General features: G+C 65.4%; 49 protein-coding genes and 5 tRNA genes (1 of these 54 running past the window's edge). 44 read left to right on the top strand and 10 right to left on the bottom strand.

Annotated elements, in window-relative coordinates:
• Positions 1 to 526 precede the first annotated feature (526 nt).
• The 4 genes from ppk2 to hemA are packed head-to-tail and all read right to left on the bottom strand — an operon-like array spanning position 527 to position 5,411.
• Positions 527 to 1,309: a polyphosphate kinase 2 gene (gene ppk2, locus D7T59_RS03145; protein WP_180850943.1), complete on the bottom strand. Its 783-nt coding sequence runs from the start codon at positions 1,307 to 1,309 to the stop codon at positions 527 to 529.
• Between the two features lie 46 nt (positions 1,310 to 1,355).
• Positions 1,356 to 3,062, bottom strand: coding sequence for an O-linked N-acetylglucosamine transferase, SPINDLY family protein (locus D7T59_RS03150; protein WP_180850942.1), 1,707 nt, complete (start codon positions 3,060 to 3,062; stop codon positions 1,356 to 1,358).
• A gap of 5 nt (positions 3,063 to 3,067) precedes the next feature.
• Positions 3,068 to 4,150: a peptide chain release factor 1 gene (gene prfA, locus D7T59_RS03155; protein WP_180850941.1), complete on the bottom strand. Its 1,083-nt coding sequence runs from the start codon at positions 4,148 to 4,150 to the stop codon at positions 3,068 to 3,070.
• On the bottom strand, positions 4,128 to 5,411 hold the full coding sequence (gene hemA / locus D7T59_RS03160) for a glutamyl-tRNA reductase (protein ID WP_180863250.1): 1,284 nt from the start codon (positions 5,409 to 5,411) through the stop codon (positions 4,128 to 4,130). Before hemA ends, prfA begins: the two co-directional genes overlap by 23 nt.
• A 63-nt stretch (positions 5,412 to 5,474) precedes the next feature.
• On the opposite strand from hemA, the gene D7T59_RS03165 reads away from it, so the two are divergent.
• From D7T59_RS03165 to ychF, 8 genes are all read left to right on the top strand, one after another.
• Positions 5,475 to 7,160 (top strand): tetratricopeptide repeat protein, encoded by a 1,686-nt coding sequence (locus D7T59_RS03165; RefSeq protein ID WP_180850939.1) that lies wholly within the window; start codon positions 5,475 to 5,477, stop codon positions 7,158 to 7,160.
• Positions 7,157 to 7,816, top strand: a complete 660-nt coding sequence (lolB, locus tag D7T59_RS03170; RefSeq protein WP_180850938.1) for a lipoprotein insertase outer membrane protein LolB — start codon at positions 7,157 to 7,159, stop codon at positions 7,814 to 7,816. The genes D7T59_RS03165 and lolB overlap by 4 nt, the downstream gene beginning before the upstream one ends.
• Entirely contained in the window at positions 7,813 to 8,682 is an 870-nt protein-coding gene (ispE, locus tag D7T59_RS03175; protein WP_180850937.1) for a 4-(cytidine 5'-diphospho)-2-C-methyl-D-erythritol kinase, read from the top strand. Before lolB ends, ispE begins: the two co-directional genes overlap by 4 nt.
• Before the next feature lie 11 nt (positions 8,683 to 8,693).
• Positions 8,694 to 8,770, top strand: a tRNA-Gln gene (locus D7T59_RS03180).
• 139 nt (positions 8,771 to 8,909) lie between these two features.
• Complete coding sequence (locus tag D7T59_RS03185; RefSeq protein WP_005415400.1) at positions 8,910 to 9,869, top strand: ribose-phosphate diphosphokinase; 960 nt, start codon at positions 8,910 to 8,912, stop codon at positions 9,867 to 9,869.
• A 110-nt stretch (positions 9,870 to 9,979) separates the two neighbouring features.
• The gene (locus tag D7T59_RS03190) at positions 9,980 to 10,597 is read left to right on the top strand and encodes a 50S ribosomal protein L25/general stress protein Ctc (protein WP_014036085.1); all 618 of its coding nucleotides are present in this window, start codon (positions 9,980 to 9,982) and stop codon (positions 10,595 to 10,597) included.
• A gap of 48 nt (positions 10,598 to 10,645) precedes the next feature.
• On the top strand, positions 10,646 to 11,224 hold the full coding sequence (gene pth / locus D7T59_RS03195; RefSeq protein WP_004144977.1) for an aminoacyl-tRNA hydrolase: 579 nt from the start codon (positions 10,646 to 10,648) through the stop codon (positions 11,222 to 11,224).
• Between the two features lie 105 nt (positions 11,225 to 11,329).
• A complete protein-coding gene (gene ychF, locus D7T59_RS03200) occupies positions 11,330 to 12,421 on the top strand; it encodes a redox-regulated ATPase YchF (RefSeq protein WP_014036087.1) in 1,092 nt (363 codons plus the stop codon).
• 519 nt (positions 12,422 to 12,940) lie between these two features.
• Here the strand turns inward: ychF and D7T59_RS03205 are convergent.
• From D7T59_RS03205 to D7T59_RS03230, 6 genes are all read right to left on the bottom strand, one after another.
• A complete protein-coding gene (locus tag D7T59_RS03205; protein ID WP_180850936.1) occupies positions 12,941 to 16,192 on the bottom strand; it encodes an autotransporter outer membrane beta-barrel domain-containing protein in 3,252 nt (1,083 codons plus the stop codon).
• 263 nt (positions 16,193 to 16,455) lie between these two features.
• On the bottom strand, positions 16,456 to 17,097 hold the full coding sequence (locus D7T59_RS03210) for a response regulator (RefSeq protein ID WP_180850935.1): 642 nt from the start codon (positions 17,095 to 17,097) through the stop codon (positions 16,456 to 16,458).
• Positions 17,094 to 20,321: a hybrid sensor histidine kinase/response regulator gene (locus D7T59_RS03215; RefSeq protein ID WP_180850934.1), complete on the bottom strand. Its 3,228-nt coding sequence runs from the start codon at positions 20,319 to 20,321 to the stop codon at positions 17,094 to 17,096. Before D7T59_RS03215 ends, D7T59_RS03210 begins: the two co-directional genes overlap by 4 nt.
• A gap of 127 nt (positions 20,322 to 20,448) precedes the next feature.
• On the bottom strand, positions 20,449 to 21,669 hold the full coding sequence (locus D7T59_RS03220) for an EAL domain-containing response regulator (protein WP_180850933.1): 1,221 nt from the start codon (positions 21,667 to 21,669) through the stop codon (positions 20,449 to 20,451).
• On the bottom strand, positions 21,666 to 24,437 hold the full coding sequence (locus D7T59_RS03225; protein ID WP_180850932.1) for a response regulator: 2,772 nt from the start codon (positions 24,435 to 24,437) through the stop codon (positions 21,666 to 21,668). Before D7T59_RS03225 ends, D7T59_RS03220 begins: the two co-directional genes overlap by 4 nt.
• Positions 24,438 to 24,600: 163 nt before the next feature.
• Positions 24,601 to 27,339, bottom strand: coding sequence for a TonB-dependent receptor plug domain-containing protein (locus D7T59_RS03230; protein ID WP_180850931.1), 2,739 nt, complete (start codon positions 27,337 to 27,339; stop codon positions 24,601 to 24,603).
• A gap of 170 nt (positions 27,340 to 27,509) precedes the next feature.
• On the opposite strand from D7T59_RS03230, the gene D7T59_RS03235 reads away from it, so the two are divergent.
• The 36 genes from D7T59_RS03235 to rplF form a co-directional block, all read left to right on the top strand.
• Positions 27,510 to 28,529 carry a cyanophycinase gene (locus tag D7T59_RS03235; protein ID WP_180850930.1) on the top strand — a complete coding sequence of 340 codons (1,020 nt, stop codon included), beginning with the start codon at positions 27,510 to 27,512 and terminating at the stop codon, positions 28,527 to 28,529.
• A 122-nt stretch (positions 28,530 to 28,651) separates the two neighbouring features.
• Positions 28,652 to 29,668 (top strand): isoaspartyl peptidase/L-asparaginase family protein, encoded by a 1,017-nt coding sequence (locus tag D7T59_RS03240; RefSeq protein ID WP_180850929.1) that lies wholly within the window; start codon positions 28,652 to 28,654, stop codon positions 29,666 to 29,668.
• 137 nt (positions 29,669 to 29,805) lie between these two features.
• A tRNA-Tyr gene (locus D7T59_RS03245) sits at positions 29,806 to 29,891 on the top strand.
• A 24-nt stretch (positions 29,892 to 29,915) separates the two neighbouring features.
• Positions 29,916 to 29,989 (top strand) — tRNA-Gly (locus D7T59_RS03250).
• Positions 29,990 to 30,038: 49 nt separating this feature from the next.
• Positions 30,039 to 30,114: transfer RNA gene (locus D7T59_RS03255), tRNA-Thr, on the top strand.
• A gap of 41 nt (positions 30,115 to 30,155) precedes the next feature.
• Entirely contained in the window at positions 30,156 to 31,346 is a 1,191-nt protein-coding gene (gene tuf, locus D7T59_RS03260) for an elongation factor Tu (RefSeq protein WP_004154360.1), read from the top strand.
• Positions 31,347 to 31,449: 103 nt separating this feature from the next.
• Positions 31,450 to 31,525: transfer RNA gene (locus tag D7T59_RS03265), tRNA-Trp, on the top strand.
• Between the two features lie 49 nt (positions 31,526 to 31,574).
• Complete coding sequence (gene secE, locus D7T59_RS03270) at positions 31,575 to 31,988, top strand: preprotein translocase subunit SecE (RefSeq protein ID WP_005408202.1); 414 nt, start codon at positions 31,575 to 31,577, stop codon at positions 31,986 to 31,988.
• Between the two features lie 10 nt (positions 31,989 to 31,998).
• Complete coding sequence (gene nusG, locus D7T59_RS03275; protein WP_004154362.1) at positions 31,999 to 32,559, top strand: transcription termination/antitermination protein NusG; 561 nt, start codon at positions 31,999 to 32,001, stop codon at positions 32,557 to 32,559.
• Positions 32,560 to 32,818: 259 nt separating this feature from the next.
• Positions 32,819 to 33,247, top strand: a complete 429-nt coding sequence (gene rplK / locus D7T59_RS03280) for a 50S ribosomal protein L11 (protein WP_004145248.1) — start codon at positions 32,819 to 32,821, stop codon at positions 33,245 to 33,247.
• A gap of 4 nt (positions 33,248 to 33,251) precedes the next feature.
• Positions 33,252 to 33,950 (top strand): 50S ribosomal protein L1, encoded by a 699-nt coding sequence (gene rplA, locus D7T59_RS03285; RefSeq protein ID WP_004154350.1) that lies wholly within the window; start codon positions 33,252 to 33,254, stop codon positions 33,948 to 33,950.
• Positions 33,951 to 34,334: 384 nt separating this feature from the next.
• A complete protein-coding gene (rplJ, locus tag D7T59_RS03290; protein ID WP_010480377.1) occupies positions 34,335 to 34,871 on the top strand; it encodes a 50S ribosomal protein L10 in 537 nt (178 codons plus the stop codon).
• 63 nt (positions 34,872 to 34,934) lie between these two features.
• Positions 34,935 to 35,303 (top strand): 50S ribosomal protein L7/L12, encoded by a 369-nt coding sequence (gene rplL / locus D7T59_RS03295; RefSeq protein WP_005408204.1) that lies wholly within the window; start codon positions 34,935 to 34,937, stop codon positions 35,301 to 35,303.
• A 357-nt stretch (positions 35,304 to 35,660) separates the two neighbouring features.
• Complete coding sequence (gene rpoB / locus D7T59_RS03300; protein WP_054171082.1) at positions 35,661 to 39,815, top strand: DNA-directed RNA polymerase subunit beta; 4,155 nt, start codon at positions 35,661 to 35,663, stop codon at positions 39,813 to 39,815.
• Positions 39,816 to 39,902: 87 nt separating this feature from the next.
• Positions 39,903 to 44,123 (top strand): DNA-directed RNA polymerase subunit beta', encoded by a 4,221-nt coding sequence (rpoC, locus tag D7T59_RS03305; RefSeq protein ID WP_164139117.1) that lies wholly within the window; start codon positions 39,903 to 39,905, stop codon positions 44,121 to 44,123.
• Positions 44,124 to 44,406: 283 nt separating this feature from the next.
• Complete coding sequence (rpsL, locus tag D7T59_RS03310; RefSeq protein WP_004145320.1) at positions 44,407 to 44,781, top strand: 30S ribosomal protein S12; 375 nt, start codon at positions 44,407 to 44,409, stop codon at positions 44,779 to 44,781.
• A 12-nt stretch (positions 44,782 to 44,793) separates the two neighbouring features.
• On the top strand, positions 44,794 to 45,267 hold the full coding sequence (gene rpsG / locus D7T59_RS03315) for a 30S ribosomal protein S7 (RefSeq protein WP_004145321.1): 474 nt from the start codon (positions 44,794 to 44,796) through the stop codon (positions 45,265 to 45,267).
• 141 nt (positions 45,268 to 45,408) lie between these two features.
• Positions 45,409 to 47,550: an elongation factor G gene (fusA, locus tag D7T59_RS03320; RefSeq protein ID WP_005408207.1), complete on the top strand. Its 2,142-nt coding sequence runs from the start codon at positions 45,409 to 45,411 to the stop codon at positions 47,548 to 47,550.
• A gap of 52 nt (positions 47,551 to 47,602) precedes the next feature.
• A complete protein-coding gene (gene tuf / locus D7T59_RS03325) occupies positions 47,603 to 48,793 on the top strand; it encodes an elongation factor Tu (protein WP_004154360.1) in 1,191 nt (396 codons plus the stop codon).
• A gap of 332 nt (positions 48,794 to 49,125) precedes the next feature.
• Entirely contained in the window at positions 49,126 to 49,437 is a 312-nt protein-coding gene (gene rpsJ, locus D7T59_RS03330) for a 30S ribosomal protein S10 (RefSeq protein WP_005408208.1), read from the top strand.
• Between the two features lie 11 nt (positions 49,438 to 49,448).
• Complete coding sequence (gene rplC, locus D7T59_RS03335; RefSeq protein WP_004145336.1) at positions 49,449 to 50,099, top strand: 50S ribosomal protein L3; 651 nt, start codon at positions 49,449 to 49,451, stop codon at positions 50,097 to 50,099.
• 12 nt (positions 50,100 to 50,111) lie between these two features.
• The gene (rplD, locus tag D7T59_RS03340) at positions 50,112 to 50,717 is read left to right on the top strand and encodes a 50S ribosomal protein L4 (RefSeq protein ID WP_004145337.1); all 606 of its coding nucleotides are present in this window, start codon (positions 50,112 to 50,114) and stop codon (positions 50,715 to 50,717) included.
• Entirely contained in the window at positions 50,714 to 51,013 is a 300-nt protein-coding gene (gene rplW, locus D7T59_RS03345) for a 50S ribosomal protein L23 (protein WP_004145338.1), read from the top strand. Before rplD ends, rplW begins: the two co-directional genes overlap by 4 nt.
• 10 nt (positions 51,014 to 51,023) lie before the next feature.
• The gene (gene rplB / locus D7T59_RS03350; RefSeq protein ID WP_004145339.1) at positions 51,024 to 51,851 is read left to right on the top strand and encodes a 50S ribosomal protein L2; all 828 of its coding nucleotides are present in this window, start codon (positions 51,024 to 51,026) and stop codon (positions 51,849 to 51,851) included.
• 6 nt (positions 51,852 to 51,857) lie between these two features.
• Positions 51,858 to 52,127: a 30S ribosomal protein S19 gene (gene rpsS / locus D7T59_RS03355; protein WP_004154485.1), complete on the top strand. Its 270-nt coding sequence runs from the start codon at positions 51,858 to 51,860 to the stop codon at positions 52,125 to 52,127.
• Positions 52,128 to 52,139: 12 nt separating this feature from the next.
• On the top strand, positions 52,140 to 52,475 hold the full coding sequence (rplV, locus tag D7T59_RS03360) for a 50S ribosomal protein L22 (protein ID WP_004145348.1): 336 nt from the start codon (positions 52,140 to 52,142) through the stop codon (positions 52,473 to 52,475).
• An 18-nt stretch (positions 52,476 to 52,493) separates the two neighbouring features.
• Entirely contained in the window at positions 52,494 to 53,228 is a 735-nt protein-coding gene (gene rpsC, locus D7T59_RS03365) for a 30S ribosomal protein S3 (RefSeq protein WP_004145350.1), read from the top strand.
• 5 nt (positions 53,229 to 53,233) lie between these two features.
• The gene (rplP, locus tag D7T59_RS03370) at positions 53,234 to 53,647 is read left to right on the top strand and encodes a 50S ribosomal protein L16 (protein ID WP_004154486.1); all 414 of its coding nucleotides are present in this window, start codon (positions 53,234 to 53,236) and stop codon (positions 53,645 to 53,647) included.
• Positions 53,647 to 53,832 carry a 50S ribosomal protein L29 gene (rpmC, locus tag D7T59_RS03375; protein ID WP_004154487.1) on the top strand — a complete coding sequence of 62 codons (186 nt, stop codon included), beginning with the start codon at positions 53,647 to 53,649 and terminating at the stop codon, positions 53,830 to 53,832. The genes rplP and rpmC overlap by 1 nt, the downstream gene beginning before the upstream one ends.
• A gap of 11 nt (positions 53,833 to 53,843) precedes the next feature.
• Positions 53,844 to 54,113: a 30S ribosomal protein S17 gene (gene rpsQ, locus D7T59_RS03380; RefSeq protein ID WP_004154489.1), complete on the top strand. Its 270-nt coding sequence runs from the start codon at positions 53,844 to 53,846 to the stop codon at positions 54,111 to 54,113.
• A 12-nt stretch (positions 54,114 to 54,125) separates the two neighbouring features.
• Entirely contained in the window at positions 54,126 to 54,494 is a 369-nt protein-coding gene (gene rplN / locus D7T59_RS03385) for a 50S ribosomal protein L14 (protein ID WP_004145357.1), read from the top strand.
• A gap of 16 nt (positions 54,495 to 54,510) precedes the next feature.
• The gene (rplX, locus tag D7T59_RS03390; RefSeq protein ID WP_004154490.1) at positions 54,511 to 54,828 is read left to right on the top strand and encodes a 50S ribosomal protein L24; all 318 of its coding nucleotides are present in this window, start codon (positions 54,511 to 54,513) and stop codon (positions 54,826 to 54,828) included.
• Positions 54,829 to 54,839: 11 nt separating this feature from the next.
• Positions 54,840 to 55,382: a 50S ribosomal protein L5 gene (gene rplE / locus D7T59_RS03395; protein WP_004154491.1), complete on the top strand. Its 543-nt coding sequence runs from the start codon at positions 54,840 to 54,842 to the stop codon at positions 55,380 to 55,382.
• An 18-nt stretch (positions 55,383 to 55,400) separates the two neighbouring features.
• Positions 55,401 to 55,706: a 30S ribosomal protein S14 gene (gene rpsN / locus D7T59_RS03400; protein ID WP_005408209.1), complete on the top strand. Its 306-nt coding sequence runs from the start codon at positions 55,401 to 55,403 to the stop codon at positions 55,704 to 55,706.
• A 258-nt stretch (positions 55,707 to 55,964) separates the two neighbouring features.
• The gene (gene rpsH, locus D7T59_RS03405; protein ID WP_005408210.1) at positions 55,965 to 56,363 is read left to right on the top strand and encodes a 30S ribosomal protein S8; all 399 of its coding nucleotides are present in this window, start codon (positions 55,965 to 55,967) and stop codon (positions 56,361 to 56,363) included.
• A gap of 18 nt (positions 56,364 to 56,381) precedes the next feature.
• A protein-coding gene (gene rplF / locus D7T59_RS03410; protein WP_014646052.1) for a 50S ribosomal protein L6 crosses the window boundary here: on the top strand, positions 56,382 to 56,885 show its 5' portion. It continues 21 nt past the right edge of the window; the window shows 504 of its 525 coding nt (coding positions 1–504); its start codon is at positions 56,382 to 56,384; the stop codon falls past the right edge of the window.

Genomic DNA, 56,885 nt, shown 5'->3' on the forward strand with positions numbered 1-56,885 from the left:
ATCCAGGCTTACACGGCGGCCCACGCCGGCTCTCGGCACCTACGCTGCCAGATTCCGATCAGATAAGGCTTGGCAGCCGCATCCATGCGGCTGACACCCCGCACTCCGACACCGCCCCACCTCTGACAGATTCCCCATGTCTGGTAGATCCACGCCATGCGTGGATGATTCTCCAGACAAATCGAATATTTCGAATTGAATTCGAAGAGCATCCACGCATGGTGTGGATCAACGACAGATCGCGGAAATCTGTCGGAGGCGGGGTGGGTCCGGTTGCGGGGGCGTGAGCCGCATGGATGCGGCGACCGAGCTTACATGGGTGAGGGCGCTTTGCTTGCGAAGCACTGCTTCGCAGGCGCCCGAACGCACAGCCGCCAGCGGCTGGGCCGGGCCCCGGAGGGGGACTTGCAGCGTCCCCCGCAACCGGACCCACCCCGCCTACCCACAGGTAACCCGCTTCTGCTTCAGCTGTTGCTGTTGCCTTGGTTCGTAGCAGGTGCAGGGCCGCAGGCCCTGCCGACCCACCCTAATCCTCGACCGGGAACTCCTCGATCGGCTTCAGCACATCGTAGTGCTCGCGATGCAGCTTGCCCTTCAGCTTCGGCAGCTCCGGCAACGGTGCATCCACCCGGGTATCCGGCAGCCGGTCCAGCAGGTTGCGCACCAGGGTCAGCCGGCCCAGGCGCTGGTCATTGAAATCCACCAGCGTCCACGGTGCCGCCTCGCGATGCGTCGCGCGCAGCATCGCCTCGCGTGCCTCGGTGTACGCGCTGTACTTGCTGCGTGATTTCAGGTCCACCGGGGAGAGCTTCCAGCCCTTCAGCGGATCGATGTGGCGTTCGGCGAAGCGCTTCTCCTGCTGCTCCTGGTCAACGCACAACCAGTACTTGAACAGCAGGATGCCGTCGTCCACCAGCAGCTGCTCGAACACCGGCGCCTGGCGCAGGAACTGCTGGTACTCGGTCTCGCTGCAGTAGCCCATCACCCGCTCTACGCCGGCTCGGTTGTACCAGCTGCGGTCCATCAGCACGATCTCGCCGGCGGCCGGAAGGTGCGAGGCGTAGCGCTGGAAATACCACTGCGTGGCTTCGCGGTCGGTGGGCTTGGGCAATGCCACCACCCGGCACTGGCGAGGGTTGAGGTGCTGGCTGATGGCCTGGATCGCGCCGCCCTTGCCCGCCGTGTCGCGCCCTTCGAACAGCACCAGCAGGCGTTGCCCGCTGTGCTGCACCCAGCGCGCCATCGCGGTCAGTTCCAGCTGCAGTGGCAGCAGCAGTTCGTCGTACTCCTTGCGCTTGAGCTTGGCCATCGTCACACCACGCGGGAAGGAAGGCCAAGCCTAGCGCAGGCGGCGCTCAGGCGATGTCGACGCCTCGCCAACCATGCTCGCGCGCCAACTGCTGCAGCAACGCCGAGAGATCGCGGGCAAATCCGCCCATGTCGAACAGTCCGCTGCGCTCGCGCGCCTGCGCCAGTTCAGCGCGCAACGCTGCCATCGCTGCCGGGTCGTTGCCCAGCGCACTGGCGGTGGCGATGAACGTGGCATCGTCGGCGGCGTTCATCCGCGCCAGGCCGAGGTGATGGTTGAGGCTGCCGGCCACGCGCGCGGCGAAGGTGTCGCCCGGGCAGGTCAGTACCGGGCAGCCGGCCCACAGCGCATCGGAGGCGGTGGTGTGGGCGTTGTACGGATGCGTGTCGAGGAACAGGTCGGCCAGCTGATAGCGGGCCAGGTACTGCGGATGCGGCAGCTTGTCCATGAACACCAGGCGCGCCGGGTCCAGGCCGGCGGCCTGTGCGGCCGCACGCAGGCGCGCGTCGGCCTGGCCGGGGCCGGACAGCAGCCACAGCACGCTGCCGGGCACCGCCTGCAGCACTGCAAAGGCACGGCCCATGCTGCGCGGGTTGAGCTTGTAGCTGTTGTTGAAGCAGCAGAACACCACGCCCTGCGCGGGCAGGCCGCAGTCGGCACGGATCGGTGCAGGTTCCAGCACGCGCGTGTTGTCCGATGGCTGGAAGGCTCGCGGCAGGCGCAGCACGTGTTCGCTGTAGTGCGGCTCCAGTGCGGGCGGCAGGGCGAAGGCATCGCCGATCACCGCATCCATCCACGGCGCCCCCGACGTGCCCGGATAGGCCAGCCAGTTCAGTTGCAGCGGGGCAGGGCGCATCGCCAGCACTTCCGGCGCGCCGCCACCGCCCCAGCCGCGCAGGTCGAACAGCAGGTCGATGCCCTGTGCGCGGATGCGTGCGGCGCTATCGGCATGACGCAGGCCGGCCACATCATGCAGCTGCGCCGCTGCCTGCAGGCGCTGGCGGATTCGGCTGCCGTCGTCGCGGTTCAGTGCGAACAACTGCAGTTGCAGTGCGGGGTCGTGACGCAGCTGCTCGAACAGCGCCACGGTCAGCAATCCGGTCGGATGTGCGCCGAACCCATTGGAGAGGAAACCGACGCGCAGCGGGCCGTGCGGGCGCACCGTTGCCGGCGGCAATGGCCGCACCGAGGCAGCCACGGCCAGCGCACGGGTGCGCGCGCAGGCCAACTGTTCGGCAGCGCTGGCGTCCTCGCTGAGGAAGGCGAACGGTTCGACCACGCCCTGGCCACTGGCCACGGCGGCGCGCACCTGTGCTGCCAGCGGGTCCACGTCCTGCCAATCGCACAGGCGACGCTGCCAGGCCAGGCGCTGGGCGGCGATGTACGGCTCGGCCGGCATCAGCCCGTGCGCGCGTCGATAGGCCGCCGATGCGCCTTCGGCGTCATCGGCATCTTCCAGTGCGTGGCCCAGCCACAGTGCAATGCCGGGATGTTGCGGCGCCAGCGCCGAGGCCTGGCCAAGCAGCTTGGCCGCATCGCCATGTGCACCGGCCATCCATGCCACGCGGCCCAGCCGTGCCAGCGCTTCAGGGTGGTCCGGGCGCAGCTGCAGGGCACGTCGCGCGGCCTGTTCGCCGGCAGCGATGTCGCCGGCCTCCAGTTCCACGTCGGCCAGCATCACCCAGGCGACGAAGTCGTCGGGCTGGCGGGCGATCGCCTGCTGCAGTTGCTGTCGTTGCTGCCAGGCCGACATCGTGCTCAGCCCGCCGCCAGCTGGGCCAGGGCGTCGACCTGGTGTTCGTGGCTGAGCCGCTGCAGCAGCGGGTCGAGGTCGCCGGCCAGGATGTTGGGCAGGTCGTACAGGGTCAGGCCTTCCACACGGTGATCGGTGATGCGCCCTTGTGGGAAGTTGTAGGTGCGGATGCGCTGGCTGCGGTCACCACTGCCTACCTGCAGGCGCCTCGACTCGGCCTGGGCGGCGTCCTGGCGCTGGCGTTCGGCATCGAGCAGCTGTGCTTTCAGGCGCTTCATCGCCTTGTCGCGGTTGGCGTGCTGGCTGCGTTCGGTCTGGCATTCCACCACCACGCCGGTCGGTACGTGGGTGATGCGGATCGCGGACTCGGTCTTGTTGACGTGCTGGCCACCGGCGCCGGAGGAGCGGAAGGTATCCACCTTCAGGTCGGCCGGGTTGATGACGATGTCATCGACTTCGTCGGCTTCCGGGATGATCGCCACGGTGGCCGCCGAGGTGTGGATGCGGCCCTGCGATTCGGTGGCCGGCACGCGCTGCACGCGGTGCGTGCCCGATTCGAACTTCAGGCGCGAGAACGCACCACGGCCGACCACGCGTGCCACCACCTCCTTGTAGCCGCCGTGCTCGCCGGGATTGTCCGATTCGATCTCGACCTTCCAGCCCTGGCGCTCGGCATAGCGGGCGTACATGCGGAACAGGTCGCCGGCGAAGATCGCCGCTTCGTCGCCACCGGTGCCGGCGCGGACTTCCAGGAACAGGTTGCCTTCATCGCGCGGGTCGCGCGGTACCAGCAGCAGCGCCAGTTCCTGCTCCAGTTCCAGCAGGCGCGCCTGTGCGGCGGCGATTTCCTCGTCGGCCAGTTCGCGCAGGTCGGGATCGGCGCGCATGCCTTCGGCGGCGGCCAGGTCGGACTTGGCGCGGGCTTCATCGGCCAGTGCGGTGGCGACCGGTTCAAGTTGGGCGAATTCGCGCGAAAGGTCGCGGAAACGGGTGTTGTCGGCGACCACGTCGGGTTCGGCGAGCAGGCGTTCCAGTTCTTCGCGGCGCTCGGCCAGCGCTTCCAGCTTACGGCGCAGGGTCGGCGTCATCGGGTCTCACGGGTGGGTGGCGGTAACCCGGCGTGGCCGGGAACAGGCGCTCGGCGGCGCGGGTCAGGTCAGCATCGCCACTCAGCGCGGCAGCGCGCAGGGCAGCGGTAGGGGGGTGCAGCAATCGATTGGTCAGGCCGTGCGCCAGCAGTTCCAGCACTTCGTCGGCCGGCTTGCCGTTGGCCAGCTGCTGGCGCGCGCGTTCCAGCAGTTCAGAGCGGGTGGCCTCGCCGAACGCACGCAGCTGTCGCAGCGGTGCCTGGTGGGCGCTGGCCTGCTGGGTCTCGACGAAGCGGGACACCTGCAGGTCGATGATCGCCTCGGCCTCGGCGGCCGCCTCGCGGCGGCCACGGCGATTGTCTTCCACCGCGCGCTCCAGGTCGTCCACGGTGTAGAGGAAGGCGTCGTTGAGCGTGCCGACCTCCGCCTCGATGTCGCGCGGCACGGCCAGGTCGAACAGCAGCATCGGTTTGTGCCGGCGCGCGCGCAGGGCCTTGGCCACCATCTCGCGGTGGATCACCGGTTCGCGTGCGGCGGTGGCCGAGAACACCACGTCGGCCTCGCCGAGGTGGCGGTCCAGTTCGGTCAACGGCAGTGCCACGCCGCCGTGGCGGCTGGCCAGCTCCTGCGCGTGGGCGAGGGTGCGGTTGGCGATCAGCAATCGCCGCACCTTGCCTTCACTCAGGTGGCGTGCGGCCAGCTCGATGGTCTCGCCCGCGCCGACCAGCAGCACGGTGGAATCGTCCAGGCGCGCGAAGGCGTTCTGCGCCAGGCGCACTGCGGCCGAGGCGACCGACACCGGATTGGCGCCGACCTGGGTGTCGGTGCGCGCACGCTTGGCGACCGAGAAGGTCTGCTGGAACAGGCGGTCCAACCGCTGGCCGAGCAGGCCGTGGTCACGCGCGGTCGACCACGCGTCCTTCACCTGGCCGAGGATCTGCGGTTCACCCAGCACCATCGAGTCCAGGCCGGTGGCGACCCGGAACAGGTGGCGCACGGCCTCTGCGTCGGCATGCTGGTACAGGTAGCCCTGCAGGTCGCCGGCCTGGGCATGCAGCCACTGGTCCAGTGCCTGCGCCGAGTCGGCCACGGCGTACAGTTCGGTGCGGTTGCAGGTGGACAGCAGCACCGCCTCGGCGATCTGCGGGGTATCGCGCAGCGAACCCAGCGCGCGCGGCAACGCCTCACCGGCGAAGGCCGCGCGCTCGCGCAGCTCCACCGGTGCGGTCTGGTGATTCAGTCCGAGCATCCACAGGGTCATTGTTCAGTTGCTTGCGATAAGCTGCTGGCCATTGGACGACATTTTAAGGCCCCGATGCCGACGATGCCCGCATTGATTCGCATCCCCAGTGTTCTGCTGCTGTCCCTGGCCTGTGCCCAGGCCCTGGCGGCGGTGCCGGCCAAGGCCCCCGTACGGGCCCCGGCCACGGAGGAACTGGCGCTGGAACCGGTGATGGCCGGTGAATTCGCCCTGCAGGCCGGCAAGCTGGCCGAGGCCGCGCGCTGGTACCTGCAGGCGGCCCAGCAGACCGACGGCGACGCCGGCCTGGCCGAGCGTGCCACCCGCATTTCCATGCTGGCCAACGACGATGCCAGTGCCGCCAAAGGCCTGGCCCTGTGGCAGCAGCGCGCGCCCAGCTCGTTGACGATGCGCAGCGCCGCTGCTGCGCTGGCCATGCGCCAGGGCGATGTGAAGGCAGCGCTCGGCGACCTGCAGGCCTTGCTGGCCGACCCCGACGAGCGCGGCTGGAAGTTCGCCCTGGCCGCCCTCATCGGCGGTGGCCGCGACCCGGCAGTGCCGGCGCAGGTGCTGGGCGAGCTGGTCGACGCCAATGCCATTCCGCCGAAGATCGAAGCCTGGCAGGAGTTTGGCCGCCTGGCCCTGCGCATGGACAAGCCCGAGCTGGCCCGGCGCATGATCGATGAAGTGGTCAAGCGCTTCCCGGAAGAGCCGCGTGTGGCGCTGCTGCGTGCCAGCCAGCTGCAACAGGCGGGCGAAACCGGCAAGGCATTGTCGCTGCTGCACGATGTGGAGCCGAAGACCCGCCAGGACCCCGAGCTGCGCAATGCGGTGGCCATCGCCTACGACAGCCTGGGACAGCCGGCCGCGGCCGAGCGCGTGCTGGCGTTCGGCCCGCAGGACGTGCAGACCTGGGGCATGCGCGCCTCGCTGCTGGCCAAGCAGGGCGACAAGGCGGCGCTGTCCAATCTCTATAACGAACTGTCGCGGCAGGCGGCCAAGCCGGACCCGGCGCAGCGCCTGCTGCTGGGCAAGATCGCCGAGTACCTGAAGCGCTACCCCGAGGCGGTGCAGTGGTACCACAGCGTGCCCGGCGGCGATGAGCTGAGTGAGGCACGCCTGCGCGCGGCCAACGCCCAGGCCCTGGCCGGGCGCCTGCCGCAGGCATTGGATGAAGTGCACGCGATCCAGTCCGATGCGGTGGTCGACGACGACGTGCGCCGCGACGCCTACCTGTTGGAAGCCGAACTGCGCCAGCGGGCCGACGACAGTGCCGGGGAGCTGGATGCGCTGGCCCGCGGCCTGGCCGCCTACCCGGATGACAACGGCCTGCTGTACGCCCGCGCGCTCACCTGGGAGCGCCGTGACGACATCCCGCGCGCCGAGGCCGACCTGCGCAAGATCCTGGTGACCGACCCGGAGAACGTGCCGGCTTTGAACGCGCTGGGTTACACCCTGGCCGATCGCACCGGCCGCCTGCAGGAAGCATTGGAGCTGATCGACCGCGCCCGCGTGGCCGAGCCGGACAACGCCGCCATCGTCGACAGCTATGGCTGGGTGCTGTATCGCCTGGGCCGCAAGGAAGAGGCGTTGGTGCAGCTTCGCCGTGCCTGGACCCTGGCCAAGGACCCGGAGATTGCGTCCCATGTCGGCGAAGTGCTGTGGGTGCTGGGCAAGCACGATGAAGCCCGCCATTTCTTCGAAGAAGCGGCCAAGCTCGATCCTGAAAACCGCGCGCTGCTGCGCGCCCGCGAGAAATTCAATCCATGAGTGTTTCCCTGATCCGGCCGCTGCTGCTGGCGGCCGTGACCCTGGCGGTCAGCGCCTGCACCACCGTGGGCACGCAGAAGACCCCGCCACCGGCGGTGGTCGAGACCGTTTCCGCCGAAGCCGCGCAGGCCGAGGCCGCGCGCGTGGCCGCGCTGCACGCGCAGCCGGACTGGGCGTTCCAGGGCCGGGTCGCGGTCAGCAAGGGCAAGGACGGCGGCAGCGGCCGCATCGACTGGAAGCAGGAAGGCCGGCGCTATGTGGTCGAGCTGAGCGCGCCGGTGACCCGGCAGAGCTGGAAGCTGACCGGCGACACCCATTCCGAAGCCGGTCGCCTGGAAGGACTGGCCGGCGGGCCGCGTGACGGCGAGGACGCCCAGCAGCTGCTGCTGGAGGCGACTGGCTGGGACATTCCGGTCAACCAGCTGCCGGAGTGGATCCGCGGCCTGGTGGCCGGCGATGCTGCCGGTCCGGAGAAGGTCGAGCGTGACAGTGAAGGCCGGCCGCGCCGCATGCAACAGATGGGCTGGCAGGTGCAGTACCTGGACTGGTACCCCGCCGAGGCCGGGCGCCCGGCGCTGCCGCGCCGGATCGAAGCCAGCAATGGCGACGCCAAGGTGCGCCTGCTGGTGGACCAGTGGGGGCAGGGCGCCCCATGAATGGCGCAGGCGACGACGCGGGCTGGTCCTGGTGGCCGGCCCCGGCCAAGCTGAACCTGTTCCTGCACATCACCGGCCGCCGGGCCGATGGCTACCACGAGCTGCAGACCGTGTTCCGCCTGCTGGACTGGGGTGACCGCATCGGCCTGCGCCTGCGTGAAGACGGCCAGGTACGCCGGCAGGGGGACGGCCTGGCGGGCGTGGCCGAGGCCGACGATCTGGCCGTGCGCGCAGCGAGGCTGCTGAAAGATGCGGCAAATATCGCGCAAGGTGTTGACATAATCGTCGAAAAGAACGTTTCTGCGGGCGGTGGCTTCGGCGGCGGTTCGTCCGATGCGGCCACCGTGCTGGTGGTGCTGAACCGGCTCTGGCGGGCAGGTCTGGACGAGGATGCACTAGCCGCGCTGGGCCTGCGCCTGGGCGCGGACGTGCCGGTGTTCGTGCGCGGCCGCAATGCCTGGGCCGAAGGCGTGGGCGAGCGCCTGCAGCCGATCACCCTGGCCCCGGCCTGGTACGTGGTGGTCGAACCGGGCGTTCATGTTCCTACGCCAGCGCTGTTTGCAGACCCGGATTTGACGCGCGACAGCCCAGTGGCGAAAATAGAGGACTTCGCTTCCGGGACCCTGGTCGGGAACGCGTTCGAACCGGTGCTGCGCCGCCGCGAGCCTGCCGTAGAGGCGGCGCTTGTCGCGTTGAGCAACATCGGGTCCGCGCGGCTGACCGGTTCGGGAAGTGGTTGTTTCGTCGAGTTCGCATCGCAGGCTGCTGCAGAGCAGGGACGGTCGAAGTTGCCGAAGGAGTTGCGGGCAAGGGTGGCAGCGGGCGTTGCGCGTTCGCCACTGCTGGATGCACTCGAGCAACACTGATTTATCAATGCAGGGGCGTCGCCAAGAGGCCCAAGGCACCAGGTTTTGATCCTGGCATTCGTAGGTTCGAATCCTACCGCCCCTGCCAATAGCGGCTGTGTCCGCGCCTTCCAGCGCATCACCTGCGCGGGACGTGGAAACAACCGCGGTGTTGTCAGCAGCAAGGGTCCATCGGGTCCTTGCCGACTCCGGATCCCCGCCACTCGTCCCCGCCCGAGACAATCATGATGCAAGAGTCCCCGAACCTGCTGGTCTTTTCCGGCAACGCCAACAAACGTCTGGCGCAGAACATCTGCAAGGAACTGGGGGTTCGCCCGGGCAAGGCGCTGGTTTCGCACTTCTCCGATGGTGAAGTGCAGGTGGAGATCGAAGAGAACGTCCGCAAGCAGGACGTGTTCGTGATCCAGCCGACCTGCGCGCCGAGCGCGGAAAACCTGATGGAACTGCTGGTGCTGATCGACGCGCTCAAGCGCGCATCGGTGGCCAGCGTGACCGCCGTGGTGCCGTACTTCGGCTACTCGCGCCAGGACCGCCGCATGCGTTCCTCGCGCGTGCCGATCACCGCCAAGCTGGCGGCGAAGATGTTCAGCACCGCTGGCGCTGATCGCGTGCTGACCGTCGACCTGCACGCCGACCAGATCCAGGGCTTCTTCGATATTCCGGTGGACAACGTGTACGCGTCCCCGCTGCTGCTGGCCGACATCTGGCGCGCCTACGGCACCGAGAACCTGATCGTCGTCTCGCCGGACGTGGGCGGCGTGGTACGCGCCCGTGCAGTGGCCAAGCGCCTGGATGACGCCGACCTGGCGATCATCGATAAGCGCCGCCCGCGCGCCAACGTCTCCACCGTGATGAACATCATCGGTGACGTCGAAGGCAAGACCTGCGTGATGGTCGATGACATCGTCGATACCGCCGGCACCCTGTGCGCCGCTGCCGCCGCCCTGAAGGCGCGCGGTGCGCTCAAGGTCGCTGCCTACTGCACCCACGCGGTGCTGTCGGGCCCGGCGGTGGACAACATCACCAATTCCCAGCTCGACGAGCTGGTGGTGACCGACACCATCCCGCTGAAGGACGCGGCGCGGGTGTGCAGCAAGATCCGCCAGCTGAGCGTGGCGGAAATGCTGGCCGAAACGATGCGCCGCATCGCCTTCGGCGAGTCGGTCAGCTCGCTGTACGTCGATTGAGTTTTTCGCCCCCGCCGGCAACGGTGTGGGCATACCCCGGGTGCTTCTGGTCGCGGAAGCATCTTCAACCGCCACGCCGCAAGGCGCGGCAACAACCTGAGTAGTCGAAAATGTCGAAGACCCATGAAATCAAGGTCACCAAGCGTGAACTGCAGCGTAAGGGTGCGAGCCGCCGCCTGCGTCACGCTGGTGTGATCCCGGCCATCGTGTACGGCGGCAACGCCGAGCCGGTCGCCATCAGCCTGGACCACAACGAAATCTGGCTGGCCCAGCAGAACGAGTGGTTCTATGCCTCGATCCTGGACCTGAACCTGGACGGCCAGGTGCAGAAGGTCCTGCTGCGTGACATGCAGCGCCACCCGTACAAGCAGCTGATCATGCACCTGGACTTCCAGCGCGTGAACGAGAACGAAGCCCTGACCGCTTCGGTCCCGCTGCACTTCATCAACGAAGACACCTCGCCGGCTGGCAAGGCTGCCGACGTCGTGGTCACCCACGAACTGAAGGAAGTGACCATCACCTGCCTGCCGAAGGACCTGCCGGAGTCGATCGAAGTCGACCTGGGCGAGCTGAAGGCCGGTGACGTGGTGTACCTGTCCAACATCAAGCTGCCGAAGGGCGTGGAAATCCCGGCCCTGGCGCTGGGCAAGGACCACGACGACGCCATCGTCACCGCCAAGGCCGGCAAGGCCGACGCGGCTGACGAAGAAGCGGCTGCCGCTGAGTAATACCGCTACGGTGCCTGCCTCCGGGCAGGCACCGTATTGGAAGGAACCATGGCAGGACTGCGACTGATCGTCGGTCTGGGCAACCCCGGATCGGAACACGCCCGGACCCGGCACAATGCCGGGTTTCATTTCGTTGAGGCCCTGGCGGAAAAAGCCGGTGCGCGATGGAACGTGGACAGCAAGCTGTTCGGTGAGACCGCCAAGGTCGAGATTGCCGGGCAGACGGTGTGGCTGCTCAAGCCCGCCACCTTCATGAACCTCAGCGGCAAGTCGGTCACTGCCGCACAGCGGTTCTGGAAGATCGAGCCGGAAGAAACCCTGCTGGCCCACGACGAACTGGACCTGGCGCCCGGCGTGGCGCGGCTGAAGTTCGACGGCGGCCACGGTGGGCAGAATGGCCTGCGCGACACCATCCGCCTGCTCGGCCACGGCAAGTTCCACCGCCTGCGCGTGGGCATCGGCCATCCCGGCCACAAGGACCGCGTGGTGGGTTGGGTGCTGGGACGCCCCTCCAAGGACGACGAAGTACTGATTTCGCGCGCCATCGACGATGCGATCGACGTGCTGCCGCTGGCGGTGCAGGGCGATTTCAGCGAAGCGATGAAGCGGCTTCATACCCCGAAATAATTGGCCCGGTAGGTACCGACCGTTGGTCGGTACGGAGAATGATTGGAAAAGCAGCGCCCATGTCGCTGTTTCCCCAATCACTTTCACCCCAGAGAGCTGTCACCCATGGGTATCAAATGCGGCATCGTCGGCCTGCCCAACGTCGGCAAGTCGACCCTGTTCAATGCGCTGACCAAGGCGGGTATCGCCGCGGCGAACTTCCCGTTCTGCACCATCGAACCGAACGTCGGTATCGTGCCGGTGCCGGATCCGCGCCTGAACGAGCTGGCAGCGATCATCAACCCGCAGAAGGTCATCCCGACCGCGGTCGAATTCGTCGACATCGCCGGCCTGGTCGCCGGTGCCGCCAGCGGTGAAGGCCTGGGCAACAAGTTCCTCGCACACATCCGCGAAGTCGATGCGATCACCCACGTGGTGCGCTGCTTCGAGAACGCCGACGTCATCCACGTCAACAACAAGGTCGACCCGATCTCGGACATCGAAACCATCGATACCGAACTGGCGCTGGCCGACCTGGACAGCGTCGAGAAGGCACTGAACCGTGCCGAGCGCGCGGCCAAGGGTGGCGACAAGGATGCAGCGGCGCGCAAGCCGGTGCTGGCCAAGCTGCAGGCCGCGCTGTCGGACGGCAAGTCCGGCCGTTCGGTCGGCCTGGACGAGGAAGAGAAGGCGCTGGTCCGTGACCTGTTCCTGCTGACCCTGAAGCCGGTGATGTACATCGCCAACGTGCTGGAAGACGGTTTCGAGAACAACCCGCACCTGGAAGCCGTGCGTGCGCATGCTGCCGCCGAAGGCGCGCAGGTGGTTCCGGTGTCGGCCGCGATCGAAGAAGAGCTGTCCCAGCTCGACGACGAAGACCGCGATACCTTCCTGGCCGACCTCGGCCTGAGCGAGCCGGGCCTGAACCGCGTGATCAACGCGGCCTACAGCCTGCTCGGCCTGCAGACCTACTTCACCGCCGGCGTAAAGGAAGTCCGTGCGTGGACCGTGCGCAAGGGCGCAACCGCCCCGCAGGCCGCGGCGGTCATCCACACCGACTTCGAGAAGGGCTTCATCCGCGCTGAAACCATCGCGTATGACGACTTCATCAAGTACAAGGGCGAAGCCGGCGCCAAGGAAGCTGGTCGCCTGCGCCTGGAAGGCAAGGAATACCGCGTGCAGGAAGGCGACATCCTGCACTTCCGCTTCAACGTCTGATCCAGCGGCAACGGATCGACCCCGGACGCCCCGCCCAGTGCGGGGCGTTCGCGTTTCCGGCATCGGTTGCAAGCGTGGACAAAAATTGATCATCCCCTGAAACGCCTGCGGCACATGGCTCGCAAGTACTTGTCCACACCAAACCCCCACCGCTTTCCACGCGTGGTGTGGAAAACCCCGCGTACCGCTGTAGAGCCGAGCCCATGCTCGGCTGATGCCAGCCGGAGCCGAGCATGGGCTCGGCTCTACAGGGGCTTGCCCGCGCGGCGTGGACAAAATTTCACCACGCATTCGAAATGCCTGCGCGGCAACACTCCCACCTACTTGTCCACACCTAGTTCCCATCGCTTTCCACGGTGCATGTGGAAAACCCGGATTGTGTCTGGACAAAAAACAGCCACCCAACGAAACCATTGCAATGCGTGGCTCGCAGGCACTTGTCCACACCAAACCCCCATCGCTTTCCACGCCGCGTGTGGAAAAAAGAACCTGGCACTCCCTTGCCGGGTTCTTCCCGCATCACCAGTTGTACGACACGCCCAGCTGGGCGCCGACGTCGCGGAAGCCCATGCCGCCGCTCTGCCGGCTCAATTCACCCCAGCCGCGCCAGCCGCCCGACAGATCCACCTGCACGCCGGCCTTGGCTTCATGGATGTCGCGCGGCAGCTGCCGCTGCAGCCGCTCGCCGTCCATTGCCAGGCCCGCGCCATTGCCGCCGGACCACCAGTTCACCGCTACGTACGGGTGCACCTGGCCCTGCGCCGCGCTCAAACCACGGCTGTAAAGGCGCAGGCCGAGGCGGGTACTGGTCTCGCCACCACCACGGTCCTCGACCACCGTGCCGTTGGCCTCGACCACGCGGTCGCTGTCATAGCGGCTGTGCACCACCTGCAGCTGCGGTTCCAGGTAGACGCCACGCTGCGCGGTGCGCCGCAGGGGCAGCACATAGCCGGCCTCGGCCGACGCACTCCAGTTGCGGGCGTCATAGCGCTCCTTCTGCAATCCTTCGCCCTGCACGCTGTTGCGGAAGCGGCCGTACTGCAGCCAACCATCGATGTAGGCACCGCCTTCCATGCGCGCATCCTGCAGCCAGGTGGCATAGGCGCCCACGCTGGTGCCGGTGACCACGCCACGCGCGGTGTAGCCGGTCACCTGCGAGCGGCTGTCATTGCGCGCGCGGCCGTGGCCGAGCATCGCGCCCGCCTGCAGTTCGCCCGTGCCCCCCACCTCGAAGCGGCGTCCGGCGCCGACCAGCACGCTGCTGATCTGGCCATCGACCTGGACCTGGCGGTTGCGGTCGTGGCTGTCGGGCTGCGCACTGCGAAGGTGCATCCAGGCCACGGCGTCACTGCTGCCGCCGGCCTGGGCGGCGGGATCACCGGCGCGGTCATGCAGGCTGTGCCGGAACATGCCCAGCGCGTAACTGCGGTTGGCCAGGTAGACCGCCGGTTCCGGGCGCTCCACCTGCGGGCGCGGCGGATCGATCGGCGGCTCCGGCGGCAACGGTGGATCGATCGGCGGTCCCGGCGGAGCCGGTGGGTCGACCGGAGGCTCTGGCGGCTGCGGCGGATCAACCGGCGGTTCCGGCGGATCGACCGGCGGCACGTATTCCGAGCGCAGGTACCAGTTGCCATCGTCCGGGGTCGACACGCCGCCCTTGAACAGGAAGTAGTCGTAGGCGCCGGCGACCGCGCGGCCCTGCAGGCTGAATTGTGCATCCGACTGGCCAGCCACGGTAATCAGGCGGATGCCCTCCTGGGTCAGCGCACCGGCGCCACCGGCATTGCGCACGCTCACGCTGGCGGTGCCGCTGCTGTTGCCGTTGATCACCAGCTGGTCGCCCGCCGATGTGTCGTCGCCCAACGCGCGGTTGAAGATCCACTGGCCACCGTTGCCCACGTAGTCGCCGCTGACGGTGACGGTCTTGAAATCGCCGGCCACCGGCGCATCGAAAGCGATGGTGCCGGCGTGTTCGAGCGCGCCGACGCTGGAACTGGCGCGTACGTTCCACTGGCTGCTGCCATCCAGCGCCAGCTGTGCGACCTGGTAGCCGGAGTCGTTGCGCAGGGCACCGCTGAACGTGGTGCCGTTGCCCAGCAGCATGTGCACGTCGGCCGTTGCGCTGTCGACCACCACGTCACCGGTCAGGCGGCTGTTGTCCGCGGTGAAACGGATCTCGGACGTTGCCACCGAACTGCCATCTGTGAACACGGTATCGCTGACCCGCAGCAGTCGGCCGCCGTCCAGATCACCTGCGCGGCGGGCAACAACGGACGTGTTGTTGAGTGTCAGCTCGTGATTGCTGCCCTGCAGCCACAACGCAGGACCATCCATGGTCTCGATCTGGCTGTCGTTGAACACCAGCCGGTCCCAGTAGGGACCGAATGCGGTGATGTAGGAACGATAGGCACCCGAGTTCGCTCCCAGCGCCTGGATGTGCAGGCCGTCCGCAGTGAGCTTTGCAGTGTTCATCTGCACGATGCCGAACGAGGAAGCGCCGTGGGTGGTGATCGAGCCGCCATCCAGCTGTATGTCCGCGGTACTGCCGCCCAGGAACACACCACCGGACACTTCACCGTAGGTCGCAATGTCGAGGTTCCTGGCACGGATCCGGGAGTAGGGAGTCGGAGGGTTGCTGCCGGAAGCGCGCAGCCCGTAGACGCCATCGCCATGGGTATCAATACTGCCACCGGTGATCGTCGCGGTGCCCCCCCACACGTCCACACCGTGGCCATACCCAGTGTCACCAAAGGTGCTGATCACGGTGTTGCTCAGGTCAGCCAGCGAATCGGCACCGGACAGCCAGATTCCGGAACTGCCATCGCGGACGGTGAAATGCGCACCATCGGCGGTCAACTTGCCCCAGCTGTTGACGTTGACGCCGTAGCCGCCGATGGTTTCGAAGCGGGCATTGCTGATTTCTGCTGTGGCGAACGTGCGATTCGTCCGGTTTCCCAGCAGTCGGATGCTGCCGCCATTGGCGGTGGCGGTGCCCCCGGTGATGCGGAGGGTTCCTCCGTTGTCAATGTCGAAGTAACCATTGATGACATCCACATCGCGCAGCGACATCACGCTTCCGCTGCCGCTGGCAGACATGCGGCCACTGAAGCCGTTGGTTGCCTGCGCGAACGCTATCGTCAGAGATTCCAACGAAAGCAGTGCGCCGCCCTCGGCATAGGCGGCGCGGCCGGCACCGTTGCTGATCGTGGTGCCCGACACGTGCAGTTCGCTTCCACGTCCACTGGAATACAGGGCATGGCCATCGCTGCTTACCCTGCCGCCATCGAGCCATACCTTGCCGCCGTTGGTGGCGTTGACCGTGCCGTAGCCGGAGCCATTGCGATAGGCATCGATGACCAGGTTGCTGGCGCGGATGACGCTGCCGGCGCCGGTTGCGTTGAGTGCGTAGCCGACGCTGGAGCTTCCATTGCCAAGCTGGATGTGGCCTCCCTGCACAAGGACACTGCCGCCTGCGGAAGCCTGGATTGCGCTGCCGCCGCCGGTGACATCGACACGCGTGCCATCGAGCGTCGCCGTGCTGCCGGCTCCGTTCACATCCAAGGCGAAGCCGCCGACGGAATGCAGCAGGGTATCGTTCGCATCCAGCTGCAGGGTCTCGCCATTGATGACCTTCAGCGGCCCGGTCAGGTCGGCGGCATGCGCCGGCAGGGCTGCCCACAATGCAGTGGCCAGCAGGCTGGGAATGAGGGGCACACGCGTGGCGCGCGCGCGCCCGTACGCACGGCGGTGCCGTGTGGGGGAGGCGTTCATGCTGATGGACTTCCTGTGGCAGGGCGCAGCGAGGCTGCGCGGACTGACGCGGCAGGGCCGCGTCGCTGCGGAAGCCCCACGCGACGGCACCTGCAGGCGCCATCGGACTTCCGTCCACCACGGTGATGCGGCAACAGCCGGCAGGCGCACCTTGGCGGGATGTCTCCAGCCTAGAAATCGGTACTGTCCGATGGAATCAGGCGTTTCCTAAAGCCATTGCAGGCCCCGTTGCGGGGCCGGCAGGGTTCAGCCGGGAGTGGGCCTCAGCCGAACAGCGAGGCCTGCAGGCAGTACTCGATCAGCGACTGGTCGCTGTCCACGCCGAGCTTGCGCATCGCGCTGATCTTCTGCGTGCTGACCGTCTTGGCGCTGCGCTGCAGCTGGCGTGCGATGTCGCCCACGCTCATGCCACTGGTGAACAGACGGATCACCTCCAGCTCGCGCGGCGACAGGCGCGCACGGACTGCATCGGCATCGGCCGGTTCGCTCGCGGCTACCGGCAGCAGTCCCGGGGGGCGGTAGACGCGGTCGGCCAGCACCACGCGCAGGGCCTGTACCAGGCTGCCCAATCCATGGCTCTTGAGCACCACGCCGCCCGCGCCGGCGGCATACATCGCCGCAACCAACGACGGATTGGACACCATCGTCAGCACCAGCAGGCGCGTCTCCGGGAAGCTGCGGCGCAGGAACGAGATCAGCTTGATGCCGTCCCCGAAGCGATCGCCCCCCGGCATGCTGTAGTCGGTGATCACCGCCTGTGGCCGGGTCCGGGTCATCAGCTCGATCAGCGTAGCCGGATCGGCCGCTTCGCCCACGATGTCCAGGTCCAGTTCCCCGGCCAGTACGTCGCGGATGCCGGCAAGCACGATCGGGTGGTCGTCGGCGATGAGGATCCGTGTGGTCATGGCAGGGTCGGGTCGTCAGGAAGGGAAGGAGGTGCAGTGTCGAGCAGCGGATGCAGCAGCTGTTCAAGGCGCCCCTGGAACCCCGCAAGCGCGGCCGCCTGGATGGCCAGGTCATCGCCGTCGGCAAGGCACTGTTCGATCTGCAGGCCGCTGTCTACCAATGCAGGTGCACCGACGATCACCAGCGCGCCGCGGATGCGGTGCAGAACCTGCGCCACGCGGGCGGTATCGGCAGCGGCGATCGCCTGGCGCAGGCTGTCCAGGTCGGCCTGCATGGTCTGTAGGAACAGCGACTGCATCTTCGCCGGAACCTGCAGCGGGGGATCCTTGCCGTGCGACGCGGTCGAGGCAGGGCGCTCCTGCATCACAGGGACCGGCGCATCGCCGTCGGTGATCCGGGTCAGCAGGCGCTGCAGGGCTTCCAGCGTGATCGGCTTGACCAGCACGCCCTGCATGCCGGATTCCTGGCAGCGTTGGCGTTCGGCCGGGTCGGCATTGGCGGTGGCGCCATGGATCGGTACGCTGACACCACGTGCCCGCAAGGCGCGGGCCAGGCCGTAGCCGTCCAGCCCGGGCATGTTCAGGTCGGTCAGCACCAGCGCGAACGCTCCCTGTTGCCAGTAGCCCAGCGCTTCATTGCCATCGCTGGCGACCACGGCGCGGCAGCCGAGCTGTTCCAGCTGGTCGCGCAGGATCGCCTGGTTGATCGGGTTGTCCTCGGCGACCAGCACCTGCAGGCCGAAATGGCGCGTCGCCGGCAGGCGCCCTTCGGCGCTGGCGGCCAACGGCTGGCCGCTGGCAGCGGCCAGGGCGAGCACGATCGCGTCGAACCGATGCAGGCCGACCTGCCAGGCGCCATCGACCTGCCGTGGCCGCACGCCGCCTTCGCGGCAGGCCACCACACGCGGTGCACCGGCCCATGCGGGCAGCGAGTCGTCCAGGACCAGCTCGAGCAGCATGGCGGACGATGGCAGGCCTGCTGCGCCGTCCTCCCGGTACACGCTGGCCTGTGCACCGCGCTGCTGCAGGCGCTCGCACAGCGATTGCACCAGTTCGCGCACGCTGCCCCGCACCTGTACCTGCAGGCCGGCGGGTAGTTGCGGCGGGGGCGACTGCTGTGGATCCGGTGGTGCCGATGGCAGCGGCAGTTCGACACTGAAACTGCTGCCCAGACCGCTCTCGCTGACCACGCGCAGCTGCCCCGCCATCAACGCCACAAGGTGCGCGCAGATGGCCAGGCCCAGGCCGGTGCCACGCATCGCATCGGTGCCCGGGTTGGCCTGGAAGAACGGCTCGAACAGGTGCGCCTGGTGCTCGCTGGCAATGCCGATGCCGGTGTCCGTCACCTGCCACTGGATCCAGCAGGAATCGTCCTGCAAGCGCGTGGATACCCGTACCACTACGCGCCCGCTGTCGGTGAACTTCAGCGCATTGCTGATCAGGTTGTTGAGCACCTGACGGATCCGTGCCGCATCGCCACAGACCGTGTCCGGCACGTCGGCATCGATGCAGGCATAGAACTGGAGGTTCTTGCCGGCCGCCGCAGCGGCATACGAATCCATTGCATCCTCGGTCAGCCGTACCGGATCGAACGGGCTGGGCTCCAGGCTCAACTGCCTGGCCTCGGCCTTGCTGACATCAAGGATGTCGCTGATCAGCTGCATCAAGGTCGACGAGGAGCGCTGTATGGTGGCCAGGTAATCCTGTTGCTTCGCATCCAGCGGCGTCAGTCCCAGCAGTTCAAGCGTGCCGAGCACGCCGTACAGCGGGGTGCGGATCTCATGGCTCATGGTGGCCAGGAACTGGCTCTTGGCGCGGTTGGCCTGGTCGGCGGCGCGGCGCGCCTGCTGCAGGACCTGCTCGGCTTCATGCTGGGTGCTGAGATCGATGAACAGGCACAACACGGCGGGTTCGCCGCGGTAGCGTGCCGGCGTGGCAGTGACCAGCAGATGGCGGTCCTCCGGCGTGGTGTAGGCCAGGCCGTCGCCGAGCGTGGTGCCTCCGGCCGTCAGTACACTGCGCCGCCACGGGCCGTGCCAGCCGCCCGCGTGGTGGTCTTCGCCCAGCCAGCGACGGGCGAGGGCGTTGTCCAGCAGCACCGTGCCGTCACTGCGCCGCAGCAGGCACAGCCCGATCGGTGCGTTGTCCAGGATCGTGCGGCTGAAGGCTTCGCTTTCCAGCAGGCGCGCGTGGTTGCTGCGCAGTGGCTCGATGACCGAACGCCGGTACGCGCGCAGCACCAGCGTGCCACCCAGTGCCAACAGCAGGGCCACTACCGTCGCGCCCAGCAACGGCCCCTGCGGGTGCTGGAACACCTGCCGCCAGCCGACGTGGTAGACCGCCAGCCAGCCGCGCTCGCTGCGCATGCGGAACTGCATGCCATCAAGGCCGGCCTGCCAGGAGGTACCGGCGTCGCTGGCATCGGCCGCATCGCCCAGCAGGCGTTGGCCATTGGCATCGAACAGCGACAACCGCTGGAAAACCGGGACACCCAGCACCTGCCGGTAATCATCAACACGTGCCGGGTCGAGCAGGCACGCCAGGGCGGCCAGCGAGCCATCGCTGGGCTCGCCCCACAGGCGCGCGTCCTGTGGTGCATGTGCAATCGCCAGCAGACGGGTCTGGCCATCGCGCCAGGGCACGTCAACCCAGATGATCCCACCGCGCTGCAGGGCTGGCTGCGTGGCCAGCACCCGGTGGATGTCGCTGATCGCCGGGCGCAGGTGGTGCGGGCTGTTCTGGCTGGCGTCTGCGCCGGTCATCTGCACCGGCGCCAGCAGGCCGCGCGTGCCCTGGCCATCGACCAGCAGGCACTGCGGTGGTGGGAAATGCGAGGCCGACCAGAAGGTGCCGTAGAAGCGCAGGAAACGATCCCCCAGTTCGGTTGGCGGTATCGCTTGGTTGTCGGTGTTCTCCACCAGCGCGAAGTTGGCGAACATCGGGCCACGCTGCAGTTCCACGCTGGCATCCGGAACCGGCTGGCCGCGTGCGCCGACATCATGCAGCCGCCACTGGCGCAGGAAGCGCTCCTGTTCGCGCAGCGTGCCGTCGAGGCGGCGGAAGTGGTACTCGATCTTCCTGCGCTCTTCGTTCAACAGCTGCGTGCCGCTGGACAGCAGCACGCCGGCCTGCAGTGTTGCCAGCACGACCACGCCGATCAGCAGGGCATGGACGCGCAGGGAGCGGCGGGCAAGTCGGCGTACAGGAGCGGCCTCGGCCGGCATGGCGGGTCTCGGAGCAGGGAGCGGTCAGCGGCACCATGGGCAGCAACGGATGGAGGTCCGCCGCCGCTGCACAGACAGGATCGTCAATGCCACTTGATGATTTCGTGAAGTCGCCGTGGAATTCGTGTCAGCGCAGGGCGGCTCGCGGCGACTCGTCCAACTGGGGCGCTTCCTCGTCCAGCAGGCGGGTGAACTCATCCGACGGCAGCGCCTGCGAGATCAGGAAGCCCTGCACCTGGCTGCACCCCAGCTGCCGCAGTGCAGCCAGGTCGGCATCGCTTTCCACGCCTTCTGCCACGATGGTCAGGCCCAGCTGGTTGGCCAGTGCGATCACCGTCGACAGGGTCAGGTGCAGCGCCGGGTCGCGGGCACAGCCGCTGACCAGAGCGCGGTCGATCTTGACCTCGGTGAAGGGGGTATTGACCAGGTTGTGGACCGAACTCAGGCCCTGCCCGAAATCATCCTGGGCCAGGCCGAAGCCCTTCATGCGCAGGCGGCAGGCGCCGGCATAGAAGTCGCTGACGTGCCGCGTGGTGCTGTTTTCCATCAGTTCGAAGCACAATTCGCCGGGCGTACCGCCGTTGGCCAGGGTCAGTGCCAGCAGCTCGTCAGGCAGGTCGGACTGCTCCAGCAGATGCGGCGGCAGATTGATCGATACCGGTACCCGGAAGCCTTGTTTGCGCCAGCGTGCCTGTGCGTTGATGCTGGCCTTGAGCATCATCCGCAGCAGATCGCCCTCCAGCCCGTAGCGGCAGATTGCCGGCAGGAAGCTTCCCGCGGCCAGCGTGCCCAGCTGCGGATGGCGCCAGCGCACCAGTGCCTCGGCTGCCACGATCCGTCCAGACTGCAGTGACTTCTTCGGTTGGAACCAGGCTGTCAGGCTGCCATCGGCCATGGCCTGGCGCAGCTGCGAAGCATCCGGTTCGGGCGCGGCTGCGGCGCGCGCGCGGGCCTCGCCGGCAGCCGGACGCGCCTGCGCCAGGGCCTCGAACAGGGCATCCACATCGGCTGCCGCCACCGGCTTGGGCAGCAGGCCGATCACATCCAGCCCCAGCGATTCGGCCATCAGCCGTGCCGAGGTCATCATCCGGCGCGGCGCGGCGCTGACCACCGCAAGGCGGGGCGGGCGCGGCTGTACCGCCAGCGCCTGGATGAACTGGATGCCGTCCTGCCCAGGCATCAGCAGGTCGCTGACCACCAGGTCGTAGGCCTGGCACGCACATAGCGCGATGGCCGCATCCACGTCCTCGCAGGCATCGACCTGCACGCCGGCGTGGCTGCCGAACAGGTTGGCCAGGAAGCCACGCTGGAAGGGCTGGTCTTCCAGGATCAGGACACGCTGGGTCATGCGGGGTCTCCTTGGCGCAGGGCGTTGAGTGCCTTGCGCAGGCGTGCGATGTCGATGGGTTTGCTCAGGTAGCCCTGCATGCCACTGGCCAGGCAGCGCTCGCGCTCCTCGGCGGTGGCATTGGCGGTGGCGCCGATCACCGGCACCGGGTTGCCGTCATCGCGCAGCTGGCGGGCCAGCGCGTGGCCGTCCATGCGCGGCATGTTGATGTCGGTCACCACCAGGTCGAAAGACTGCTCGCGGCATCGCTGCAGGGCTTCCACGCCGTCCTGTGCCAGCTCCACCTCGCAGCCGAGGGTGCGCAGCTGCTCCGCCAGGATCACCCGGTTGATCGGATTGTCTTCGACGGCCAGCACGTGCAGGCCCAGCGGCATCGGCGTTGCCGCGCGCGATGCCTCCGGCAGCGCCGCACGTTGCTGCTGCAGGTTGGCCAATGCATTGCCGATCGCGGTCATCCCGTGCAGGGTCACCACCAGGCTGCCATCAGCGGCGAGGATGGGCTGGTCACCGCCGTCGATCGATGCCACCACGCGGGGGCCTGCCCAGGCCAACGGCATGCCGGCCTCGCCGTCCATCAGGATCGCGCCGTCATGGTCCAGCAGTGCAGGGTCGCCCTGCAGGGGCTGCGCGTTGGCGCCCCAGCGACGCAGCCAGCCGCAGGCACTGTCGACCAGTTCGCGATCACGGCCACGCACCAGGATCGGTGGCTCCGGCTGCAGGGTCGGGCCATCCTCGGCGGCGGCGAGCACCGGCAAGGGCAGGCGCACGCTGAAGCTGCTGCCCAGGCCGGGCTCGCTCACCACCTGCAGCTCGCCGCTCATCAGGCGCACCAGGCGGTCGCTGATGGAGAGGCCCAGCCCGGTGCCCTGCGCACTGGCCGCGCCACGGACCTGGCGGAACGGTTCGAACAACCGCGCCTGTTCCTCCGCAGCGATGCCCACGCCGGTATCGGTCACCTGCCAGGCCAGCACGCTCGATTCACCTTCGCGCTGCACCTGGCGCACGCGCAGCACCACCCGGCCATGCTCGGTGAACTTGATCGCGTTGCTGAGCAGGTTGCCCAGCACCTGGCGGATGCGGTCGGCATCACCGAGCACCCGCGTTGGCAGGCGTGGGTCGGTACAGACCAGGATCTGCAGGCCCTTGCAGGTGGCCGACGCGGCGAAGCTGCGCAGCACGCTCTCGGTCAGCTCGCGCGGCGAGAACGCCGCCGGCTCCAGGCTGAGCTGCCCGGACTCGATCTTGGAAACATCCAGCACATCGCTGATCAACTGCAGCAGGACCGACGAGGAACTCTCGATGGTGCGCAGGTACTGCGACTGCCGGGCGTCCAGCGAGGTGTGCCCGAGCAGCTCCAGCGTGCCCAGCACGCCGTAGAGCGGAGTACGGATTTCATGGCTCATCGTGGCAAGGAATGCGCTCTTGGCCTGGTTGGCCGCATCGGCGGCCTGGCGTGCCGACGACAGCGCGGCCTGTGCCTGGCGGTGCCGGGAAATGTCATGGAACACGCACAGCAGCACGTCATCGCCCTGGTAGCGGCAGGCCGCGTGCAGCACCTGCAGCTGACGACCATCGCGGGTGGTGAATTCCAGCCCGCGTCCGCGCTCGCCGGCATGTCCGCGCCATGGCGCCTGCCAGTCGCTGTGTTCGCCTTCTTCGCCAAGCCAGTCGCGCAGCAGCTGGTTGGAGAGCAGCAGCGCGCGGTCGCTGCGGCGCAGGACGCAGATGCCGACCGGCGCCATGTCGATCACCGTCGAACTGAAATCCAGGTTCTCCAGCAGCCGACGGTGTTGCTGCAGGGCCGGCTGGATCAGCTGGAGGTCCACGCGATGCCGCAGCAGGCGCAGCGCGAGGCCGGCCAGCAGCAGCAACAGCACGCCGATCAGCAGGGGCACCGCCAGGTCGCCCAGCAGCAGCCGTGGCGGCAGGTGGTAGACCAACCGCCAGCCATCATTGCCAACCCCCTTCACCAGCGCTACGCCGCGCGGAAGCCCGCCGCTCCACAACGTGCCGAAGCTGTCGTCCTGGCGCTCCCGCAGAGTCTTCCAGCCGGCACCATCCAGCCGCGGCGCCTGGCTCGACAATGCCGGCTGCCCCGCACGGTCGAGCAGTGCATAGCCGCCGATGCCCTGGCCGTCGATCATGCTCGCCGCCGCCGCGCCATCGAGCAGCAGCATCAGCCACTGCGTCGGATGGGGGCCTGCCTTTACCGGCTGGGCCAATGCAACGCCACTGTCACCTGGGCGCAGCCAGTACACCGGGTCGGCCCCCTCCACGCCGCCGTTGCGCGCCTGCAGCACGCGCAGCGATGGCAGGCGCGCCAGGTCGACATCGACCTCGCCACCGGCCAGCCAATGCGCGCCCCGCGCATCGACCAGCAGCAGGTGCGTCTGCAGCGCCTGCAGCGTGTGCTCGGCGCGCGCTGACAACAGCAGCCGCTGGCCCGGTTGGCCGCCAGCACCGTCCAGCGGCACCTGCCGCATCCCTTCACTGTCCGCCGCAGGTGCATCCGGGTTGCCCGTCACCACCGAATCGCCCAGGTAGCGCAGCAGGGCTTCGCGCTGGTCGAAATAGATCTGTGCCCTGTAGGCCGCTGCATTCATCTCGCGGCGATGGGTCGAGATGTCTTCGGTGAATGCCGTGAGCAGGTAGAAGCCGGCCGCGGCGGCCAGGCAGATGAAGACGCACACGGTCAGGCAGCGCAGCAGCACCGACGCGGTGGTCGGTGGCACGGCCTGCTGCAGCGAGGGGCGGGGGAAGCGGAACATGCAACATGCTAGGAGGCGGCGCGGATGGCGCGGAATCAGCCGTTTCCTAAAAAGCCGCCGCGGGCCGGGCAGGCCGCAGCCCCTGCCTGGAAACCGTTCAGGCGGCGGAAAAAAGAACCCCCGCCGAAGCGGGGGGGCTCCTGTATCGGCGTTGGCCGGGCGCTTACAGCGCGCTGCCGCCGAACTTGTGGGTGTACTGCAGGTTGATCGTGCGGCCGACGCTGTCGAACCAGGACACGTCGTAGTACGGGTACGCGGTGTAGGTGGCGTCCTTCGGCGGCATCTTGTTGAACACGTTGACCACCGACAGCGACAGGCGCGAATGGTCGTCGAAGCGGTACTGCACCGACGCGTTGTAGCGGTACGTCGCCTTCACGTATGGGCTGTCACCGCTTTCCCAGTCGAACGACTGGTCGTAGTTGTCCGAGGTAGGCAGCTTGCCCAGGCGCGAACCGTAGACCGTGGCCGACCACGAGTCCTTCTCCCAGGTCACGCTCAGGCTGGTCTTGGTGCGCGGGATGTCGAATCCGCTGTTGACCGCGAACTGGTCCAGGGTCGGATCGCCGGGGTAGCGCTGGAAATCGTGCTTCTTCACCCAGGTGTGGGTGCCATTGAGGATGAAGTCGCCGATGACGGTCTGCAGGCGGTAGCGCAGGCCGACGTCGATGCCGGAGGTGGACTCGCGGGCGACGTTGATCGGGGCCACGCGCACGCCATACAGGCGGCCATCGCTGGTGCGGGTGATGCGGTCGAGCGCATCCACGCAGGTCGGCGAGCTGATGTCGGCAGTGCCGAGCCGGCAGTTCGCTTCGTTGGCCAGGATGGTGCGCACGTCCATGTCCTGCACCTGCTTGCGCATGTCGATGTCGAACCAGTCCACCGACAGGTCCAGGCCGATCGCCGGCGACCAGACGAAGCCGGCGCTCCACGAGGTGCTGGTTTCCGGGTCGAGCTGGCGGTTGCCGGTGCGGCTGCGGATCAGGTTGCGTTCGTAGTCGGAGCAGTCGCTGGCGCCGTCGGCACGGCAGCTGTACAGGTCCTCGGCGGTGGTCTCGTCGTTGCCCGGGCCGGCGAACACGTAGTGCAGGTCCGGCGCACGGAACGCGGTGCCATACGAACCACGTACCAGCAGGGTGTCGATCGGGCGCCATTCCAGGCCGCCGCTCCAGGTCGCCTTGCCGATGGTGTGGCCCGAATAGCGATACTGGTCGTAGCGGCCGGCCACGCTCAGGTTGACCGTCTCGTGCAGCGGCATGCGCAGCTCGGCGGCGGTCGCCCAGCGGTTGCGCGAGCCCTGGCCGTCCGAATCCTTCCAGCTGTAGTAGTAGTACTGGGTGGCCAGCGGATCGGGATTCAGCGCGTAGGCCTGCTGGCCCACTTCCACGGTCGCGGCGAAACCGGCATCACCGCCCGGCAGGCCGAACAGCGCCGGGTTGGTCAGGGTGAACGCTGCCGTCTCGGTGCGCGACTTCGGCGAATAGGTGGTGCGTGCGGCAATCGAATCGTACTCGGCGCGGGTCAGCGGCCGGTACAGCCGCGACGGGTCTGCGTTGTAGATCGGGAAGCCATCATCATCCACGCCCAGCTGCGGACCCAGGAACAGGTCATTGGCCTTGGCGGCGATGATCTGCGCCCAGCTGATCCGCGACTGGTACTGCGAGTGGCTCAGCGCCGCTTCGTAGTCCCAGTTGCCAATCAGGTTGCCCTTGAAGCCGGTGGTCACGCTGAAGGTCTTCTGCGTGCTGCGCACCATGGCGTTGCGCAGGCCGCCCATTTCCTCGGGCGAGAACTGGCGCTGCCAGAACTCGATCTCGCCGGTGGCCTGGTTGTTGAAATAGCCCGACTCATCGCCGCTGGCATCCATCCGGCCCCACTTGGTGACATCGCGCATCAGCGACATCGTGTGGTAGCCCAGCTGCACATCGGCAAACCACTGCTGTCCATTGTCGAAGTCGTAGCTCAGCGATGCGTAGCCGTTGGCACCACGGCGCTTGCTGAGGATGGTGCCGTAGCCGATAGAGCTGTCGCTGCCGCAGTAGTAGCCGTACTTCGGGCGGTAGGCGCGGTAGGTGCTGCCCTGGTTCTGCCCGGCCAGCGCTTCGCAGGTGGCGGCACCCGGGTCCAGGTAGTTGTCGTCGTAGTCGGTGCGCAGGTAGGCGCGGCGCGCGATGCGCGAGCCCTCGGTGGGGCCGTCCTGGGTCGAATCCTGGATGTCGCGCTCATAGGCCCACAGCGGGGTCTGCGACTGCAGCTCGACGCTGTACACGGCGTTGAAGTTGCCGCGGCTGAAGCCGCTGGCCAGGCTCATGTCGAACGACTCGCCACCGCCTTCGCTGGTGGTGCCCATGCGCATGTCGATCGTGGTGCCGTCGGCCTTCTTCTTCAGGATGAAGTTGACCACGCCGGCGATCGCGTCCGAGCCGTAGATGGCCGAGGCGCTGCCGGTCAGCACTTCGATGCGCTCGATCATGCCCAGCGGGATGTTGGAGACGTCGGTGAAGTTGCTGCGGCCCTTGAACGGCATCGGGAAGTCGGCGATGCGGCGGCCGTTGACCAGTACCAGTGTGTGGTTCGGGCCCAGGCCGCGCAGGTCCACCTGCTGGGCGCCCGGCGAGAAGTCGGCGCCACTGGAGGACTGCTGGCTCTGCGTCTCACCGCCGTTCTGGGTCATCGCGCGCAGCACGTCCGGCACGGTGGTGAAGCCGCTGGAGCGGATCTGCTCGGCGCTGATCACCGTGATCGGGGCGGGGCCTTCCACCTGGGCGCGCGGAATGCGCGAACCGGTGACCTGCACCGCGTCCAGTTGTTGAACCGAAGAGGAAGCCGGAGCCTGGGCCGCCGCGGAAGCAGCCACGCCCATCAACGCCAGCTGGATCGACCACGCCATCGCCTTTCTACGCATGAGGAATTCTCGGAAGTGAAGCCGGCCCGCGGAGGAGGGGCCATGTCCCCCATTCAGATTTCCGGAATGGGCGCGCGCATTTAACGCCTTTTTTATGTCCTTGACTACTGGGTCTCTATCTGGCAAAGAGTGAAAACGCTTGCAAGTCGATTTTGTTCAGGGAGATCAAGATGCGACGCCCCCATAGCCCCCTGCGCGGACGCTTCCTCTGGCTGGCACTGCTGGTCCTGGCCTGGCCCCTCGCAGCCCTTGCCGAGGATCTGCAGGGGCCTGGATTTGCCTATTACGAAACGGGTGACCTGGAGGCGCCGAGGCCCGGTCCACGCGCACCGGCGATGATGCTGATGGGCGGCGGCGAATGGGTGCCCGAAGCCTTCCAATGGTGGCTCAGGCAGGCCGGCAACGGCCGCGTGCTGATCCTTCGCGCCTCCGGCAGCGATGAGCTGCAGGACCGGCTCTATCGCGAGATCGGTGGGGCCACCGCGGTGCAGACCCTGGTCTTCGACAGCCGCCGCGGCGCGGACGATCCCGCCGTGCTGCGCGTGGTTGCAGCGGCCGATGCCATCTTCATCGCCGGCGGCGACCAGTCGCGCTACATCCGTTTCTGGAAGGGCACCGCGCTCAACCGCGCGCTCAATGCACATGTGCGTGCCGGCAAGCCGATTGCCGGTACCAGCGCCGGACTGGCGATCCTCGGTGGCTATGCCTACGGCGCGATGGATGGTGGCAGCATCACCTCGGCCGGAGCCCTGGCCGACCCGATGGGCAGCGCGGTGACCATGGACAGCGGCTTCCTGCAGATGCCCTACCTGCAGCGCGTCGTCACCGACACCCACTTCGACAAGCGCGACCGGCTCGGTCGCCTGATCGTGTTCGTGGCGCGCGCCGCACAGGACAGTGGCGACCCCGATATCGTCGGCATCGGGGTCGACGAGGACACCGCCCTCTGCGTCGAACCGGATGGCCAGGCCCAGGTCTACAGTGCCGACGGCGAAGGCAAGGTCTGGGTGGTCAGCCCAGGGCGTGATGCGGACCGCCTGGTCGAAGGTGAGCCGTTGCGCTTCCATGCAGTGCCGGTGACGGTGGTCGCCAGTGGCAGCCGCATGCGCCTGGACGATTTCCAGGCCGAGGCCGATTACCAGGCCGTGGCCGACGTCAGCGACGGCGAGATTGAAGTCGTCCGTCAATGATCGTCCTTCCCGGTAGTGCCGGCCGCTGGCCGGCAACTCGCCTTCCCTGATGCGACCGGTGCCGGCCAGCGGCCGGCACTACCCGTGCTAATCCTTCACTACACCTGCTGGAGACGTACCCGATGAAACTGCGCCTGGCGCTGTCCGCGCTGCTGTCCCTGCCGTTGCTCGCCCAGGCCGCACCGGCCGCCTCGCCGCTGCTGGTCATCCACGGCGGCGCCGGCGTCGAGCGCAAGGACCTGTCAGCGGCCGAAGAGAAGGCGGCACGTGACGCGCTGCGGGCGGCACTGCTGAAGGGCCATGCCGAACTGGCCGCGGGTCGCCCGGCGCTGGCGGCGGTCACCGCGGCGATCACCGTGTTGGAGGACGATCCCACCTTCAATGCCGGCAAGGGGGCGGTGTTCACCCACGACGGCCGCAACGAGCTGGATGCGGCGGTGATGGATGGCGCCACCCAGGCTGCGGGCGCGGTGGCCGGCGTGCAGCGGGTGCGCAACCCGATCCTGCTGGCGCAGACCGTGATGCAGAAATCCCGGCACGTGATGATGGTCGGGCAGGGCGCCGAAGCCTTCGCGGTGGAGCAGGGCATCACCCTGGTTGATCCGTCGTACTTCCGCACCGACAAGCGCTGGCAGCAGCTGCAGCGCGCGCTGGAGGAAGAGGCCAGCGGCCAGGCGCATGCCGACCTGGAGACCGCAAAGCACTTCGGTACCGTGGGTGCGGTCGCATTGGACGCGCAGGGGCATCTCGCGGCGGGCACCTCCACCGGTGGCATGACCAACAAGCGCTACGGCCGTGTGGGTGATTCGCCGATCATCGGCGCCGGTACCTGGGCTGACGCGCGCTGCGCGGTGTCCGGCACCGGCTGGGGGGAGTACTACATCCGCAGCGCCGCCGCGCACGAGATCTGCGCGCGCATGCGTTACCAGGGGCAGAGCCCGGAGCAGGCCGGCAAGGGCGTGATCAACGAGACGATTCCGCAGATGGGCGGCGATGGCGGTGCGATCGTGCTCGCCGCAGACGGAAAAATGGCCACGCCGTTCAACACCCAGGGCATGTATCGGGGCTGGATCGGCGCCGACGGTGTCCCTCATGTCGCAATTTTCGCCAGCGAGACCCTGCCGGTCCCCGGGCAATAACCTTGCGTATCAATGGGTTTGCGACAACGTGTGAAAAAGATGGAAAAAAGCGTTGACAGGCCCCCGTCCCATCAGCAGAATAAGCGGCTCACCACCACACACCGCGACGCTTCGGCGGCAACGGGATGGGGTGGTAAGGAGGGATACCCAAGCGGCCAACGGGGGCAGACTGTAAATCTGCTGGCTTACGCCTTCGGTGGTTCGAATCCACCTCCCTCCACCAGTTTCACGTTGTGACATTCCCGGCGCGGGAGTAGTTCAATGGTAGAACCTCAGCCTTCCAAGCTGATGGTGCGGGTTCGATTCCCGTCTCCCGCTCCATTGAATGAACTTTGAATATTATCGAGTTCATGTCATAATGCAAAACTCGGCTCACGTAGCTCAGTCGGTAGAGCACTTCCTTGGTAAGGAAGAGGTCGAAGGTTCGATTCCTTTCGTGAGCACCATCTTAAGCATCACCTCTCAGACGAATTCGAGATAAGCAGCCATGGCCAAGGGTAAGTTCGAGCGCACCAAGCCGCACGTCAACGTCGGCACCATCGGTCACGTCGACCACGGCAAGACCACGCTGACCGCCGCACTGACCAAGATCGGTGCCGAGCGCTTCGGTGGCGAGTTCAAGGAYTACTCCTCGATCGACGCCGCTCCGGAAGAAAAGGCTCGTGGCATCACGATCTCGACCGCGCACGTCGAATACGAATCCCCGGTCCGTCACTACGCCCACGTCGATTGCCCGGGCCATGCTGACTACGTCAAGAACATGATCACCGGTGCCGCCCAGATGGACGGCGCGATCCTGGTGTGCTCGGCCGCTGACGGCCCGATGCCGCAGACCCGCGAGCACATCCTGCTGTCGCGTCAGGTCGGCGTGCCGTACATCGTCGTGTTCCTGAACAAGGCCGACATGGTTGACGACGCCGAGCTGCTCGAGCTGGTCGAGATGGAAGTGCGCGAGCTGCTGAGCAAGTACGACTTCCCGGGCGACGACACCCCGATCATCGCCGGTTCGGCCCGTCTGGCGCTGGAAGGCGACCAGAGCGACATCGGCGTGCCGGCCATCCTGAAGCTGGTCGACGCCCTGGACAGCTGGATCCCGGAGCCGGAGCGTGCGATCGACAAGCCGTTCCTGATGCCGGTGGAAGACGTGTTCTCGATCTCGGGCCGCGGMACCGTGGTGACCGGTCGTATCGAGCGCGGCGTGATCAAGGTTGGCGACGAAATCGAAATCGTCGGCATCCGTCCGGTGCAGAAGACCACCGTGACCGGCGTTGAAATGTTCCGCAAGCTGCTGGACCAGGGTCAGGCAGGCGACAACGCTGGCCTGCTGCTGCGCGGCACCAAGCGTGACGACGTCGAGCGTGGCCAGGTCCTGGCCAAGCCGGGTTCGATCAAGCCGCACACCAAGTTCGAAGGCGAAGTCTACGTCCTGTCGAAGGACGAGGGCGGCCGTCACACCCCGTTCTTCAACGGCTACCGTCCGCAGTTCTACTTCCGCACCACCGACATCACCGGCGCAGCTGCTCTGCCGGAAGGCGTCGAAATGGTGATGCCGGGTGACAACGTCAAGATGGTCGTCACCCTGATCAACCCGGTGGCAATGGACGAAGGCCTGCGCTTCGCCATCCGCGAAGGCGGCCGTACCGTCGGCGCCGGCGTGGTCTCGAAGATCATCGAGTAAGCCTGCAGTACCGGTGGTTGCATAGCGCCGCCGGTTACGCGAATGGCGGGCCGGGAACCTCGGTCCGCCTTCGCCGTCTAAGGGAAGGCAAGTTTCAAAACGTACGCCAGTAGCTCAATTGGCAGAGCAGCGGTCTCCAAAACCGCAGGTTGGGGGTTCGAGTCCCTCCTGGCGTGCCATCTGCCCACCTTATCCAGCGGCCTGGGCCGCTAAAGCAGACACAGCCTGATGAATAGCAAGATCGAACACTCCAAGGACAACTCCGCCAACGGTGGGGATATCGTCAAGTATGTCGCCGCATCGCTGCTGGTGCTGGCCGGTCTGTTCGTCTGGTTCTGGTTCTCCGCCGACTCCGGTCGCGCAACCCAGCTGGGTGCGTGGGCGGGTCAGCTGCGTGCGTTGGCGGTCGTGGTCGGTCTGGTTGGCGGTATCGGCGTGTTCATGCTGACCGGCAAGGGGCGCGACACCCGCGAATTCCTCTCCGAGTCGCGCTTCGAACTGCGCAAGGTGGTCTGGCCGACGCGCCAGGAAGCCATCCGCATGACCTGGGTCGTGATGGTGGTGGTGACCATTCTCAGTCTGTTGCTGGGTGGGTTCGATTACGTCATTCAGTGGCTGGTTCAGTTGTTCCTGAGCCGCTAAGGAGAATTGCATGAAGCGTTGGTACGTCGTTCACGCCTATTCGGGCTTCGAGAAGTCGGTGGCGCAGGCTCTGCGCGATCGCATCGTCCGTGACGGCATGGAAGAGCGCTTCGGCGATGTCCTGGTCCCGACCGAAGAAGTGGTCGAGATGCGCGCTGGCCAGAAGCGCCGTTCCGAGCGCAAGTTCTTCCCGGGTTACGTGCTGGTCCAGATCGAGACCCACGAAGAAGCCGGTATCCCGCGCATCGACAACGAAAGCTGGCACCTGGTCAAGGAAACCCCGCGCGTGATGGGCTTCATCGGCGGCACCGCCGACCGCCCGTTGCCGATCGCCGATTCCGAGGCCGAGGCCATCCTGAACCGCGTTCAGGAAGGTGTCGAGAAGCCGCGCCCGAAGGTGCTGTTCGAGCCGGGCCAGATGGTCCGTGTCACCGATGGCCCGTTCAACGATTTCAATGGCGTCGTCGAAGAAGTCAACTACGAGAAGAGCCGCCTGCGCGTCTCGGTGCTGATCTTCGGTCGTGCCACCCCGGTCGAGCTCGAGTTCGGCCAGGTCGAAAAGGCCGTCTGATCGGCTGCAGGGTCGAGCAGGCTCGACCGCTACAGAACCAGGAACCGGGCGCTGCCCGGTTTCGTTCGTTTATGTGCCGCTTCAGGCATGTGAAGAAAAAACCTGATATAGTGCGCGGCTCCCCGCTGGGAAGCCAGCAGGACGAGGCCGCCGCAAGGTGGCCTTCAGCATGATTTCAAAACGCGATGCCGGGACGCGTGATTCCCGGTCCGATGGGGAGCCTGTTGTCGAAAGGCGCTAGCACCCGGAGAGCATACTCATGGCAAAGAAAGTTGTCGGTTACATCAAGCTGCAGGTGAAGGCCGGTCAGGCCAACCCCTCGCCGCCGGTCGGTCCTGCGCTGGGTCAGCGCGGCCTGAACATCATGGAATTCTGCAAGGCGTTCAACGCTGCCACGCAGAAGCTCGAGCCGGGTCTGCCGGTTCCGGTGATCATCACGGCCTACTCGGACCGTACGTTCACCTTCATCACCAAGAGCACCCCGGCCACCACCCTGCTGAAGAAGGCCGCTGGCATCTCGTCGGGCTCCAAGCGCCCGAACACCGAGAAGGTCGGCAAGGTCACCCGTAAGCAGCTGGAAGAGATCGCCAAGGCGAAGGAACCGGATCTGACTGCCGCCGATCTGGACGCCGCCGTGCGTACCATCGCTGGCTCTGCCCGTTCCATGGGCCTCGTGGTGGAGGGTTAATAAGATGGCACAGACCAAGCGTGAGAAGGCCATCAAGGCCGCCGTCGTTCCGGGCAAGGCATACGCCTTCGAGGACGCGATCAACATCCTGAAGAGCGCCACCAAGGCCAAGTTCGTCGAGTCGATCGACGTCGCTGTGCGCCTGGGCGTCGATGCGAAGAAGTCCGACCAGCAGGTCCGTGGCTCCACCGTGCTGCCGGCCGGTACCGGCAAGTCGGTCCGCGTCGCCGTGTTCGCTCCGGCCGGTGCCAAGGCTGATGAAGCCCTGGCCGCTGGCGCCGAAGCCGTCGGTATGGATGACCTGGCCGAGAAGATGCAGGCCGGCGATCTGAACTACGACGTCGTCATCGCGACCCCGGACGCCATGCGCGTCGTCGGCAAGCTGGGCACCGTGCTGGGCCCGCGCGGCCTGATGCCGAACCCGAAGGTCGGCACCGTTTCCCCGAACCCGGGTGAAGCCGTGAAGAACGCCAAGTCGGGTCAGGTCCGTTACCGCACCGACAAGGCCGGCATCATCCACTGCACCATCGGCAAGGCCGACTTCGCCGAAGACGCGCTGAAGTCGAACCTGACCGCGCTGCTGCTGGACCTGATCAAGGCCAAGCCGGCCACCTCGAAGGGCACCTACCTGCAGAAGGTTTCGGTCAGCTCGACGATGGGCCCGGGCGTCACCGTCGACCAGTCGTCGCTGACCCTGAAGTAATTGTTTGAAGCGGTCACGGTGCCCCTGGTGCCGTGACCGTGACATTTGAAGGCATCGCTGGCAGTGCATCGCCCGCGGTAGCCGTCAAAGACCGCAGGCGCGGTCGTGGCACTACCGGCGACGGGCACGGAAGCTCGATCTGGCAAGGAGTCGCCGCCGGAGCAGTCACGAACGCTTAATCGATTCCCCGGAATCAACCTGCGTAGATGGTGCCCTTCTGGAGTTTTTCTGGTTCACGCATGTCTGGGATTTCCCTGATTGCCTCCAGGTCTGGAACGGCCCACCCCCCGGAGCATCATCCCGATGTTCCCGGCGTCCAGGACGGATGCCGCACAGGACCGCACACGGCAGGAGCCGTAAGCGGAGTTCAATAGGAGGAGTGCAATGGCTCTCAATCTGTCCCAGAAGCAAGAAGTAGTCGCCGAGCTGGCAGACGTCGCCGCCAAGGCCCACTCCTTGATCGCAGCCGAATACGCTGGCACCACGGTCGCCCAGATGACCGCGATGCGCAAGCAGGCTCGTGAAACCGGTGTTTTCTTGAAGGTTGTCAAGAACACCCTGGCTTCGCGCGCCGTTGAAGGCACCGAGTTCGCAGTCGCCCAGGACCAGATGGTTGGTCCGCTGCTGTACGCGTTCTCGCTCGAGGAGCCCGGCGCTGCCGGTCGCCTGATCAAGGAAGCCGCCAAGGGCAACGACAAGCTGAAGGCTAAGGTCGTCGCCATCGGTGGCGAAGTGTTCCCGGCAAGCCACGTCGAAGTGCTGGCCTCGCTGCCGACCCGCGATCAGGCCCTGGCCATGCTGGCCCGCGTCCTGACCGAGCCGGTCACGATGTTTGCCCGCGCCATCAAGGCCGTTGGCGAGAAGCAGGGTGGTGGCGATGTCGCCGCCGACGCTGCCGAGCCGGCCGCCGAGACCGCCTGAGTTTCGACTTACCGTGGTTCCTGACGGAACCTCAACCCAGAAAATCATCCAAAGGTATTAATCATGTCCCTTACCAACGAACAGATCGTCGACGCCATCGCCGAGAAGTCCCTGATGGAAGTGATGGAGCTGGTCAAGGCCATCGAAGAGAAGTTCGGCGTCTCCGCCGCTGCTCCGGTTGCCGTGGCTGCTGCCGCTGGCCCGGCCGCTGCTGTTGAAGAGCAGACCGAGTTCACCGTCACCCTGAAGTCGGCCGGCGACAAGAAGGTCGAAGTCATCAAGGCCGTCCGCGCCATCACCGGCCTGGGCCTGAAGGAAGCGAAGGACCTGGCCGAAGCCGGCGGCGTCCTGAAGGAAGGCGCTTCGAAGGAAGACGCCGAGAAGATGAAGAAGGACCTGGAAGCTGCTGGCGCGACTGTCGAAGTCAAGTAAGCAGTTACCTTGCATCGTCACCGATTCACGGCGATGCAGCCAAGGCTGGGGGCGTAAGCCCCCGGCCTTTGGTCGTTGTTGCGGTGTTGTGGATCCACGCCATGCGTGGATGTAATCGGTAGATCCACGCCATGCGTGGATGCAAGAAGCAGCAAAAAGCCCAACACGGGCTGCAGTCAAACCCCGGCCGGCCAGCGCAGCGCGCGGCAGCAGGGGCGTGGTAGCAGACGAGTTGGCAGTTGGAAGTAGCGGGAGAAGGCGTGCTGGTGCCGGCAATACCAGCGACTTCCAACTGACAATTTCAAGTTTCCTTCTGGGTCGTGGACGCACGGCCCGCACAACAAGGTGGAAGACCTCATGACGTCCTATTCGTTCACCGAAAAAAAGCGTATCCGCAAGGATTTCGGCAAGCAGCGTTCGATTCTCGAAGTGCCGTTCCTGCTCGCCATCCAGGTGGATTCCTACCGTGAATTCCTGCAGGAAAACGTCGATCCGGCCAAGCGCACGGACCACGGCCTGCACGCTGCGCTGAAGTCGGTCTTCCCGATCGCCAGCTACAGCGGCAATGCTGCCCTGGAATACGTCGGCTACAAGCTGGGCGAGCCGGTCTTCGACGAGCGCGAGTGCCGCCAGCGTGGCATGAGCTACGGCGCCCCGCTGCGCGTGACCGTGCGCCTGGTGATCTACGACCGTGAGTCGTCGACCAAGGCCATCAAGTACGTGAAGGAGCAGGAGGTCTATCTGGGCGAAATCCCGCTGATGACCGAGAACGGCACCTTCATCGTCAACGGCACCGAGCGCGTCATCGTCTCGCAGCTGCACCGCTCGCCGGGCGTGTTCTTCGACCACGACCGTGGCAAGACCCACAGCTCGGGCAAGCTGCTGTACAGCGCCCGCATCATTCCTTACCGCGGTTCCTGGCTGGACTTCGAGTTCGACCCGAAGGATGCGCTGTTCACCCGTATCGACCGCCGCCGCAAGCTGCCGGTGTCGATCCTGCTGCGCGCGCTTGGCTACAGCAACGAAGAGATGCTGGCCGAGTTCTTCGAGATCAACACCTTCCACATCAACCCGGATGAAGGCGTCCAGCTGGAGCTGGTGCCGGAGCGCCTGCGTGGCGAAACCCTGGGCTTCGACCTCGCCGATGGCGACAAGGTCATCGTGGAAGCCGGCAAGCGCATCACCGCGCGCCACATCAAGCAGCTGGAAGCCTCGGGCATCGCCGCCCTGGCCGTGCCGGACGACTACATCGTCGGCCGCATCCTGTCGCACGACGTGGTCGACGCCTCGACCGGCGAACTGCTGGCCCAGGCCAATGACGAGATCACCGACGAGCAGCTGCAGGCCTTCCGCAAGGCCGGCGTGGATGCCGTGGGCACCCTGTGGGTGAACGACCTGGATCGTGGCCCGTACCTGTCCAACACCCTGCGCATCGACCCGACCAAGACCCAGCTGGAAGCCCTGGTCGAGATCTACCGCATGATGCGTCCGGGCGAGCCGCCGACCAAGGATGCCGCGCAGAACCTGTTCCACAACCTGTTCTTCACCTTCGAGCGCTACGACCTGTCCGCGGTCGGCCGCATGAAGTTCAACCGTCGCGTGGGCCGCAAGGAAACCACCGGCGAAGCCGTGCTGTACGACCGCAAGTACTACGGTGAGCGCAACGACGAAGAGTCCAAGCGCCTGGTTGCCGCCCACGGCGACAGCTCCGACATCCTGGACGTGATCAAGGTCCTGACCGAGATCCGCAACGGTCGCGGCGTGGTCGACGATATCGATCACCTGGGCAACCGTCGCGTGCGTTCGGTCGGCGAAATGGCCGAGAACGTGTTCCGCGTGGGCCTGGTCCGCGTCGAGCGCGCGGTCAAGGAGCGCCTGTCGATGGCCGAGTCCGAAGGCCTGACCCCGCAGGAGCTGATCAACGCCAAGCCGGTCGCCGCTGCCATCAAGGAGTTCTTCGGCTCCTCGCAGCTGTCGCAGTTCATGGACCAGAACAACCCGCTGTCGGAAGTGACCCACAAGCGTCGCGTCTCGGCCCTGGGCCCGGGCGGCCTGACCCGCGAGCGCGCCGGCTTCGAAGTGCGCGACGTGCACCCGACCCATTACGGCCGCGTCTGCACCATCGAAACCCCGGAAGGCCCGAACATCGGCCTGATCAACTCGCTGGCCGTGTACGCCCGCACCAACCAGTACGGTTTCCTGGAGACCCCGTACCGCAAGGTCGTGGACGGCAAGGTCTATGATGAAGTCGAGTTCCTGTCGGCCATCGAAGAAAACGAGTACGTCATTGCACAGGCCAACGCCCTGACCAATGCCGACAGCGTGCTGACCGAGCAGTTCGTTCCGTGCCGCTTCCAGGGCGAATCGCTGCTGAAGCCGCCGGCGGAAGTCCACTTCATGGACGTCTCGCCGATGCAGACCGTGTCGATCGCGGCCGCGCTGGTTCCGTTCCTGGAGCACGATGACGCCAACCGCGCACTGATGGGCGCCAACATGCAGCGCCAGGCCGTGCCGACCCTGCGTGCGCAGAAGCCGCTGGTCGGTACCGGCATCGAGCGCGCCGTGGCGCGTGACTCCGGTGTGACCGTGAACGCCCGCCGTGGTGGCGAGATCGTGCAGATCGACGCTGCCCGCATCGTGGTCAAGGTCAACGAGGAAGAGATCGTTGGCGCCACCGACGCAGGCGTGGACATCTACAACCTGGTCAAGTACACCCGTTCGAACCAGAACACCTGCATCAACCAGCGTCCGCTGGTCCAGGTGGGTGACGTCATCGCCCGCGGCGACGTGCTGGCCGACGGTCCGTCCACCGACATCGGCGAACTGGCCCTGGGCCAGAACATGCTGATCGCGTTCATGCCGTGGAACGGCTACAACTTCGAAGACTCCATCCTGCTCTCCGAGCGCGTGGTGGAAGAGGATCGTTACACCACGATCCACATCGAAGAGCTGACCTGCGTCGCGCGTGACACCAAGCTGGGGCCGGAGGAAATCTCCGCCGACATCCCGAACGTCTCCGAGCAGGCGCTGAACCGCCTGGACGAGAGCGGCGTGGTGTACATCGGTGCCGAAGTCCGCGCCGGCGACATCATGGTCGGCAAGGTCACCCCGAAGGGCGAAAGCCAGCTGACCCCGGAAGAGAAGCTGCTGCGCGCGATCTTCGGCGAGAAGGCTTCGGACGTTAAGGACAGCTCGCTGCGCGTGCCGCCGGGCATGGACGGCACCGTCATCGACGTGCAGGTCTTCACCCGCGACGGCATCGAGAAGGACAAGCGCGCCCGCCAGATCGAAGAGTCTGAAATCAAGCGCGTCAAGAAGGACTTCGACGACCAGTTCCGCATCCTGGAAGCCGCCATCTACATGCGTCTGCGTTCGCAGATCGTGGGCAAGGTGGTCAACGGTGGCGCTGGCCTGAAGAAGGGTGACGTGATCACCGACGCCTTCCTCGACGGCCTGAAGAAGGCTGACTGGTTCGCCCTGCGCATGAAGGACGAGGACGCTTCGGAAGCCATCGAGCGCGCGCAGAAGCAGATCCAGGCGCACGAGAAGGAATTCGAGCGTCGCTTCGCCGACAAGCGCGGCAAGATCACCGCCGGCGACGACCTCGCCCCGGGCGTGCTGAAGATGGTCAAGGTGTTCCTGGCCGTGAAGCGCCGCATCCAGCCGGGCGACAAGATGGCAGGCCGCCACGGCAACAAGGGTGTGGTCTCCAACGTGGTGCCGGTCGAGGACATGCCGTACATGGCCTCGGGCGAGACCGTGGACATCGTGCTGAACCCGCTGGGCGTGCCGTCGCGTATGAACATCGGCCAGATCCTGGAAGTGCACCTGGGCTGGGCGGCCAAGGGCCTGGGCCGCAAGATCCAGGCGATGATGGAAGCCCAGGCGGCGGTTGCCGACCTGCGCAAGTTCCTGGACGACATCTACAACCACGACGACACCAACGTGGCCAACCGTGTCGACCTGTCGCAGTTCAGCGACGAGGAGCTGCTGCGCCTGGCCCGTAACCTGACCGACGGCGTGCCGATGGCCACCCCGGTGTTCGACGGCGCCACCGAAGCGGAAATCAAGCGCATGCTGGAACTGGCCGACCTGCCGAGCAGTGGCCAGACCCAGCTGTACGACGGCCGCACCGGTGAAGCGTTCGATCGCCACACCACCGTCGGTTACATGCACTACCTGAAGCTGAACCACCTGGTCGACGACAAGATGCACGCCCGTTCGACCGGTCCGTACTCGCTCGTCACCCAGCAGCCGCTGGGCGGCAAGGCGCAGTTCGGCGGCCAGCGCTTCGGTGAAATGGAAGTCTGGGCGCTGGAAGCCTACGGCGCGGCCTACACCCTGCAGGAAATGCTGACGGTGAAGTCCGATGACGTGCAGGGCCGCAACCAGATGTACAAGAACATCGTCGACGGTGAGCACGAGATGGTCGCGGGCATGCCGGAATCCTTCAACGTGCTCGTGAAGGAAATCCGCTCGCTGGCCATCAACATGGAACTGGAAGACAACTGATCCATGCCGGCGCGGCGGTCCGCCGCCGCGCCGCTGGCAGTCAACTGAAAGCCCATCGACACAGCATTCCTCCTTCTGGAGAACACCATGAAAGACCTGCTCAACCTCTTCAACCAGCAGCGCCAGACGCTGGACTTCGACGCGATCAAGATCGCGCTGGCCTCGCCGGACCTGATCCGTTCGTGGTCCTTCGGCGAAGTGAAGAAGCCGGAAACCATCAACTACCGTACCTTCAAGCCGGAACGCGACGGCCTGTTCTGCGCCGCCATCTTCGGCCCGGTGAAGGACTACGAGTGCCTGTGCGGCAAGTACAAGCGCATGAAGCACCGCGGCGTGGTCTGCGAAAAGTGCGGCACCGAAGTGACCCTGGCCAAGGTGCGCCGTGAGCGCATGGGCCACATCGACCTGGCTTCGCCGGTCGCGCACATCTGGTTCCTGAAGTCGCTGCCGTCGCGCATCGGCCTGATGCTGGACATGACCCTGCGCGACATCGAGCGCGTGCTGTACTTCGAAGCCTACGTGGTGACCGAGCCGGGCCTGACCGCCCTGGAACGCCGCCAGCTGCTGACCGAAGAACAGTACCTGCAGGCCCGCCAGGAGCACGGTGACGACTTCGACGCCGCAATGGGCGCCGAGGCCGTGTACGAACTGCTGCGCACGATCGACCTGCAGTCGGAAATGACCCGCCTGCGCGAGGAAATCGCTGCTACCGGTTCGGAAACCAAGCTCAAGCGCCTCACCAAGCGCATCAAGCTGATCGAAGCCTTCCTGGAATCGGGCAACCGTCCGGAATGGATGGTCATGACCGTGCTGCCGGTGCTGCCGCCGGACCTGCGTCCGCTGGTCCCGCTGGATGGCGGCCGCTTCGCGACCTCCGACCTGAACGACCTGTACCGCCGCGTCATCAACCGCAACAACCGCCTGCGCCGCCTGCTCGAACTGAGCGCGCCGGACATCATCGTGCGCAATGAAAAGCGCATGCTGCAGGAATCGGTCGATGCGCTGCTGGACAACGGCCGTCGTGGCCGTGCCATCACCGGCACCAACAAGCGCCCGCTGAAGTCGCTGGCCGACATGATCAAGGGCAAGCAGGGTCGCTTCCGCCAGAACCTGCTGGGCAAGCGCGTCGACTACTCGGGCCGTTCGGTCATCGTGGTCGGCCCGTACCTGCGCCTGCACCAGTGCGGCCTGCCGAAGAAGATGGCGCTTGAGCTGTTCAAGCCGTTCGTCTTCGCCAAGCTGCAGCGTCGTGGCCTGGCCACCACCATCAAGGCCGCCAAGAAGCTGGTCGAGCGCGAAGAAGCCGAAGTCTGGGACATCCTGGAAGAGGTCATCCGCGAGCATCCGGTGATGCTGAACCGTGCGCCGACCCTGCACCGTCTGGGCATCCAGGCGTTCGAGCCGGTGCTGATCGAAGGCAAGGCCATCCAGCTGCACCCGCTGGTCTGCACCGCGTTCAACGCCGACTTCGACGGTGACCAGATGGCCGTCCACGTGCCGCTCTCGCTGGAAGCCCAGCTGGAAGCGCGTGCGCTGATGATGTCGACCAACAACATCCTGTCGCCGGCCAACGGCGAGCCGATCATCGTGCCGTCGCAGGACGTCGTGCTGGGTCTGTACTACATGACCCGCTCGCTGGAAAACAAGAAGGGCGAGGGCATGGCCTTCGCCAACATCGCCGAAGTGAAGCGTGCCTACGACAACCGCGTGGTGGAACTGCACGCGCGGGTCAAGGTCCGCATCACCGAAGTGGTGACCGACGAAGACGGCGTCAAGCAGAACAAGACCTCGATCGTGGACACCACGATCGGTCGCGCCCTGCTGGCTGAAATCCTGCCGGAAGGCCTGCCGTTCGCGCTGGCCAACACCGAGCTGACCAAGAAGAACATCAGCCGCCTGATCAACTCCAGCTACCGCCAGCTGGGTCTGAAGGACACGGTCGTGTTCGCCGACAAGCTGATGTACACCGGCTTCGCCTACGCGACCCGCGCCGGCGTCTCCATCGGCATCGACGACATGCTGATCCCGGACGAGAAGAAGGGCATCCTCACCGAGGCCGAAGCCGAAGTGCTGGAAATCCAGGAGCAGTACCAGTCGGGTCTGGTCACCGCCGGCGAGCGCTACAACAAGGTGGTCGACATCTGGTCGCGCACCAACGAGCGCATCGCCAAGGCGATGATGGACACCATCGGTACCGAGAAGGTCGTCAATGCCAAGGGTGAGACCATCGACCAGAAGTCGATGAACTCGCTGTACATCATGGCCGACTCCGGTGCGCGTGGTTCGCAGGCGCAGATCCGTCAGCTGGCCGGCATGCGTGGCCTGATGGCGCGTCCGGACGGCTCGATCATCGAGACGCCCATCAAGGCGAACTTCCGTGAAGGCCTGAACGTGCAGGAGTACTTCAACTCCACCCACGGTGCCCGTAAGGGTCTGGCCGATACCGCGCTGAAGACCGCGAACTCGGGTTACCTGACCCGTCGTCTGGTCGACGTCGCGCAGGACGTGGTGATCACCGAGGTGGATTGCGGTACCACCGAAGGCCTGATCATGACCCCGATCGTGGAAGGCGGCGACGTGGTCGAGCCGCTGAAGGACCGCGTGCTGGGGCGCGTGGTTGCCGAGGACGTGTTCCTGCCGGGCAACGACGAAGATCCGATCGTCACCCGCAACACCCTGCTGGACGAAGCCTGGGTCGCCAAGCTGGAAGATGCCGGCGTGCAGACCATCAAGGTCCGCTCGACCATCTCCTGCGAATCGGCCTTCGGCGTCTGCTCGCGCTGCTACGGCCGCGATCTGGCCCGTGGCCACCTGGTCAACATCGGTGAAGCGGTCGGCGTCATCGCCGCCCAGTCCATCGGTGAGCCGGGTACCCAGCTGACCATGCGTACGTTCCACATCGGTGGTGCGGCGTCGCGAGCTGCTGCGGTCGACAACATCACCGTCAAGACCACCGGCTCGGTCAAGTTCAGCAACCTCAAGTCGGTCGAGCACGCCAACGGCTCGCTGGTGGCAGTGTCGCGCTCGGGCGAAATCTCGGTGCTCGATGCCCACGGCCGTGAGCGTGAGCGTTACAAGCTGCCGTACGGTGCGACCATCACGTCCAAGGACGGCGATGCGATCAAGGCGGGCCAGACCGTGGCCAACTGGGATCCGCATAACCACCCGATCGTGTCGGAAGTTGCCGGCTTCATCCGCTTCATCGACTTCGTCGACGGCATCACCGTCATCGAGAAGACCGACGAGCTGACCGGCCTGGCGTCGCGCGAAATCACCGATCCGAAGCGTCGTGGTACCCAGGCCAAGGACCTGCGCCCGATCGTGCGCATCGTCGACGCCAAGGGCAACGATCTGTCGATCCCGGGCACCGACCTGCCGGCGCAGTACCTGCTGCCGCCGCGCTCGATCGTCAACCTGCAGGACGGCGCTGCCGTCGGCGTGGGTGACGTGGTCGCCAAGATCCCGCAGGAAGCGTCGAAGACCCGCGACATCACCGGTGGTCTGCCGCGCGTGGCCGATCTGTTCGAAGCGCGCAAGCCGAAGGATCCGGCGGTGCTGGCCGAGCGTTCTGGCATCATCAGCTTCGGCAAGGACACCAAGGGCAAGCAGCGCCTGATCATCAAGGACACCGATGGTTCGGAGCACGAAGAGCTGATCCCGAAGTACCGCCAGGTCATCGTGTTCGAAGGCGAGCATGTCACCAAGGGTGAAACCATCGTGGACGGCGAGCCGAGCCCGCAGGACATCCTGCGTCTGCTGGGTGTCGAACCGCTGGCCGCCTACCTGGTGAAGGAAATCCAGGACGTGTACCGCCTGCAGGGCGTGAAGATCAACGACAAGCACATCGAGGTGATCACCCGCCAGATGCTGCGCAAGGTCGAGATCACCGACCAGGGCAGCAGCAAGTTCCTGAACGGTGAACAGGTGGAGCGTCAGCGCGTTATCGAGGAGAATGCGCGCCTGTCGACCCGCAACGAGCTGCCGGCGCACTTCGATCCGGTCCTGCTGGGTATCACCAAGGCCTCGCTGGCGACCGAATCGTTCATCTCGGCCGCATCGTTCCAGGAAACCACCCGCGTGCTGACCGAAGCCGCCGTCCGCGGCACCTCGGACAACCTGCGTGGCCTGAAGGAAAACGTCATCGTGGGTCGCCTGATTCCGGCCGGTACCGGCCTGGCGTACCACAGCAACCGCCGTCGCGGCGCTTCCGGTCTCACCGAGTCGGAAATGCAGACCCTGGCCGGCACCCCGGCTGCGGTCGAGGCACCGGTCGTTGAAGCCGAAGCTGAACAGGCCTCGGAAGACTGAAACACGGGTCCGGCCGGTAGAGTCGACTGTTGGTCGACCGCGCTGGTCGGGCCAAGGACAGGGCAGGGTGGACCGCTCGCGGTTCACCCCGCCAACCTGAACGGGGTACATGGAGGCCCCCCAGTAACGTTCCGGGATCAGGAACGGGCTTGACAGGAGGCGTTTGACTGCTTTCCTGGCAGGTTGCTACAATCGTCTGTCTCAGCAGGCCAGAATTTTGGCCTGCTTTAACATTTCCGCATCTCTGGCCGGATTTCCGGCCACCAATCAGAAGAACCTACTGATGGCGACGATCAACCAGCTGGTCCGCAAGCCGCGGCAAGCGACCACCTACAAGAGTGCCTCGCCGGCGCTCGACAAGTGCCCGCAGCGCCGTGGCGTCTGCACCCGTGTCTACACCACCACTCCGAAGAAGCCGAACTCGGCTCTGCGCAAGGTTGCCAAGGTCCGCCTGACCAACCAGGAAGAAGTGATTTCCTACATCGGTGGTGAAGGCCACAACCTGCAGGAGCACTCCGTGGTCCTGATCCGCGGCGGTCGCGTCAAGGACCTGCCGGGTGTGCGTTACCACACCGTTCGTGGCTCGCTCGACGCCGCCGGCGTTGCCAAGCGTCGCCAGGCCCGTTCCAAGTACGGCGCCAAGCGTCCGAAGGCATAAGGAGAGAGCACTATGTCGCGTAAGGGTAATACTCCGCAGCGTTCCGTCCTGCCCGATCCGAAGCACGGAAGCGAAACCATCGCCCGCTTCATCAACATGGTCATGCAGAGCGGCAAGAAGTCCGTCGCCGAAAAGATCGTGTACGGCGCCATGGACGTGATCACCGAGAAGAACAGCAGCGCCAACGCCATTGAGCTGGTGCAGAAGGCTCTGGACAACGTCGCCCCGGCGGTCGAAGTCAAGTCGCGCCGCGTCGGTGGTGCCACCTACCAGGTGCCGGTCGAAGTGCGTTCGTCGCGCAAGATGGCCCTGGCCATGCGCTGGCTGATCGACTCCGCGCGCAAGCGTGGTGAGAACACCATGCCGAAGAAGCTGGCTGCTGAACTGATCGACGCCTCGGAAAACCGTGGCGGCGCCATCAAGAAGCGCGAAGAAACCCACCGCATGGCCGAAGCCAACAAGGCATTCGCCCACTACCGCTGGTGAGTTTGACGGCCTTGTAAAACAGGCAGGGCAGCACCACCTAGGTGCGTGCTGCCTCGCGGTCCCAGAAGGACTGCGCCAATCCGAAGGCCGCCGAAAGGCGGCGTTCGGCCATCCGAAATCCAAGAAATCTGAGAGGCTCCCGTGGCCCGTTCCACTCCCATCGAGCGTTACCGTAACTTCGGCATCATGGCTCACATCGATGCCGGCAAGACCACCACGTCCGAGCGCATCCTGTTCTACACCGGCAAGAGCCACAAGATCGGTGAAGTGCACGACGGCGCCGCCACCATGGACTGGATGGAGCAGGAGCAGGAGCGTGGCATCACGATCCAGTCCGCTGCCACCACCGCGTTCTGGAAGGGCATGGACAAGTCCCTGCCGGAGCACCGCTTCAACATCATCGACACCCCCGGGCACGTCGACTTCACCATCGAAGTGGAGCGCTCGCTGCGCGTGCTCGACGGTGCCGTCTTCGTCCTGTGCGCCGTCGGTGGCGTGCAGCCGCAGTCGGAAACCGTGTGGCGCCAGGCCAACAAGTACCACGTGCCGCGCATCGCGTTCGTCAACAAGATGGACCGTACCGGTGCCAACTTCCAGAAGGTCGTCGGCCAGCTGAAGGCCAAGCTGGGCGCGGTTGCCGTGCCGATGCAGCTGCCGATCGGCGCTGAAGACAACTTCAAGGGCGTTGTCGACCTGCTGAAGATGAAGGCCATCCACTGGGATGAGGCTTCGCAGGGCATGAAGTTCGAGTACGGTGAAATTCCGGCCGAACTGCAGGGCCCGGCCGAAGAGGCTCGCCAGTTCATGGTCGAGACCGCTGCCGAAGCCAGCGAAGAGCTGATGGAAAAGTACCTGGGCGGCGAAGAGCTGGCCGAGGCTGAAATCATCAACGCGCTGCGTACCCGCACCCTGGCCACCGAGATCGTGCCGATGTACTGCGGCTCGGCCTTCAAGAACAAGGGCGTGCAGGCCATGCTGGACGGCGTGATCCAGCTGCTGCCGTCGCCGGTCGACGTGCCGGACGTGAAGGGCGTGGACGTTGACGACGACACCGTCGAAATGACCCGCAAGTCGGACGACAAGGCTCCGTTCTCGTCGCTGGCCTTCAAGATCATCACCGACCCGTTCGTCGGCGCGCTGACCTTCTTCCGTGTCTACTCGGGCACCCTGAACGGTGGCGACACCGTGCTGAACTCGGTGAAGGGCAAGAAGGAGCGCATCGGCCGCATCCTGCAGATGCACTCGAACAACCGCGAGGAAATCAAGGAAGTTCTGGCCGGTGACATCGCCGCTGCCGTGGGCCTGAAGGACACCACCACCGGTGACACCCTGTGCGCCGTGGACGCCCCGATCATCCTGGAGCGCATGACGTTCCCGGAGCCGGTGATCTCGATGGCCGTCGAGCCGAAGACCAAGTCGGACCAGGAAAAGATGGGTCTGGCCCTGGGCCGTCTGGCGCAGGAAGATCCGTCGTTCCGCGTCAAGACCGACGAAGAATCCGGCCAGACCATCATCTCGGGCATGGGCGAGCTGCACCTGGACATCATCGTCGACCGCCTGAAGCGCGAGTTCAACGTTGAAGCCAACGTCGGCGCGCCGCAGGTGGCCTACCGCGAAACCATCACCCTGGCCGACGTCAAGTCGGACTACAAGCACGCCAAGCAGTCCGGTGGTAAGGGCCAGTACGGTCACGTCGTGATCGAACTGTCGCCGATCACCGCTGCCGACCGTGCCGATCCGAAGCTGGCTCCGGCCATCAAGGACGACTTCCTGTTCATCAACGACATCACCGGCGGCGTGATTCCGAAGGAATTCATTCCGTCGGTTGAAAAGGGCCTGCGCGAAACCATCACCAGCGGTCCGCTGGCTGGCTTCCCGGTCGTGGACGTCAAGGTGAAGCTGGTGTTCGGTTCGTACCACGACGTCGACTCCTCGGAAATGGCGTTCAAGCTGGCTTCGTCGATGGCCTTCAAGCAGGGCTTCGCCAAGGCCAAGCCGGTGCTGCTGGAGCCGATCATGAAGGTCGAGATCGTGACCCCGGAGGATTACCAGGGTGACGTGATGGGCGACGTCAGCCGTCGTCGCGGCGTGCTGCAGGGTTCCGACACCACCGGTGACGGCTCCGCTTCGATCATCAACGCGATGATCCCGCTGGGTGAAATGTTCGGCTACGCCACTGCGCTGCGTTCGCAGACCCAGGGCCGCGCCACCTTCACCATGGAATTCGATCACTACGAGCCGGCGCCGACCAACATCGCCGAAGCCGTCATGAAGAAGGGCTGAGCCTCGCTCAGCCTCTCTTGAAACCACTTACGAACAATCAAGGTATAGAACAATGGCAAAGGGTAAGTTCGAGCGCACCAAGCCGCACGTCAACGTCGGCACCATCGGTCACGTCGACCACGGCAAGACCACGCTGACCGCTGCACTGACCAAGATCGGTGCCGAGCGCTTCGGTGGCGAGTTCAAGGAYTACTCCTCGATCGACGCCGCTCCGGAAGAAAAGGCTCGTGGCATCACGATCTCGACCGCGCACGTCGAATACGAATCCCCGGTCCGTCACTACGCCCACGTCGATTGCCCGGGCCATGCTGACTACGTCAAGAACATGATCACCGGTGCCGCCCAGATGGACGGCGCGATCCTGGTGTGCTCGGCCGCTGACGGCCCGATGCCGCAGACCCGCGAGCACATCCTGCTGTCGCGTCAGGTCGGCGTGCCGTACATCGTCGTGTTCCTGAACAAGGCCGACATGGTTGACGACGCCGAGCTGCTCGAGCTGGTCGAGATGGAAGTGCGCGAGCTGCTGAGCAAGTACGACTTCCCGGGCGACGACACCCCGATCATCGCCGGTTCGGCCCGTCTGGCGCTGGAAGGCGACCAGAGCGACATCGGCGTGCCGGCCATCCTGAAGCTGGTCGACGCCCTGGACAGCTGGATCCCGGAGCCGGAGCGTGCGATCGACAAGCCGTTCCTGATGCCGGTGGAAGACGTGTTCTCGATCTCGGGCCGCGGMACCGTGGTGACCGGTCGTATCGAGCGCGGCGTGATCAAGGTTGGCGACGAAATCGAAATCGTCGGCATCCGTCCGGTGCAGAAGACCACCGTGACCGGCGTTGAAATGTTCCGCAAGCTGCTGGACCAGGGTCAGGCAGGCGACAACGCTGGCCTGCTGCTGCGCGGCACCAAGCGTGACGACGTCGAGCGTGGCCAGGTCCTGGCCAAGCCGGGTTCGATCAAGCCGCACACCAAGTTCGAAGGCGAAGTCTACGTCCTGTCGAAGGACGAGGGCGGCCGTCACACCCCGTTCTTCAACGGCTACCGTCCGCAGTTCTACTTCCGCACCACCGACATCACCGGCGCAGCTGCTCTGCCGGAAGGCGTCGAAATGGTGATGCCGGGTGACAACGTCAAGATGGTCGTCACCCTGATCAACCCGGTGGCAATGGACGAAGGCCTGCGCTTCGCCATCCGCGAAGGCGGCCGCACCGTCGGCGCCGGCGTGGTCTCGAAGATCATCGAGTAATCTGGTAGTATCTGCGCCCCGATGTTGCCTGGGTAGGGCATCGGGGCGTATCAAATGGGAAAGCAGGCACAGGATGTGCCTTGTGTTCCCCGGACCAGGAAGGGTCAATGCCATTCAGGCGGCGTCAACAGGCGACTGTTGACAGCTGCCTTGCGTGCCATTATGCTTCTACGTCTGGGCAGGCCGGGTAACTGGTCTGCCTACGTTTTTGAGGTCTATGGAGTGACCTTGGCGGCCTGCAGGAGTGCGGGTCGTCCGTATTCAGGAATTTCATGGGGCAAAGCAACCCAGAGGCTTTGTCTGTCGCTCTTTTAACGAAGGAACCTACCGCCATGGCGGACCAAAAGATCCGGATCCGGCTGAAAGCGTTCGATCATCGTCTGATCGACCGTTCGGCCAGCGAGATCGTTGAAACGGCAAAGCGGACCGGCGCGCAAGTGCGTGGCCCGATCCCGCTGCCGACCAAGATCGAGCGTTACACCGTTCTCGTTTCCCCGCACGTCGACAAGGACGCGCGTGACCAGTACGAGACCCGCACGCACAAGCGCGTGCTCGATATCGTTGACCCGAATGACAAGACCGTGGACGCGCTGATGAAGCTCGAACTGGCTGCCGGCGTCGACGTTCAGATCAAGCTGACCTGAGGACTACGACCATGACGAAGAAGTATTCGTTGGGCTTCGTGGGCCGCAAGGCTGGCATGAGCCGCGTGTTCACTGAAGATGGCCGCTCCATCCCGGTGACCCTGATCGAAGCAACCCCGAACCGCATCGCGCAGATCAAGACCGTCGAAACCGACGGCTACAGCGCCGTGCAGGTGACCGTCGGCGCGCGTCGCGCTGCCCTGGTCAACAAGCCGGAAGCCGGCCACTTCGCCAAGGCGAAGGTGGAAGCGGGTCGTGGCCTGTGGGAATTCCGCGTTGAAGACGCGCAGCTCGGCGATTTCGCCGTTGGCGGCGAAGTCAAGGCGGACATCTTCGAAGTCGGCCAGATCGTCGACGTCCAGGGTGTCACCAAGGGTAAGGGCTTCCAGGGCACCATCAAGCGCCACAACTTCCGTATGGGCGATGCAACCCACGGTAACTCGCTGTCGCATCGCGCGCCGGGTTCGCTGGGTCAGCGCCAGACCCCGGGTCGTGTTTTCCCGGGCAAGAAGATGTCGGGCCACATGGGCGCGGTGCAGCAGAGCACCCAGAACCTGGAAGTGGTCAAGGTCGACGTCGAGCGCGGTCTGATCGCGGTTCGCGGCGCCGTTCCGGGCGCGGCGGGTGGCGACGTGATCGTCCGTCCGGCGAGCAAGGCATAAGGAGAGATGACGATGGAACTCGTTATCACGGGTAGCAACAACAAGGTCTCGGTCTCCGACGCCGTGTTCGGTCGCGATTTCAGCGAAGATCTGGTCCACCAGGTCGTCGTTGCTTACCGCAACGCCGGTCGCGCCGGCACCAAGGCACAGAAGACTCGCTCTGAAGTGGCTGGTACCACCAAGAAGTCGAAGAAGCAGAAGGGCGGCGGCGCGCGTCATGGCGCACTGACGGCTCCGATCTTCGTCGGCGGCGGTGTCACCTTCGCGGCCAAGCCGCGCAGCTTCGAGCAGAAGGTCAATCGCAAGCAGTACCGTGCCGCCATGTGCGCGATCCTGTCCGAGCTGAACCGTCAGGGCCGTCTGACCATCGTGGAGTCCTTCGACGTCGAAGTGACCAACACGAAGGGTCTGATCGCCAAGCTGGCCGGCCTGGAAGTGGGCAAGCGCCCGCTGATCGTCACCGAAGAAGCGTCCGAGCACCTGTACCTGTCCGCCCGCAATCTGCCGTACGTGCAGGTGCGTGACGTCCAGGGTCTGGATCCGGTCTCGCTGGTGGGTGCCGACACGGTCGTCATCACCGCTGACGCGGTCAAGAAGGTCGAGGAGTGGCTGGCATGAACAGCAACGAAAAAATCTTCAGCGTGCTGCGTGCCCCGCGTGTCTCCGAAAAGACCGCGCGCCTGCAGGAACTCTCCAATCAGTATGTCTTCGAAGTTTCGAACGAAGCCACCAAGGCCGATGTAAAGGCCGCGGTTGAGCAGCTGTTCGACGTCAAGGTCGAAGCCGTCAACGTGGTCAACGTCAAGGGCAAGAACAAGTCCTTCCGTAACCGTGCTGGCCGCCGCGGCGATTGGCGCAAGGCGTACGTTCGCCTGGCCGATGGCCAGTCGATCGATGTAACGGCCAAGGCCTGAGGTACATCCCATGCCATTGATGAAATTCAAGCCCACCTCCCCCGGCCGCCGTTCGGCCGTGCGCGTGGTCACCCCCGACCTGCACAAGGGTGCTCCGCACGCCGCGCTGGTCGAGTCGCAGAGCCGCTCGGGTGGTCGTAACCACCATGGCCGCATCACCGTGCGTCACGTCGGTGGTGGTGCCAAGCAGCACTACCGCATCATCGACTTCAAGCGCAACAAGCTGGGCATCCCGGCGCGCGTGGAACGCATCGAATACGATCCGAACCGCACCGCCCACATCGCCCTGCTGTGCTACGTCGACGGTGAGCGTCGCTACATCATCGCCCCGAAGGGCCTGAAGGCTGGTGATCAGGTGATCGCTGGTTCGGACGCCCCGATCAAGGCTGGCAACACCCTGCCGCTGCGCAACATCCCGGTCGGCACCACCATCCACTGCATCGAACTGAAGCCGGGCAAGGGCGCTCAGATCGCTCGCGCCGCCGGTGCGGCCGTGCAGCTGGTGGCTCGTGAAGGCATCTACGCCACCCTGCGCCTGCGCTCGGGTGAAATGCGCAAGGTTCCGGTCGAGTGCTGCGCCACCATCGGCGAAGTCGGCAACGACGAGCACAGCCTGGAAAAGCTGGGCAAGGCCGGTGCCAAGCGTTGGCGCGGCGTCCGCCCGACCGTTCGTGGTGCTGCCATGAACCCGGTTGACCACCCGCACGGTGGTGGTGAGGCCAAGGCCGGCCAGGGTAACCCGCATCCGGTCACCCCGTGGGGTGTCCCGACCAAGGGTTACAAGACGCGCCATAACAAGCGCACTCAGCAGTTCATCGTCCGCGATCGTAGGGGCTAATCGACCATGGCACGTTCACTCAAGAAGGGCCCGTTCGTCGATCACCACCTCGTCAAGAAGGTGGAGGCCGCTGCGGGCAGCAAGAAGCCGATCAAGACCTGGTCGCGCCGTTCGATGATCCTGCCTGACATGGTAGGCGTCACCATTGCCGTGCATAACGGCAAGAACCACATCCCGGTTCTCGTCAACGAGAACATGGTCGGCCACAAGCTCGGCGAATTTGCCATCACCCGGACCTTCAAGGGTCACGGTGGTGACAAGAAGTCGGGCAAGTAAGGAGAGATGACAATGGAAGCGAAAGCCATCCTGCGCACTGCGCGCATCTCCCCGCAGAAGGCTCGTCTGGTCGCTGACCAGGTGCGCGGTCTGCCGGCCGAGCGTGCGGTCAACCTGCTGAAGTTCTCGGACAAGAAGGCTGCCCACCTGATCAAGAAGGTGGTGGAGTCGGCTATTGCAAATGCCGAGAACAACCAGGGCGCCGACGTCGACGAGCTGAAGGTTCAGACCATCATGGTTGATGAAGGTCCGACCCTGAAGCGTTTCATGGCGCGGGCGAAAGGCCGCGGTACCCGCATCCTCAAGCGCACCAGCCACATCACTGTGGTTGTGGGCGCCGCCAAGTAAGCGGATAAGGAAAAGACCATGGGTCATAAAGTTCATCCGATTGGTATCCGCCTCGGCATTTCCAAGGACTGGAACTCCAAGTGGTACGCCAACAAGGCCGAGTTCGCTGGTTACCTGGCAGCCGACCTGAAAGTGCGCGAAATGCTGCGCAAGAAGCTGGCTCAGGCCGGCATCAGCAAGATCCTGATCGAGCGTCCGGCCAAGACCGCTCGCGTGACGATCCACACCGCCCGTCCGGGCGTGGTGATCGGCAAGCGCGGTGAGGACATCGAGAAGCTGCGCAAGGAAGTGAGCGAGATGATGGGCGTCCCGGCGCACATCAACGTCACCGAAGTGCGCAAGCCGGAACTGGACGCGCAGCTCGTTGCCGAGTCGATCGCCCAGCAGCTGGAGCGTCGCATCATGTTCCGCCGTGCAATGAAGCGCTCGGTCGGCAACGCGATGCGCCTGGGTGCCCTGGGCATCAAGGTCAACGTCGGTGGCCGCCTCAACGGTGCAGAAATCGCCCGTTCGGAGTGGTACCGCGAAGGCCGCGTGCCGCTGCACACCCTGCGTGCCGACATCGACTATGGCTTCGCTGAAGCCAAGACGACCTACGGCATCATCGGCATCAAGGTCTGGATCTACAAGGGCGAGGTCTTCGATTTCTCCCAGGTTGGCCAGGAAAAGCAGGACGACACCCCGTCGCGCAACGATCGTCACGATCGCGGCGACCGTGGTGACCGTCAGCGCCCGGCCCGTGAAGCGAGGTAACGACAATGTTGCAACCCAAGCGAACCAAGTACCGCAAGGTACACAAGGGCCGTAACGATGGCCTGAGCTGGAGCGCCAACGCTGTCAGCTTCGGCGAATACGGCCTGAAGGCAACCGCACACGGTCAGCTGACCGCGCGTCAGATCGAAGCGGCCCGCCGCTCGATCAGCCGCTACGTCAAGCGCGGCGGCAAGATGTGGATCCGCGTGTTCCCCGACAAGCCCATCACCAAGAAGCCCATCGAAGTCCGAATGGGTTCTGGTAAGGGCAACGTGGAATACTGGGTGGCCCAGATCCAGCCCGGCCGCATGATCTATGAAATCGAGGGTGTTTCCGAGGAAGTGGCTCGCGAGGCGTTCCGCCTGGCCGCCGCCAAGCTCTCGGTCACCACCACTTTCGTGACCCGTACGGTGCGCTGATGGATATCAAAACTCTCCGTGAAAAGTCGGCTGACGAACTCAAGGCCCACCTGATCGACCTGCGTAAGGAACAGTTCTCTGTCCGTATGCAGCAGGTCACCGGCCAGCTGCCGAAGACCCACGACATTCGCCGGGTCCGTCGCGAGATTGCTCGCGTCAAGACCCTGCTCGGCAGCACGAAGTAAGGATGGCCGCTATGAGCGACAATACTGAAAAGAAGACGCTGCGCACGGTCGAAGGCCGTGTCGTCAGCAACAAGATGGACAAGACGGTTACCGTCCTGGTTGAGCGTCAGGTCAAGCACGCGCTGTACGGCAAGTACATCAAGCGCTCGACCAAGCTGCACGCCCACGATGCCGACAACGCCTGCAAGGAAGGCGATGTCGTCCGCGTGACCGAGATTGCTCCGATGTCCAAGACCAAGAACTGGCGCGTGGTGGAAGTCATCACGCGTGCGGCTGAATAAGGAGTCTGAATCATGATCCAGATGCAGAGCTACCTTGACGTCGCGGACAATTCGGGTGCCAAGCAGGTGATGTGCTTCAAGGTGCTGGGTGGTTCCAAGCGCCGTTACGCCGGCATCGGCGACATCATCAAGGTCACCGTGAAGGATGCGATTCCGCGCGGCAAGGTCAAGAAGGGTGAAGTGTATGACGCCGTCGTGGTGCGTACCCGCAAGGGTGTGCGTCGCGCCGACGGCTCGCTGATCCGCTTCGACGGCAACGCTGCCGTTCTGCTGAACAGCAAGCAGGAGCCGATCGGTACCCGTATCTTCGGGCCGGTGACGCGTGAACTTCGTTCGGAGAAGTTCATGAAGATCGTCTCGCTCGCTCCCGAAGTGCTGTGAGCGACAGGAGATAATCATGGCTAACCGTATCAAGAAGGGCGACCAGGTTGTCGTCAACGCTGGCAAGGACAAGGGCAAGCAGGGCGAAGTCGTCCGCGTCGACGGCGACCGCGTGGTCGTCGCCAACGTGAACATCGTCAAGCGCCACACCAAGCCGAACCCGCAGGCAGGTGTTGCCGGCGGCGTGGTCGAGCGCGAAGCTTCGATCCATATCTCCAACGTGAATGTTCTGAACCCGGCTTCGGGCAAGGGCGAACGCGTTGGCTTCAAGGTGCTGGAGGATGGACGCAAACTGCGTGTGTTCCGCTCCAGCGGTGAGGCGCTCGACGCCTGAGGAATGAGAAGATGAGTTCCCGTCTCGAAAAGTTCTACAAGGACGAAGTGGTGCCGGCGCTGATGAAGCAGTTCGGCTACACCAATCCGATGGAAGTGCCGAAGCTGGTCAAGGTCACCCTGAACATGGGTGTCGGCGAAGCGGCCACCAACAAGAAGATCCTGGAAAACGCCGTCGGCGACATGACCAAGATTTCCGGCCAGAAGCCGGTTGTCACCAAGTCGCGTGTGTCGGTTGCGTCGTTCAAGATCCGCGATGGTTGGCCGATCGGCTGCAAGACCACGCTGCGTCGCCACAAGATGTACGAGTTCCTGGATCGCCTGATCAACATCTCGCTGCCGCGCGTGCGCGACTTCCGTGGTGTTTCCGGTCGTTCCTTCGACGGCCGCGGCAACTTCAACATGGGTGTGAAGGAGCAGATCATCTTCCCGGAAATCGACTTCGACGCCGTCGACGCGATCCGCGGTATGGATATCGCCATCACCACCACTGCGAAGACCGACGCGGAAGCGAAGGCGCTGCTGGCAGCGTTCAAGTTCCCGTTCCGTAACTGATCTGTCGAGGAAACCGAAATGGCAAAGACCTCCATGGTCAACCGCGACATCAAGCGGGAAAAGCTGGCAAAGAAGTACGCTGAAAAGCGTGCGGCTCTGAAGAAGATCGTGTCCTCCGTGGACGCGACCTACGAAGAGAAGATCGACGCCGCAACCAAGCTGGCCAAGCTGCCGCGCGATTCGTCGCCGAGCCGCCAGCGCAACCGTTGCGAGCTGTCGGGTCGTCCGCGTGGCGTCTACAGCAAGTTCGGCCTGGGCCGTAACAAGCTGCGTGAAGCCACCATGCGTGGCGACGTCCCGGGTCTGCGCAAGGCCAGCTGGTAATCCCAGCCGGCCCTGCGATCAGGAGCCCCTTGGGGGGTTCCTGAACCGGGCAGGGGAGGCATTCAGCTTTCCCGACGCAAAAAAACCGAAGAGCCCGGCGCAAGCCGGGCTCTTTTGGCGTATACTCCCGCGTCTTGCCCTGCGCAAACGGGGTCGTAGGAGTGGGCTTCCGGCCCGCTGCATCAAGGGACCTGGCCCGTTTCCAGGAGACAACAGATTTTCGCGAAAGCGGATATCGGTGCACTCAAAGGTACTCATATGAGCATGACTGATCCCATCGCCGACCTGCTGGTCCGCATCAAGAATGCGGCCGCGGTAGGCAAGCAGACGGTGAAGGCCCCGTCGTCCAAGATCAAGGTTGCGATCGCCCAGGTCCTGAAGGACGAGGGTTACATCACCGACCTGCGCGTGACCCAGCTGGAAAACAACAAGTCCGAGCTGGAAATCGTGCTGAAGTATTTCGAAGGCAAGCCGGTCATCGCGACCCTGAAGCGCTTCTCGCGTTCGGGCCTGCGCCAGTACCGCGGCAAGAGCGAGCTGCCGAAGGTCATGAACGGCCTGGGTATCTCCATCATTTCCACCTCCAAGGGCATCATGACTGATGCGCAGGCGCGCCAGCTGGGCGTCGGCGGCGAAGTCCTGTGCTTCGTGGCCTAAGGCGAAAGGAGTAGAACTATGTCCCGCGTAGCCAAGAAGCCGATTACCCTGGGTAAGGTTGAACTGAACGTCCAGTCGGACAGCGTCACCGCCAAGGGCCCGAAGGGCACCCTGTCGCTGGCCAAGCCGGCCGGTATTGCCATCAACGTCGACAACGGCGTTGCCACCCTGAGCACCGAGAACGCCGAGCTGGTCGCACTGACCGGTACCGTGCGTGCGATCCTGTCCAACATGGTCAAGGGCGTGTCCGAAGGCTTCGAGCGCAAGCTGGAGCTGGTCGGCGTGGGTTACCGCGCTGCCATGCAGGGCAAGGACCTGAGCCTGTCCCTGGGCTTCTCGCACCCGGTCGTGTTCGTGGCGCCGGAAGGCATCACCATCACCACCCCGACCCAGACCGAGATCCTGGTCCAGGGCGCTGACAAGCAGGTCGTCGGTGAAGTTGCCGCCAAGATCCGTGCGTTCCGCAAGCCGGAGCCGTACAAGGGCAAGGGCGTGAAGTACTCCGACGAAGTCATCATCCGT

This window comes from Stenotrophomonas maltophilia, assembly GCF_013464915.1.
Classification (GTDB): Bacteria; Pseudomonadota; Gammaproteobacteria; order Xanthomonadales; family Xanthomonadaceae; genus Stenotrophomonas; species Stenotrophomonas maltophilia_AT.

What these genes read in the sequence shown, in the direction of transcription:
- ppk2 (WP_180850943.1), bottom strand. Translation starts at nt 1,309, where the DNA reads ATGGCCAAGCTCAAGCGCAAGGAGTACGACGAACTGCTGCTGCCACTG.
- D7T59_RS03150 (WP_180850942.1), bottom strand. Translation starts at nt 3,062, where the DNA reads ATGTCGGCCTGGCAGCAACGACAGCAACTGCAGCAGGCGATCGCCCGC.
- prfA (WP_180850941.1), bottom strand. Translation starts at nt 4,150, where the DNA reads ATGACGCCGACCCTGCGCCGTAAGCTGGAAGCGCTGGCCGAGCGCCGC.
- hemA (WP_180863250.1), bottom strand. Translation starts at nt 5,411, where the DNA reads ATGACCCTGTGGATGCTCGGACTGAATCACCAGACCGCACCGGTGGAG.
- D7T59_RS03165 (WP_180850939.1), top strand. Translation starts at nt 5,475, where the DNA reads ATGCCCGCATTGATTCGCATCCCCAGTGTTCTGCTGCTGTCCCTGGCC.
- lolB (WP_180850938.1), top strand. Translation starts at nt 7,157, where the DNA reads ATGAGTGTTTCCCTGATCCGGCCGCTGCTGCTGGCGGCCGTGACCCTG.
- ispE (WP_180850937.1), top strand. Translation starts at nt 7,813, where the DNA reads ATGAATGGCGCAGGCGACGACGCGGGCTGGTCCTGGTGGCCGGCCCCG.
- D7T59_RS03185 (WP_005415400.1), top strand. Translation starts at nt 8,910, where the DNA reads ATGCAAGAGTCCCCGAACCTGCTGGTCTTTTCCGGCAACGCCAACAAA.
- D7T59_RS03190 (WP_014036085.1), top strand. Translation starts at nt 9,980, where the DNA reads ATGTCGAAGACCCATGAAATCAAGGTCACCAAGCGTGAACTGCAGCGT.
- pth (WP_004144977.1), top strand. Translation starts at nt 10,646, where the DNA reads ATGGCAGGACTGCGACTGATCGTCGGTCTGGGCAACCCCGGATCGGAA.
- ychF (WP_014036087.1), top strand. Translation starts at nt 11,330, where the DNA reads ATGGGTATCAAATGCGGCATCGTCGGCCTGCCCAACGTCGGCAAGTCG.
- D7T59_RS03205 (WP_180850936.1), bottom strand. Translation starts at nt 16,192, where the DNA reads ATGAACGCCTCCCCCACACGGCACCGCCGTGCGTACGGGCGCGCGCGC.
- D7T59_RS03210 (WP_180850935.1), bottom strand. Translation starts at nt 17,097, where the DNA reads ATGACCACACGGATCCTCATCGCCGACGACCACCCGATCGTGCTTGCC.
- D7T59_RS03215 (WP_180850934.1), bottom strand. Translation starts at nt 20,321, where the DNA reads ATGCCGGCCGAGGCCGCTCCTGTACGCCGACTTGCCCGCCGCTCCCTG.
- D7T59_RS03220 (WP_180850933.1), bottom strand. Translation starts at nt 21,669, where the DNA reads ATGACCCAGCGTGTCCTGATCCTGGAAGACCAGCCCTTCCAGCGTGGC.
- D7T59_RS03225 (WP_180850932.1), bottom strand. Translation starts at nt 24,437, where the DNA reads ATGTTCCGCTTCCCCCGCCCCTCGCTGCAGCAGGCCGTGCCACCGACC.
- D7T59_RS03230 (WP_180850931.1), bottom strand. Translation starts at nt 27,339, where the DNA reads ATGCGTAGAAAGGCGATGGCGTGGTCGATCCAGCTGGCGTTGATGGGC.
- D7T59_RS03235 (WP_180850930.1), top strand. Translation starts at nt 27,510, where the DNA reads ATGCGACGCCCCCATAGCCCCCTGCGCGGACGCTTCCTCTGGCTGGCA.
- D7T59_RS03240 (WP_180850929.1), top strand. Translation starts at nt 28,652, where the DNA reads ATGAAACTGCGCCTGGCGCTGTCCGCGCTGCTGTCCCTGCCGTTGCTC.
- secE (WP_005408202.1), top strand. Translation starts at nt 31,575, where the DNA reads ATGAATAGCAAGATCGAACACTCCAAGGACAACTCCGCCAACGGTGGG.
- nusG (WP_004154362.1), top strand. Translation starts at nt 31,999, where the DNA reads ATGAAGCGTTGGTACGTCGTTCACGCCTATTCGGGCTTCGAGAAGTCG.
- rplK (WP_004145248.1), top strand. Translation starts at nt 32,819, where the DNA reads ATGGCAAAGAAAGTTGTCGGTTACATCAAGCTGCAGGTGAAGGCCGGT.
- rplA (WP_004154350.1), top strand. Translation starts at nt 33,252, where the DNA reads ATGGCACAGACCAAGCGTGAGAAGGCCATCAAGGCCGCCGTCGTTCCG.
- rplJ (WP_010480377.1), top strand. Translation starts at nt 34,335, where the DNA reads ATGGCTCTCAATCTGTCCCAGAAGCAAGAAGTAGTCGCCGAGCTGGCA.
- rplL (WP_005408204.1), top strand. Translation starts at nt 34,935, where the DNA reads ATGTCCCTTACCAACGAACAGATCGTCGACGCCATCGCCGAGAAGTCC.
- rpoB (WP_054171082.1), top strand. Translation starts at nt 35,661, where the DNA reads ATGACGTCCTATTCGTTCACCGAAAAAAAGCGTATCCGCAAGGATTTC.
- rpoC (WP_164139117.1), top strand. Translation starts at nt 39,903, where the DNA reads ATGAAAGACCTGCTCAACCTCTTCAACCAGCAGCGCCAGACGCTGGAC.
- rpsL (WP_004145320.1), top strand. Translation starts at nt 44,407, where the DNA reads ATGGCGACGATCAACCAGCTGGTCCGCAAGCCGCGGCAAGCGACCACC.
- rpsG (WP_004145321.1), top strand. Translation starts at nt 44,794, where the DNA reads ATGTCGCGTAAGGGTAATACTCCGCAGCGTTCCGTCCTGCCCGATCCG.
- rpsJ (WP_005408208.1), top strand. Translation starts at nt 49,126, where the DNA reads ATGGCGGACCAAAAGATCCGGATCCGGCTGAAAGCGTTCGATCATCGT.
- rplC (WP_004145336.1), top strand. Translation starts at nt 49,449, where the DNA reads ATGACGAAGAAGTATTCGTTGGGCTTCGTGGGCCGCAAGGCTGGCATG.
- rplD (WP_004145337.1), top strand. Translation starts at nt 50,112, where the DNA reads ATGGAACTCGTTATCACGGGTAGCAACAACAAGGTCTCGGTCTCCGAC.
- rplW (WP_004145338.1), top strand. Translation starts at nt 50,714, where the DNA reads ATGAACAGCAACGAAAAAATCTTCAGCGTGCTGCGTGCCCCGCGTGTC.
- rplB (WP_004145339.1), top strand. Translation starts at nt 51,024, where the DNA reads ATGCCATTGATGAAATTCAAGCCCACCTCCCCCGGCCGCCGTTCGGCC.
- rpsS (WP_004154485.1), top strand. Translation starts at nt 51,858, where the DNA reads ATGGCACGTTCACTCAAGAAGGGCCCGTTCGTCGATCACCACCTCGTC.
- rplV (WP_004145348.1), top strand. Translation starts at nt 52,140, where the DNA reads ATGGAAGCGAAAGCCATCCTGCGCACTGCGCGCATCTCCCCGCAGAAG.
- rpsC (WP_004145350.1), top strand. Translation starts at nt 52,494, where the DNA reads ATGGGTCATAAAGTTCATCCGATTGGTATCCGCCTCGGCATTTCCAAG.
- rplP (WP_004154486.1), top strand. Translation starts at nt 53,234, where the DNA reads ATGTTGCAACCCAAGCGAACCAAGTACCGCAAGGTACACAAGGGCCGT.
- rpmC (WP_004154487.1), top strand. Translation starts at nt 53,647, where the DNA reads ATGGATATCAAAACTCTCCGTGAAAAGTCGGCTGACGAACTCAAGGCC.
- rpsQ (WP_004154489.1), top strand. Translation starts at nt 53,844, where the DNA reads ATGAGCGACAATACTGAAAAGAAGACGCTGCGCACGGTCGAAGGCCGT.
- rplN (WP_004145357.1), top strand. Translation starts at nt 54,126, where the DNA reads ATGATCCAGATGCAGAGCTACCTTGACGTCGCGGACAATTCGGGTGCC.
- rplX (WP_004154490.1), top strand. Translation starts at nt 54,511, where the DNA reads ATGGCTAACCGTATCAAGAAGGGCGACCAGGTTGTCGTCAACGCTGGC.
- rplE (WP_004154491.1), top strand. Translation starts at nt 54,840, where the DNA reads ATGAGTTCCCGTCTCGAAAAGTTCTACAAGGACGAAGTGGTGCCGGCG.
- rpsN (WP_005408209.1), top strand. Translation starts at nt 55,401, where the DNA reads ATGGCAAAGACCTCCATGGTCAACCGCGACATCAAGCGGGAAAAGCTG.
- rpsH (WP_005408210.1), top strand. Translation starts at nt 55,965, where the DNA reads ATGAGCATGACTGATCCCATCGCCGACCTGCTGGTCCGCATCAAGAAT.